Origin of the sequence: [Actinomadura] parvosata subsp. kistnae, assembly GCF_900323885.1 — a bacterium.
Classification (GTDB): Bacteria; Actinomycetota; Actinomycetes; order Streptosporangiales; family Streptosporangiaceae; genus Nonomuraea; species Nonomuraea composti.
Genome location: NZ_OOHJ01000018.1, coordinates 1,278,800 through 1,335,623, shown reverse-complemented (window position 1 = coordinate 1,335,623; position 56,824 = coordinate 1,278,800). Strand labels below are relative to the sequence as shown.

At 71.1% G+C, this 56,824-nt stretch carries 48 protein-coding genes, 1 tRNA gene and 3 pseudogenes (1 of these 52 only partly in view); 23 read left to right on the top strand and 29 right to left on the bottom strand.

Translation table 11 applies throughout. The features are described 5' to 3' along the window. Nucleotides 1–64: 64 nt before the first annotated feature. The 3 genes from KIS93_RS26180 to KIS93_RS26170 all read left to right on the top strand — a co-directional run bounded on the left by KIS93_RS26180 (nt 65) and on the right by KIS93_RS26170 (nt 5,021). The gene (locus KIS93_RS26180) at nt 65–1,933 is read left to right on the top strand and encodes an AAA family ATPase (protein ID WP_186404443.1); all 1,869 of its coding nucleotides are present in this window, start codon (nt 65–67) and stop codon (nt 1,931–1,933) included. Beyond that, complete coding sequence (locus KIS93_RS26175; protein ID WP_080045193.1) at nt 1,891–3,126, top strand: LuxR C-terminal-related transcriptional regulator; 1,236 nt, start codon at nt 1,891–1,893, stop codon at nt 3,124–3,126. Before KIS93_RS26180 ends, KIS93_RS26175 begins: the two co-directional genes overlap by 43 nt. Nucleotides 3,127–3,323: 197 nt before the next feature. Further along, on the top strand, nt 3,324–5,021 hold the full coding sequence (locus KIS93_RS26170) for an SGNH/GDSL hydrolase family protein (protein ID WP_155129085.1): 1,698 nt from the start codon (nt 3,324–3,326) through the stop codon (nt 5,019–5,021). Between the two features lie 58 nt (nt 5,022–5,079). Here KIS93_RS26170 and KIS93_RS26165 read toward each other — a convergent pair whose 3' ends face one another. From KIS93_RS26165 to KIS93_RS26140, 6 genes are all read right to left on the bottom strand, one after another. Next, entirely contained in the window at nt 5,080–5,583 is a 504-nt protein-coding gene (locus tag KIS93_RS26165) for a GNAT family N-acetyltransferase (RefSeq protein ID WP_080047491.1), read from the bottom strand. A 16-nt stretch (nt 5,584–5,599) separates the two neighbouring features. Next, nucleotides 5,600–6,790, bottom strand: coding sequence for a low temperature requirement protein A (locus KIS93_RS26160; RefSeq protein WP_186404442.1), 1,191 nt, complete (start codon nt 6,788–6,790; stop codon nt 5,600–5,602). Between the two features lie 39 nt (nt 6,791–6,829). Continuing rightward, the gene (locus KIS93_RS26155) at nt 6,830–8,599 is read right to left on the bottom strand and encodes an ABC transporter permease (protein WP_230465792.1); all 1,770 of its coding nucleotides are present in this window, start codon (nt 8,597–8,599) and stop codon (nt 6,830–6,832) included. A 28-nt stretch (nt 8,600–8,627) separates the two neighbouring features. Continuing rightward, nucleotides 8,628–9,368, bottom strand: a complete 741-nt coding sequence (locus KIS93_RS26150) for an ABC transporter ATP-binding protein (RefSeq protein ID WP_080045196.1) — start codon at nt 9,366–9,368, stop codon at nt 8,628–8,630. Further along, complete coding sequence (locus KIS93_RS26145) at nt 9,365–10,024, bottom strand: PadR family transcriptional regulator (RefSeq protein ID WP_080045197.1); 660 nt, start codon at nt 10,022–10,024, stop codon at nt 9,365–9,367. The genes KIS93_RS26150 and KIS93_RS26145 overlap by 4 nt, the downstream gene beginning before the upstream one ends. Nucleotides 10,025–10,206: 182 nt before the next feature. Beyond that, nucleotides 10,207–10,283, bottom strand: a tRNA-Pro gene (locus KIS93_RS26140). A gap of 696 nt (nt 10,284–10,979) precedes the next feature. Between KIS93_RS26140 and KIS93_RS26135 the strand changes: the two genes are divergently transcribed. From KIS93_RS26135 to KIS93_RS26125, 3 genes are all read left to right on the top strand, one after another. Further along, nucleotides 10,980–11,627, top strand: a complete 648-nt coding sequence (locus KIS93_RS26135) for a hypothetical protein (RefSeq protein WP_080045198.1) — start codon at nt 10,980–10,982, stop codon at nt 11,625–11,627. Nucleotides 11,628–11,748: 121 nt separating this feature from the next. Further along, nucleotides 11,749–12,297, top strand: a complete 549-nt coding sequence (locus tag KIS93_RS26130; protein WP_230465793.1) for an RNA polymerase sigma factor — start codon at nt 11,749–11,751, stop codon at nt 12,295–12,297. After that, on the top strand, nt 12,294–13,505 hold the full coding sequence (locus tag KIS93_RS26125; RefSeq protein ID WP_155129088.1) for a CU044_5270 family protein: 1,212 nt from the start codon (nt 12,294–12,296) through the stop codon (nt 13,503–13,505). The genes KIS93_RS26130 and KIS93_RS26125 overlap by 4 nt, the downstream gene beginning before the upstream one ends. Nucleotides 13,506–13,586: 81 nt before the next feature. On the opposite strand, the gene KIS93_RS26120 is transcribed toward KIS93_RS26125, so the two are convergent. From KIS93_RS26120 to KIS93_RS26110, 3 genes are all read right to left on the bottom strand, one after another. Continuing rightward, the gene (locus KIS93_RS26120; RefSeq protein WP_080045200.1) at nt 13,587–13,994 is read right to left on the bottom strand and encodes a hypothetical protein; all 408 of its coding nucleotides are present in this window, start codon (nt 13,992–13,994) and stop codon (nt 13,587–13,589) included. Nucleotides 13,995–14,005: 11 nt separating this feature from the next. Next, a complete protein-coding gene (locus tag KIS93_RS26115) occupies nt 14,006–14,251 on the bottom strand; it encodes a hypothetical protein (protein WP_080045201.1) in 246 nt (81 codons plus the stop codon). A 72-nt stretch (nt 14,252–14,323) separates the two neighbouring features. Then, on the bottom strand, nt 14,324–14,953 hold the full coding sequence (locus tag KIS93_RS26110) for a TetR/AcrR family transcriptional regulator (RefSeq protein ID WP_080045202.1): 630 nt from the start codon (nt 14,951–14,953) through the stop codon (nt 14,324–14,326). Between KIS93_RS26110 and KIS93_RS69120 the strand changes: the two are divergent. From KIS93_RS69120 to KIS93_RS26090, 4 genes and pseudogenes are all read left to right on the top strand, one after another. Next, a pseudogene (locus KIS93_RS69120) lies at nt 14,910–16,411 on the top strand (DHA2 family efflux MFS transporter permease subunit). The gene KIS93_RS26110 and the pseudogene KIS93_RS69120 sit on opposite strands and share 44 nt — an antisense overlap. Beyond that, entirely contained in the window at nt 16,408–17,190 is a 783-nt protein-coding gene (locus KIS93_RS26100) for an SDR family NAD(P)-dependent oxidoreductase (RefSeq protein WP_080045204.1), read from the top strand. Before KIS93_RS69120 ends, KIS93_RS26100 begins: the two are co-directional and overlap by 4 nt. 67 nt (nt 17,191–17,257) lie before the next feature. Next, complete coding sequence (locus KIS93_RS26095; protein WP_080045205.1) at nt 17,258–17,590, top strand: cupin domain-containing protein; 333 nt, start codon at nt 17,258–17,260, stop codon at nt 17,588–17,590. Between the two features lie 75 nt (nt 17,591–17,665). Beyond that, nucleotides 17,666–18,853, top strand: coding sequence for an RtcB family protein (locus KIS93_RS26090; RefSeq protein ID WP_080045206.1), 1,188 nt, complete (start codon nt 17,666–17,668; stop codon nt 18,851–18,853). A 613-nt stretch (nt 18,854–19,466) separates the two neighbouring features. Here KIS93_RS26090 and KIS93_RS26085 read toward each other — a convergent pair. From KIS93_RS26085 to KIS93_RS26070, 4 genes are all read right to left on the bottom strand, one after another. Beyond that, the gene (locus KIS93_RS26085) at nt 19,467–20,777 is read right to left on the bottom strand and encodes a caspase family protein (protein ID WP_186404441.1); all 1,311 of its coding nucleotides are present in this window, start codon (nt 20,775–20,777) and stop codon (nt 19,467–19,469) included. Then, nucleotides 20,770–21,126: an effector-associated constant component EACC1 gene (locus KIS93_RS26080; RefSeq protein ID WP_155129091.1), complete on the bottom strand. Its 357-nt coding sequence runs from the start codon at nt 21,124–21,126 to the stop codon at nt 20,770–20,772. Before KIS93_RS26080 ends, KIS93_RS26085 begins: the two co-directional genes overlap by 8 nt. A gap of 604 nt (nt 21,127–21,730) precedes the next feature. After that, complete coding sequence (locus KIS93_RS26075) at nt 21,731–22,210, bottom strand: hypothetical protein (RefSeq protein ID WP_155129094.1); 480 nt, start codon at nt 22,208–22,210, stop codon at nt 21,731–21,733. Between the two features lie 29 nt (nt 22,211–22,239). After that, nucleotides 22,240–22,593, bottom strand: a complete 354-nt coding sequence (locus KIS93_RS26070) for a hypothetical protein (protein WP_155129097.1) — start codon at nt 22,591–22,593, stop codon at nt 22,240–22,242. Nucleotides 22,594–22,776: 183 nt separating this feature from the next. On the opposite strand from KIS93_RS26070, the gene KIS93_RS26065 reads away from it, so the two are divergent. Both KIS93_RS26065 and KIS93_RS26060 read left to right on the top strand, forming a co-directional pair. Next, nucleotides 22,777–24,123, top strand: a complete 1,347-nt coding sequence (locus KIS93_RS26065; protein ID WP_080045208.1) for an NsdA family TPR-like regulatory protein — start codon at nt 22,777–22,779, stop codon at nt 24,121–24,123. Between the two features lie 39 nt (nt 24,124–24,162). Further along, on the top strand, nt 24,163–24,687 hold the full coding sequence (locus KIS93_RS26060) for an NUDIX hydrolase (RefSeq protein ID WP_080045209.1): 525 nt from the start codon (nt 24,163–24,165) through the stop codon (nt 24,685–24,687). Between the two features lie 125 nt (nt 24,688–24,812). On the opposite strand, the gene KIS93_RS26055 is transcribed toward KIS93_RS26060, so the two are convergent. The 3 genes from KIS93_RS26055 to KIS93_RS26045 all read right to left on the bottom strand — a co-directional run bounded on the left by KIS93_RS26055 (nt 24,813) and on the right by KIS93_RS26045 (nt 27,118). Then, nucleotides 24,813–25,493, bottom strand: a complete 681-nt coding sequence (locus KIS93_RS26055; protein ID WP_080045210.1) for a hypothetical protein — start codon at nt 25,491–25,493, stop codon at nt 24,813–24,815. Beyond that, entirely contained in the window at nt 25,490–26,050 is a 561-nt protein-coding gene (locus KIS93_RS26050) for an RNA polymerase sigma factor (RefSeq protein ID WP_080045211.1), read from the bottom strand. Before KIS93_RS26050 ends, KIS93_RS26055 begins: the two co-directional genes overlap by 4 nt. A 78-nt stretch (nt 26,051–26,128) precedes the next feature. After that, a complete protein-coding gene (locus tag KIS93_RS26045; RefSeq protein WP_080045212.1) occupies nt 26,129–27,118 on the bottom strand; it encodes a LacI family DNA-binding transcriptional regulator in 990 nt (329 codons plus the stop codon). Between the two features lie 312 nt (nt 27,119–27,430). Here KIS93_RS26045 and KIS93_RS26040 point away from each other — a divergent pair, with 312 nt between their 5' ends. From KIS93_RS26040 to KIS93_RS26025, 4 genes are all read left to right on the top strand, one after another. After that, complete coding sequence (locus KIS93_RS26040; RefSeq protein ID WP_080045213.1) at nt 27,431–29,134, top strand: discoidin domain-containing protein; 1,704 nt, start codon at nt 27,431–27,433, stop codon at nt 29,132–29,134. Nucleotides 29,135–29,154: 20 nt separating this feature from the next. After that, the gene (locus KIS93_RS26035; protein WP_080047494.1) at nt 29,155–29,991 is read left to right on the top strand and encodes a DUF1996 domain-containing protein; all 837 of its coding nucleotides are present in this window, start codon (nt 29,155–29,157) and stop codon (nt 29,989–29,991) included. A 66-nt stretch (nt 29,992–30,057) separates the two neighbouring features. Further along, on the top strand, nt 30,058–30,633 hold the full coding sequence (locus tag KIS93_RS26030; RefSeq protein WP_186404440.1) for a DUF305 domain-containing protein: 576 nt from the start codon (nt 30,058–30,060) through the stop codon (nt 30,631–30,633). Nucleotides 30,634–30,643: 10 nt separating this feature from the next. Then, entirely contained in the window at nt 30,644–31,318 is a 675-nt protein-coding gene (locus KIS93_RS26025) for a phosphotransferase (protein WP_080045215.1), read from the top strand. 16 nt (nt 31,319–31,334) lie between these two features. Here KIS93_RS26025 and KIS93_RS26020 read toward each other — a convergent pair whose 3' ends face one another. Further along, nucleotides 31,335–32,141, bottom strand: a complete 807-nt coding sequence (locus KIS93_RS26020; protein ID WP_080045216.1) for an SDR family oxidoreductase — start codon at nt 32,139–32,141, stop codon at nt 31,335–31,337. Nucleotides 32,142–32,197: 56 nt separating this feature from the next. Continuing rightward, on the bottom strand, nt 32,198–32,662 hold the full coding sequence (locus KIS93_RS26015; protein ID WP_080045217.1) for a VOC family protein: 465 nt from the start codon (nt 32,660–32,662) through the stop codon (nt 32,198–32,200). An 88-nt stretch (nt 32,663–32,750) separates the two neighbouring features. Between KIS93_RS26015 and KIS93_RS26010 the strand changes: the two genes are divergently transcribed. Continuing rightward, nucleotides 32,751–33,695, top strand: coding sequence for a helix-turn-helix transcriptional regulator (locus tag KIS93_RS26010; RefSeq protein WP_080045218.1), 945 nt, complete (start codon nt 32,751–32,753; stop codon nt 33,693–33,695). A gap of 10 nt (nt 33,696–33,705) precedes the next feature. Here the strand turns inward: KIS93_RS26010 and KIS93_RS26005 are convergent, their stop codons facing one another. Continuing rightward, a complete protein-coding gene (locus KIS93_RS26005) occupies nt 33,706–34,488 on the bottom strand; it encodes an SDR family NAD(P)-dependent oxidoreductase (RefSeq protein ID WP_080045219.1) in 783 nt (260 codons plus the stop codon). Between the two features lie 86 nt (nt 34,489–34,574). Here KIS93_RS26005 and KIS93_RS26000 point away from each other — a divergent pair, with 86 nt between their 5' ends. Next, nucleotides 34,575–35,420, top strand: coding sequence for a helix-turn-helix transcriptional regulator (locus tag KIS93_RS26000; RefSeq protein WP_080045220.1), 846 nt, complete (start codon nt 34,575–34,577; stop codon nt 35,418–35,420). 16 nt (nt 35,421–35,436) lie between these two features. On the opposite strand, the gene KIS93_RS25995 is transcribed toward KIS93_RS26000, so the two are convergent. The 5 genes and pseudogenes from KIS93_RS25995 to KIS93_RS25975 form a co-directional block, all read right to left on the bottom strand. Next, nucleotides 35,437–36,057 (bottom strand): phosphotransferase, encoded by a 621-nt coding sequence (locus KIS93_RS25995; protein WP_080045221.1) that lies wholly within the window; start codon nt 36,055–36,057, stop codon nt 35,437–35,439. Continuing rightward, nucleotides 36,054–36,785, bottom strand: coding sequence for a respiratory nitrate reductase subunit gamma (gene narI, locus KIS93_RS25990; protein WP_080045222.1), 732 nt, complete (start codon nt 36,783–36,785; stop codon nt 36,054–36,056). The genes KIS93_RS25995 and narI overlap by 4 nt, the downstream gene beginning before the upstream one ends. A 166-nt stretch (nt 36,786–36,951) precedes the next feature. Beyond that, a pseudogene (gene narJ / locus KIS93_RS25985) lies at nt 36,952–37,335 on the bottom strand (nitrate reductase molybdenum cofactor assembly chaperone); the annotation flags it as partial. Between the two features lie 40 nt (nt 37,336–37,375). Beyond that, entirely contained in the window at nt 37,376–38,956 is a 1,581-nt protein-coding gene (narH, locus tag KIS93_RS25980; RefSeq protein ID WP_080045224.1) for a nitrate reductase subunit beta, read from the bottom strand. Next, nucleotides 38,956–42,420 (bottom strand): nitrate reductase subunit alpha, encoded by a 3,465-nt coding sequence (locus KIS93_RS25975; RefSeq protein ID WP_080045225.1) that lies wholly within the window; start codon nt 42,418–42,420, stop codon nt 38,956–38,958. The genes narH and KIS93_RS25975 overlap by 1 nt, the downstream gene beginning before the upstream one ends. 45 nt (nt 42,421–42,465) lie before the next feature. On the opposite strand from KIS93_RS25975, the gene KIS93_RS25970 reads away from it, so the two are divergent. From KIS93_RS25970 to KIS93_RS25960, 3 genes are all read left to right on the top strand, one after another. Next, nucleotides 42,466–43,629, top strand: a complete 1,164-nt coding sequence (locus tag KIS93_RS25970; protein ID WP_080045226.1) for an MFS transporter — start codon at nt 42,466–42,468, stop codon at nt 43,627–43,629. Between the two features lie 48 nt (nt 43,630–43,677). After that, nucleotides 43,678–45,366: an ABC transporter ATP-binding protein gene (locus tag KIS93_RS25965; protein ID WP_080045227.1), complete on the top strand. Its 1,689-nt coding sequence runs from the start codon at nt 43,678–43,680 to the stop codon at nt 45,364–45,366. Nucleotides 45,367–45,519: 153 nt separating this feature from the next. Then, the gene (locus KIS93_RS25960; RefSeq protein WP_080045228.1) at nt 45,520–47,283 is read left to right on the top strand and encodes an ABC transporter ATP-binding protein; all 1,764 of its coding nucleotides are present in this window, start codon (nt 45,520–45,522) and stop codon (nt 47,281–47,283) included. Nucleotides 47,284–48,015: 732 nt separating this feature from the next. Here the strand turns inward: KIS93_RS25960 and KIS93_RS65645 are convergent. Then, nucleotides 48,016–49,599, bottom strand: coding sequence for an aminotransferase-like domain-containing protein (locus KIS93_RS65645; protein WP_230465794.1), 1,584 nt, complete (start codon nt 49,597–49,599; stop codon nt 48,016–48,018). A gap of 82 nt (nt 49,600–49,681) precedes the next feature. On the opposite strand from KIS93_RS65645, the gene KIS93_RS25945 reads away from it, so the two are divergent. Beyond that, the gene (locus tag KIS93_RS25945) at nt 49,682–50,305 is read left to right on the top strand and encodes a LysE family translocator (protein WP_080045229.1); all 624 of its coding nucleotides are present in this window, start codon (nt 49,682–49,684) and stop codon (nt 50,303–50,305) included. Between the two features lie 757 nt (nt 50,306–51,062). On the opposite strand, the gene KIS93_RS25940 is transcribed toward KIS93_RS25945, so the two are convergent. The 4 genes and pseudogenes from KIS93_RS25940 to KIS93_RS25930 form a co-directional block, all read right to left on the bottom strand. Then, nucleotides 51,063–51,899, bottom strand: coding sequence for a class I SAM-dependent methyltransferase (locus KIS93_RS25940; protein ID WP_080045230.1), 837 nt, complete (start codon nt 51,897–51,899; stop codon nt 51,063–51,065). A 132-nt stretch (nt 51,900–52,031) separates the two neighbouring features. Beyond that, entirely contained in the window at nt 52,032–52,400 is a 369-nt protein-coding gene (locus KIS93_RS69115) for an alpha/beta hydrolase (protein WP_420895881.1), read from the bottom strand. 251 nt (nt 52,401–52,651) lie between these two features. Next, nucleotides 52,652–53,542, bottom strand: a pseudogene (locus tag KIS93_RS69110) (alpha/beta fold hydrolase); the annotation flags it as partial. Nucleotides 53,543–54,247: 705 nt separating this feature from the next. After that, on the bottom strand, nt 54,248–56,344 hold the full coding sequence (locus KIS93_RS25930) for a S9 family peptidase (RefSeq protein ID WP_080045232.1): 2,097 nt from the start codon (nt 56,342–56,344) through the stop codon (nt 54,248–54,250). A gap of 33 nt (nt 56,345–56,377) precedes the next feature. Between KIS93_RS25930 and mshB the strand changes: the two genes are divergently transcribed. After that, nucleotides 56,378–56,824: the start of an N-acetyl-1-D-myo-inositol-2-amino-2-deoxy-alpha-D-glucopyranoside deacetylase gene (gene mshB / locus KIS93_RS25925; protein WP_080045233.1), read on the top strand. 459 nt of this gene lie beyond the right edge of the window; the window shows 447 of its 906 coding nt (coding positions 1–447); its start codon is at nt 56,378–56,380; the stop codon falls past the right edge of the window.

Here is a 56,824-nt window from a genome sequence, read left to right as displayed (position 1 = left end):
CCCAACGGACGATCACCCGTTTAGGCTGAATGCCTCTGCTATCTTCACTCACGGAGTGGGCGGGATGGCCAAAGGGGCGACAAACGCCAGGCCGATCGGGCGCGATGCCGAGCTGACCCTCCTGGCGGACGCCGTGTCAGGCGCGGCGGACGGAGCGCTACGGGCCGTCGCGGTGCGGGGCGATCCGGGGATGGGGAAGACCCGGTTGCTCGCCGAACTGGCCGGGCTGGCCCGGGCCCGTGGGTTCGTCGTTCACCATGGCCAGGCGACCGAGTTCGAGCGGGACGTCCCGTTCGGGGTCTACATCGCCGCCTTCGAACCGCAGCCGGGTGACCCGAGCCGCGACGCGCAGCGGGCGCTGACCGAGCTGCTGCTGGACGCCACCGGGCCGTCCGAGGCGCGGCGCGCGGGGCTCGACCGCTACCGGCTCTTCCAGCGGGCGCGCCGGCTCATCGAGGACCAGGGGGCCGCCGGGCCGGTCGCCATCGTGCTGGACGACCTGCACTGGGCGGACCAGTCGTCCGTGGAGCTGACCGAATACCTGCTGCGCCGCCCGCCACGCGCGCCGCTGCTGCTCGCCACCGCCTACCGGACGGCCCAGGTGCCGGTGGGGATCGCCCGGGCCGTCGCCCAGCTCGGCGACGCGACCGTGGACATCGGCCTGTCCCCGCTGGGGGAGAGCGACGTGGCGGCGCTGCTGCCCGAGGCGGACCGGGGCCGGAGGCGGCTGCTCTATCGCACCACGCGCGGGAACCCGCTCTACCTTCAGGTGCTCGCCAATGCCAGTGTGGAGACGCTCACTGCGCTGGCCGAAGCGGGAGCCGCGGCTGGGGTGGATACGAGAGCGGGAGCCGGGGTCGGGGTCGATACGAGAGCCGGAGGGGAAGCCAGGGCTGGGGTTGGGGGCGGGGACGCTGCGGCCGGGGTGCCGGAGCGGGCGCTCCTGGACGTGCTCAGCACCGAGCTGACCGCTCTGACGCCCCAGGTTCGCCAGGTCGCCTGCGCCGCCGCGGTGGCCGGCGAGCCGATCTCGCTGGACCTCGTCGCGTCCATCACCGAGCTGCCCGAGCTCGCCCTCGACCACCTCGTCGGTGTGGGGCTCGTGGTGGAGGCCGACGCCTCCTTCCGGTTCCGCCACCCGCTGGTGCGGGCCGCGGCGTACTGGATGGCGGGGGCGGCCTGGCGATTGCGGGCGCACGACCGGGCGGCGGAGCAGCTGCGCGGCAGCGGCGGGCCGCTGCAACTGCTGGCCCACCACACCGCCCGCTCGGCGCAACACGGTGACGTGCGGGCGGTGCGGACGCTGGAGGCGGCGGCCGCGGCCGCTTCGGGTGCCGCGCCGTCCACCGCCGTCCGGCTGTTACGCACGGCGCTCCGCTTGCTGCCGGACGAGACGGATCCGGTGCTGCCGGACGGGACGGATCTGTCGCCGCCTGACGGGACGGACCTGGCGTCGTGGCGGGTCCAGCTGCAATGGGCGCTGGGCCGTGCCCTCGGAGTGACCGGCGAGCTGGCGGCCAGCCGGCAGATCCTGCAAGAGGTGATGCGGGCGCCGGGGCCGTTGCGGATCGCGGCCGTGAGCTTCTCCTCGATGATCTACCGGTTGCTCGGCGACCTCGACGAGGCGAAGGCGCTGCTCACCACCGAGCTGACCCGGCCGCACGCGCGTGACCGGTCCACCAGCCTGGCCCAGGTCGGGCTGGCCGCGGTCGAGCTGATGGGCAGCGATCCGGGAAAGGCCCGCCGCGCGGCCGCCGTCGCGATCCGGTCCCTGACGGGTGCGGGTGGCGAGGCGCTGGAAGGGGCAGGGTTTCGAGGGACGCGGCGGATCAGGCGATGGAGGCGGCCGCTCGTACCATCCACGCGCTGGCCAGTCTGCGTGACGGCCGCGTGGCGGAGAGCCGGGCCGAGACCGACCGGGCGGCGTGGCTGACGGACGGCATGACCGACGACGTGCTCGCGCCGCACCTGGAGATGGTCGCGCCGCTGGCCTGGGTGGAGCTGCACCTGCGGCGCCACGACGACGCCTCGCGGCATCTGCGCCGCGGGCTCGACATCGCCTACCGTGCCGGGCGCAGCCACAGCGTGCCGTACCTGCTCATCGCCCTGTCCGCGCTGAACGAGCGGCAGGGCCGGCTGTCCGAGGCGATCACGGCCGCGGAGGAGGCGCGCGAGGCGTCCCGGCTGATTCACAGCCGGGAGACCCTGGCGATGTCCAGCATCCTGCTGCTGCGTCCGCTTCTGTGGCGGGACGGGCCGCGGGCCGCCCTGGAGCTGGCCGAGCGGATCTCCGGGACACGGCCCAGGTCGGGATGGTGGTCGGGGCTGGCGCGGCTCGACCTCGCGCTGGTCCACGCGGAGGCGGGGCAGCCGGACCATGCTCTCGCCATCCTCACCTCGGAGGACCCGGCCGACGAGCCGGGCAGGACGTACGGCCTGGCCCTCCAGGCGATCGCCACAGCCACGGCGGCAGCTCCAGCCGCTGCGGCTGCCTGGTCCGAGGCCGGCACATTAGCGGAGCGGGCCCTGGCCCGGGCGACGGAGTCGGGCCTGCCGCACCAGCTGGGCTTCGCGCATCGAGCGCGGGCGAAGGTGCTCATGCTCGCCGGCCAGGACGAGGAGGCGGTCGTGCACGCGGCGCGGGGCGCCGAGCAGTTCGCCGCCGCCGGTGCGCCGGTGGAGGAGGGGCTGGCCCGGCAGCTCGCCGCCGAGCTGTATGCCGCACTGGGGTCGGTCGCGCAGGCTCGGGGGGAGCTGGGCCGCGCCGAGGTCCTCGTCGGGCAGGCCCGGGAGGAGCTGGGCCGGGCCAAGGTCCTGTACGCCGCCGCCGGGGCGACCTGGTTGTCCACCGCGCTGGCGCGTGACGAGCGCCGGCTGGCCGCCCGGGTGCCCCGGGGACAGCGGCGGGCGGCCGGCCCGCTCTCCTCCCTCACCACGAGGGAGCGGCAGATCGCCGACCTGGCCGTGGTCGGGCTGACGAACCAGCAGATCGCGGAGCGGCTGTACCTGAGCCCGAAGACGGTGGAGGCGCACCTGTCCCGCACGTTCGCCAAGCTCGGCGTGCAGTCGCGCGTCACACTCACCCAGCACCTCACCTCGGACGCGCGGGCCACCCACGACGACTGAGCGGTCACTCACGACGGCTGAGCGGCCCACGACGACTGAGCAGGCCGCCACCCACGACGACTGAGCAGGCCGCCCAGACGCGCAATGTAGGGGGTCAGGTAGGGGAACCGCCCGATGCTAGCGCCGGCCGCCGTGGCGCATGCTGCTGCCGCAAGCCACGCGACCAGCGAGGCACGCGATCAGCGAGGGAGGTTCGCATGTCACCCTTACGTGGGGAAAGACCTGCCCGGGCACGTGTCGTAGTGACGGCGTTGTGCGTCGCGCTGGGGCTGGTCCTGCCGGCCGTTCCGGCAGGCGCCGATCCGGTACCGGTACCGCTGCCGCCCCGGCCCACCCTGCAATCGCCGGGGCCGGTGACGCCGGCCCCGGGCGTCCCGTTGCCGACGCTGCCGCCGCGGCCGGTGCCGCTGCCGTGCCCGCCGACGTGCCTGACGGATCCGGATCCGTACGACGCCGTCGTCTACGGCGACAGCTACACCAGCGGCGAGGGCGCGAGCCACGACCACAAGTACGTGACGAAGGCCGACGGGACGGAGGACTTCAGGCACAGGTCGGGCCTGGCCCCCTTCTACGTGGCCTGGGCGGCCCTAGAGATGGGCCGCAACCCGTTGCGCAGGATGACGCTCACCTCGGACACGATGGAGTCGGTGATCGGCCGCGACCGGCTCTTCTTCCAGGCGTCGTCGGGTGCGTGGATCAAGCACCTCGACGAGGAGCAGAAGGAGAAGAAGGGCGGGACGGTCGTCCGGAACCCGCCGCAGGCCCAGGACGTCCCGACGATGGCCAAGCTGGTGTATTTCGGGCTCGGCGGCAACGACGCCGGTTTCGCGGACCTGGTCAGCACCGCCGCCACGGCCTACCTGTTCCGGCCGAACGGCGCTCTCATGGGCTCGCTGACGTGGCCGGACGACCAGGAGAAGTCGGTCGCCCTTGAGATGGGCCGGCTGCAGCCGCGGGTCGCCGAGCTGAAGGACAAGGTCGCCCGAGGGCTGTGGAGCGTCAGGGAGACCCACCCGGTGGCCGAGATCGTGGTGGCGCTCTACCCGCTGGGGGTCAAGGCGTCGGGCAACACCGGCATCGAGGAGATCACCGGCCGCACCATGGACCTGATGTATCCCTTCGCCGTTCAGGTGAACCAGGCCATCCGGGACGGGGTCGCGAAGTTCCAGGCCGACTACCCGCAGACCAAGGTGCACATCTTCGACCCGAACACGGCCGGGCCGAACGGCACCAGCGTGGTCGCCGGGCACGAGCTCGGCCAGCCCGACTCGTACTTCCAGGGCCTCGTCCACCGCCCGAACCTGCTGCTGAGCAAGCCGTTCCAGTCCTACCAGGAGAGCTTCCACCCGAACGAGCCCGGCGCGGTGGCGCTCGGCAAGGCGCTGGCCACGTTCCTGGCGGGCAAGTTCCCCGCCCTCTTCCCGAACGGGCCGAAGTTCAGCGCCCTGACGATGAACCCGCAGCCGCTCGCGCAGACGCAGGAGGACATGCAGGCGGTCCTGGACTGGGCGGTCACGAACGGGCCGCAGCTCTGCGAGGACACCGACGCCGACAGCGTGTGCCGTGCCCTCACCCCGGACGGCATCGTCCTGTCGAAGGACCTCTGGTTCGATCCCAGCAAGGTCCGGCCGTTCCCCGGCTCGCCGACCCCGGGCGGCCCCGACACGGGCACACCCGGCGGCGGAGGCGGTGGCGGCGGCGGCGGGTCGACGTGGATCCCGGCCGACTACATCCCCAAGGATCCGTGCGACATCTTCCGCCCGGTCCGCTACGAGTACTACGCGGGGGTGAAGGTGCAGGGCGGTCCGCTGCAGACGCCGATCACCATCGACGGCCTCGTCATGGCTCCCAAGAAGCCCAAGTGCGTCCCCGGCGTGGGACTGATCTTCGAGTGATCGCCGCCCGGCCACGGTGACGAGCCGCCGCCCCGGTCGATGAGGCCGGGGCGGCGGTTCAGTTCAGGGTCCAGGCGTATTCGAGCTCGGCCAGCTCGAACCCCTGAGGGAAGCGGCACATCCGCTCGTCCGTGCGGCGGGCGCCGTGCCGTTCGTAGAAGGCGATGGCGCGCGTGTTGGCCCGGAGCACCTCCAGGTAGACCTCCTTGCCGGGGTGCTCGTCCGCCGCCCACGCGAGCCCCCGCCGCAGCAGCCGCGAGCCGACGCCCGAGCCCGTGCGGCCGGGGCGCACGTGGAGGTTGTCGAGCAGGATCCGCCCGTCGCGAGCCGGGAACAGGTAGGCGAAGCCGAGCAACCGGTCATCGTCGTCATGGGTGACGAACAGCGCCGATCCCGGCACGGGTGAGGTGAGCCGGTCCCGCCACAGCACCAGCCGGTCCTCGGTGAGGGGGCCGTTCAGGAAGGTGTCGGGCATCATTCCGGCGTACGCGGAGCGCCAGCTCTCCACGTGCAGGGCGACAATGGGGGCAAGGTCGTCAATCGTGCCGTTTCTCATACGCATGGGGTGCAGCATCCCATCACGCCGCCGCCGGGCTCCGGCGCGGGCGGTAGGCGATCCGCCACAGGGCCACCACCAGCAGCAACGCGATCACGACCCAGGCCGGCAGCAGCCCCGACACCGCGGCCACCCCCAAGGGCGCGATCACCGATGGCACGCCCCACAACCACACCCACCGCCGCTCGGCGCCGGCCGTGGCGCCGAGGACGGTGGAGGCGGCGAAGTAGGCGGCCAGGCCCGCTCCGAGCACCCAGCCGATGCCGCCGTGCAGGTGCGCGTCGGGCTCGTGCGCGACCACGCCCAGCCCGGCCGCCGTCGCGGTGATGCCCGCCGTCATGACGAAGTGCGTGGGCAACGCCACGTACGCTCGGAGCTCGCGTTCGCGGGCGGCGACGACCGTGCTGATGCCGTACTGGAGGGTGAGCCACCACAACGCGACGATCAGTCCGAACCCGGCCAGCGCCGCCAGCCCGAGCTGAGCGTCCCACTCCTTGCCCGAGGAGGACAGGACGACCTGCGCGACCGCCTCCCCGAGCACGATGATCACGAACAGGCCGAGCCGTTCCCCGAGGTGGGCCGGGTCGAGCACGGCGGCGGCCACTTCGCGAGGCGGGCGGGGCGGCCGGCCGGGGCGTTGGCGGCGCCGCTCGCGCTCGTCATGCCGGCGGGCCTGCCGCTGCAACCCCTCGATCAGGCTCTCCGGACGGCGGCTCTGCAGGATGGAGAACACCATGTCCAGCACCAGGCCGACGCCCCACAGCGCGTACCGCCAGGGCGCGTCTGCCCAGATGGAGGCGAGCCAGGGCAGCAGGCCCGCGCCGAGCTGGGCCGCCGGCCACGCCGTCATGATCGTGCCCGAGTGCTGCAACGTCTGCGAGGCGCTGATGCGGCACGTGATGTAGGCCGCGATGAACCAGCCTTCGTGCAGGCCGCCGTCGTGGGCGACGTCCGGGACGGCGGCCGCCATGACGGCGATCCCGAACATGCCGATGAGCATGCTGCGGGTGCGGGTGCGCTCGGCGTGCACGTTCGAGTACAGCGTGAGCGTCGTCCAGATGCTCCAGACCGCGTAATACAGCAGCACGAACAGGCCCACCCCGGCCCACGTCGGATGCTCCAGCCGGTGCGCGAGCTGGGCCACCGCCACGACCACCACCAGGTCGAAGAACAGCTCCAGCCAGCTCGCATGACGCTCTGCCGCTCCAGTCACGGCTAACGAGAATAGGGCCAGGCCGATCTCCGCCGTAGGTCAGGTGGCCTCGGCGCTGAGCGTGCGCGCGACGGGACGGCGTGCGGCCAGGCGGGCGGGCAGGGCGGTGAGCGCCGCCGTCGCGAGGACGGTCGCGAGCGCCGCGCCCAGCAGCCACGGGACGGGGGCGTCCGCCGCGTTCCCGGCCGTGAGGAGCCAGCGCAGGCCCAGGTGCAGCAGGACGCCGAGAGCGGCCCCCGGCACGGCGGGCAGGAGCTGGGCGGCGGACAGGCCGGCCGTGACCTGCCCCGGGGTGGCGCCCAGGGCGCGGGCGATGGCCACGTTCGTGCGGGCCTCGATGGCCATCGTCCAGGTGAAGGTGATGGCGTTCACGAGGGCGAGGACGATCAGCAGGGCGGTGACGGCGAGCAGGAGGCGGCGGTCGTGCGCGTCGCGCAGGTTGGGCAGGGCCGGGGAGCCGTTGAGGCCGTAGCCCCGCACCGGCTCGGCGAACAGCGCCAGCAGTGTGGCGATCGCGAACACCGTGGTGGCGATGGAACCGGCCTGCAGCACCGCGCGGCCCGGATGGCGGGCGGTCAGGCGCAGCCCGAGCAGGAGCGGCGTGGGCAGCAGCGCGGACAGCGCGGTGAGCCACGGACGGCGGCGCGGCTGGTGCGCGGCGGCGGACAGGGCCGTGACGGTCGCCGTGCGCAGGGCGCGCAACGTGGGACGCAGAGCGGACAGGACCGCTACCACCAGGGCCAGGACGGTCGTGGCGATGACGGTGCCGGTGCCCGGCCCGCCGAGGTCGCCGATGCGGCTGGCGGTGGGGCTGGCCAGAGCGGGCATGGCCAGGCGCGCGATCGCCAGGCCGAGCGCCTCGCCGGCCAGGGCCAGCGTCAGGTACTCGGTGAGCAGGACGGTGGCGATCAGGGCCGGGGTGGCGCCGACGGCCTTGAGCAGCCCGGCGCGGCGGGTCTGTTCCAGGGCCCGGCCGGTGGCCAGCGCCGCGACGCCCGTGATGGCCAGGAAGGCGAGCAGCCAGCTGCCGACGATCAGGATCGGCTCGCTGTTGCGCAGGATGCGGGCGTCCTGCTCGGCATTGAACTGCCAGGAGTGCAGGTTGACCCTGGGCGCGGGGAAACGGTGGGCCTCCCGGAACGCCTCCGTCGCGCCGGGGTCCTTCAGCTTGAGGTCGATCGCGGTGGTGACCGGCAGGTCGTGGGCGGCGGCCAGCTCGCGGGCGTCCGCCCGGGTCATCCACGCCAGGCCGGTGTAGTTGCTCGGTCCGCCGCCCGGGCCGATCTGCGCCGCCCAGGGGTAGATGGAGGTCGCGGCGGTGACGGCGATGCCGAGAACGGGGTACGCGCGGCCCTCGATGGTGACCCGGTCGCCCACCTTGACGCCGAGCTCGGTGGCGAAGCCACGCTCCAGGACCGTGCCGCCGGGGCGGATCCACCGTCCCGACGTCAGCAGCGGCCGGTTGATCGCGGCCGGCCGCTCGTCGAAGCCGTGCACCACCACCGGGGACGTCGCGGAGCCGCGCGTGGTGAGGTCGGCATAGACGATCTGGTACGGGCCGTGGTGCGCGACCACCTCGGGATCGTCGGCCAGCCCGGTCAGGGCCGAGGTGACGGCACGCCCGGTGTCACCGGACAGGGCCACCACGTCGGGTCCGGCGGTGGCGGCGCGGGTCTGGACATACAGGGCGTCGCTCGCGCCCCGCAACGACAGGCCCATGGCCAGGGTGGCGGTGGCCACGGTGACGGCCAGCAGCAGCATGGCCGCCTGCGTACGATGCCGCCGGACATCGGCCAGCACGAGACGCACGACAAGCAGGAGAGAGCCCACCACCGTGTCAGCCGTCCAGGTTGAGCAGATCGCCGAGCCCGCGCGGAGTCGCACCGGCCAGACGGGTGTCATCGACGAACATGCCGTCCCGCATCGAGATCAGCCGATCCGCGCCGGCCGCCACCCGCTCGTCATGCGTCACGATCACCAACGTCTGCCCCGCCGCCCGCAACTCCTCGAAGATCCGCAACACCTCCAGCGACGCCGCGCTGTCCAGATTGCCCGTCGGCTCATCGGCCAGCACCACCAGCGGCTCGTTGACCAGCGCCCTGGCGATCGCCACCCGCTGCCGCTGCCCACCGGACAACTGCGACGGCAGATGCCGGGCCCGCGCCGCCAGCCCCACCCGCTCCAGCAGCACCCCCGCCCGCCGCCGCGCCTGCCGTGGCGAACCGCCGGCCAGCAACGCGGGCAACTCCACGTTCTCCGCCGCCGACAACTCCTCCACCAGGTGAAACGCCTGAAAGACGAACCCCACGGACCGCCGCCGCAGCCGCGCCAGCGCCCGCTCGCTCAACCCGTCGATCCGCCGCCCCGCCACCCACACCTCACCCCTGGTGGGCCGCTCCAGACCACCCAGCAGGTGCAGCAACGTCGACTTCCCGCACCCGCTCGGCCCCATCACGGCGAGCATCTCTCCTTGGGGCACCTCCAGATCGACCTCGTCGACCGCCCGCACCCGGCTCTCACCCTGACCGTGCTCCTTCACCAGGCCACGCACCTGGATCACGGCGCTCGACTCGCTCACACACCCTCGACTCTGTCGTCGCCCCTGCCGCCTCCGGCTTTGAACCTGCCCTCGACCCCGTCCCAAGCCGCGGCCCCGCCCCGAGCCTTGGCTCCGCCCTGAGCCCCGGCCTCGCCTTCACCCCAGGCCCTGTCGAACGCGTCGGCCCCTCGCGACCAGGCCTGCTCACAGGCCTCCAGCCACCGCAAATCGGCCTGCAACCGCAGCACGACCCCTTCCAGCAGCAGAACGGCCTTCGACTCAGCCGCCTCGGCCAGGATCGCGTGCTGCGCCTCCCGCAGCCGGCGCAGCAACTCACGCCGCTGCGCCCCGACCAGCTCGACCGGATCGGCGAGCCGCGCCGCCGAGGCGGCGACGAGCTTGAGGTGAAACTCCGCGAGATCCGGCTTCGGCCACCCCACCTCGGCCAGCCACGCCGCCACCCGCTGCTGCCCGGCCGGCGTCAGCGCGTAGATCTTGCGATCGGGCCGCTCGGGCAGCCCGTCCGCCCGCTCGGACACGACCAGCCCGGCCTTCTCCAGCCGCGCCAGCGTCACGTAGATCTGCCCGGGATTCATCGACTCGCCCAGCGGGCCCAGGCTCTGGCGCAGGCGTGCGCGCAGGCCGTACCCGTGCGACGGCTCCTTGGCGAGCATCGCCAGCACCGCGTCCTGCACGACATCCCCCTAACGGTTAGCTAATAGCTAGCGGTTAGCCGTACGGATTGTCAACCGCTCCGGCCGCGGGAAAGGAGGGGGATCGCCTGACTCACGAAAGGCGCGGGACCACGGGGTTCCTGTCCGCCAACGCGAAAGGGTGTCACCCGAACGAGTGACACCCTTAACGACCAGCGAAAATCTGGTCGGGACGACAGGATTTGAACCTGCGACCCCTTGACCCCCAGTCAAGTGCGCTACCAAGCTGCGCTACGTCCCGGTCATCTCGGACGCGGCCGGTACGGGACCGGCGCTCCGAACGGCCACCACCTTACAGGAGAAGCCGGACTTCTCGCGTGCTGGGCGGGCGCGAGTAAGGCGGCCAGGGCCCGCATCGTCCATGTGACCCAGACGTCAGAGTTGTTGCCCGTGGAAGGATGCCCTGACAGATCGAACGAAGACCCTGGCCGCCGTCACCCGGCGTGACATTGCCGCTACTGATGTTAGTGGAGTGGGCGGCTGACGTGCAGCCCTTTTGGTGACCCAGCGTGGACGCGTTCTTTGCCGAAGGTGATGCCGGCTGGTCTGGCGCGTCGAAGGGAGGCTGGCACCTCATTTGTATGCTCGCGAACATACAAATGAGGTGACGCCGGCGCGTCCAGTCGCTGATGGTTCCGATGCGCGCGCTCCGCATGCCTGTGTGGTCCTTGACCGAGTTGGGGTGCGGTTGCGGGAATGTGTATGTCGTCCGCCTTGGATGGCCTCTTTAGCTGGGTAGATGGCCATGTGGGCAAGGCTGGGATGGAGACCGCTGGATCATGCTAGTGTTCCGGTCCATCCAAGGGACCAGCGGGCGAGCACCGGGTTGCGGGCGCCGAACATAGCTGTGCCCCGGGTTGCGTGCTGGCAGAGGCATGCCCGGGGCTTATGGGTCTCACGTTAGCATGCGCATGCCCGTCAGGAAGGGCCGTGGCCGATGGACCAGCGCGAAGCCAAGCGCTTGCGCGACTTGCTGTCGCAGGCGCGTCTCGGCGAGTACGAGGCCCACTGCGGGGGCGACACTGTCGCCGCTCTTCGCCTGTTCTGCTGGAACACCGAGGTGGCCGCCGCCTTCTATGGGCCGTTACAGGTCCTGGAGCTCACTTTGCGCAGCGTCGTCGACGAGCGGATGCGGGAGCTGTTCGGTCGCGAGGACTGGTGGGGGCATCCGCGGGTGAACCTGCTCGCCGGGCATCAGGCCAGGATCGCCGAGGCCCACAGGAAGCTGCGTGGCCAGGGGATCCCGGCCGGCCCCCGGGAGATCGTCGGCGAGCTGTCCCTCGGTTTCTGGGTCGGGTTGCTGGGGCGAGGGAGATCGTATGACCAGCGGTTCTGGCGTACGAGCCTGTATCGGGGCTTTCCCGGCCATCGAGGCGCGCGTGGTCCGCTGCATCAGGAGCTCGACTATCTCCGCGTGCTGCGGAACAAGATCGCCCACCACTGTCCCATCCACCATCGTCATCTGGACGCCGACCACGACACGATCCTGCGGGTGCTCGGCCACATGGATCCGGCGCTCGCGGCCCTGGTCGGCGGGTACAGTTCGGTGCCCCTCGTGCTGGCGCGCCGGCCCTCGACGGCTTGATCAGGCGAGCTGGACGAATCCGTCCCGGTGAAGAAGTTTCCGGTGATGCGTAACAACGGGAGGGGCCGGACCACTTCCTGGTGTCAGAAGAACGACGCATCCCGAACGAAGGGGCTGGGCGGTGACGGATGATGCGCACCGGTTCACCGGCATGTACGACGAATGCCGGCAACGCGTGTGGGCCTACGTGGTCAGCCGCGCCGGGCGGCAGGTGGCCGACGAGGTGGTGAGCGAGACGTTCGCCATCGCCTGGCGGCGGCTGGACGACGTGCCGGAGCCGGCGCTGCCGTGGCTGCTCGGGGTCGCCAGGAACGTGCTGCGTGACAACGTGCGGGCCGAGTTGCGGCGGGAGGCGATGGCGGGCGAGCTGCGGGCCTGGGTCGAGGGGGACGTGGCCGATCAGGTGACCGAGCGCATCGGGGTGTTGCGGGCCCTGGCCGCGTTGCAGGAGGACGATCGGGAGATCCTCGTCCTCGTCGCCTGGCACGGGCTGACGCCCAAGGAGGCCGCCAAGGTCATCGGGTGCTCGTCGGCGGCGTACCGCGTACGGCTGCATCGGGCGCGCAAGCGGCTCAGGCAGGCGATGGAGGCGGCGGGGGAGTCGCCCCATGAGCCGGCCGCGGAGCGGCCCAAGTCCCGCGTACGGAACCTCAGCGAGGAGTGGTCATGAATCCCATGGACGAGCTTCGGGCGGCCAGGCCCGCGCACCTCGGCGATCGGCCGGTGGATGAGGGGACGAGGGCCGTGGAGCTGGCCCGCGCCATGTCCGGGCCGAGGGGGCGAACGGTGCGGCGGCGTAGGTCCGTTGTGCGGCCGGCCTGGGGGTTGGGGCTGGCCGGGGCGGTGGCTGCCGCTGTGACGGCGGTGGCGGTGGTCGTTTCGGGCAACGGGACGGTGCCGGCGCCCGGCGACAGCGGGCAGGTGGTGGCGGGCGCGGGGCAAGGCACCTCGACGAGTGCAGGGAAAGGAACCTCGACGAGTGCGGCAGCGCCGCGGGTGACGTTGTCGGCGCGGGAGGTGCTGCTCGCCGCCGCCGAGAAGGCCGACCGGCAGGCCGAGGGGAGCGGCGACTGGTGGCGGAGCGTGACGGTGAGCAGGAACCTGTACGTGGCCAAGGCCGGCGGTTACCTGGTCATGGACCGTTCGCGCAACGAAGGGTGGACGCCCGCCGCCACCGGTGGCGAGCAGTGGGGCGGCGGGCAGCGGCTCGGCGCGGAGCCCGCCACCGAGGCGGACAGGAAGGCGTGGGAGCAGGCGGGGGCGCCGTCCGAGATCGAGGTGCTCGTGCCGGGCAAGGGCGGGGGGAAGGGGAAGTACGGGGCGCTGACCCTGTCCACGTCGGAGGGGAAGGCGAGCATGAGCCACACCCCGCTGGTGGACGGCGACAAGGTGTTCTGGCTCGGGAAGAACGTCACGATGCAGGACCTGCGCGGGCTGCCGGACGATCCGCGCAAGCTGAAGAAGTGGCTGATGGCCTCCTATGCGGGGCACGGGACCGAGTCGAGCAGCGAGGAGATGTCGGGTGACGCGTGGCTGTTCAAGGTCAGCGTGGGGCTGATCATGGACATGCCGGTGACGCCCGAGGTGCGCGGGGCGGCGTTCCGGATGCTGGCCGACCTCGACGGCGTGCGGGTCACCGAGAACGTGACGGACGCCGAAGGGCGGCAGGGCACGGCCGTGTCGGTGGAGGAGCGGTACGAATCGGGCGGGGTGTCGGAGAACCGGCTGGTCTTCGACGAGACGACCGGGCGGGCGCTGGCCAACGAGTACGTGGTGGTCAAGCCGGGCGGGCTGCAGGCGGGCTTCGCGCCGGGCGCCGTCTGGAACTCCACGGCGCTGATCGAGGCGGGCTGGACGGACGACAAGCCCGCCTCCTGATCCGAGCGAGGCGGGCCGACGAACCACAAGCCCGCCTCGTGATGCCCTGATCCCATGATCCCCTGATCCGCGCGAGGCCCGTCAGCCGCTCTGGCGGGCCTCGTCGTTGGCGTTCGTGCGGATCTGCTGGATGCGTTGCTTGGTCAGCCCGAGCAGCTCCCCGATGTCGCTGTCGGACAGCCCCAGCTCGTGCATGTGCTTGACCCGCTTCTTCAGCGTGCGCGTGTAGTCCTCGGCGATGGCGGCGGCCTGGCGCTGGAGGGCGGCGAAGTCGTCGAGGTCCTGCTCGGACAGGCCGGGCAGGGTGTAGTGGAAGACCGGGGACGGCGGGCGCTCGCGGTCGCCGAACAGGAACGGCAGCCCTTCGGCGACGTCGGCGTGCAGCTCCCTGAGCGTGCGCGCGGACATGCCGCCGGCCACGCCGTCGACCTGCGCCAGCCACAGGTTGCCGGCCATGGTGACGTGGACGTCGACGCGGTCTGCGGTCATGGGCGCTCCAGTCAGTCTTTCAGCCAGCCTTCGCCGAACACGTGCGCCAGCCCTCGTTCGAGGGAGTCCACCAGGTGCGGTGTCTCCCCTGGGTAGAGCGGGACGATCGCGCGGGCGGCGACCCGGCCCTCGGCGTCCCACAGCAGCAGGAAGCGCTGGCGCCTGGTCGTCTCGGCCCAGTCGCAGCGCAGGCCGTGGAGGTGGGAGAGCCCGATGATCCGATCGCGGATGGCCGCGTAGTCGTCTCGTTCTACCACACGCGGCAGACTATATCCCTTGGCTACCATCGACAACGGGTCTTGTCGGCATGATTTCGCCATGCGTGTTGGTTAGGCGGCGGCCGTCCCCCAGGCGCGGACGAACGCGTCCACGGCGACGCCGGCCATCGTGCGCAGCTCGGCGTCCGGCAGCTCGCGGGTGCCGAGCCGGGTGCGGGCCTCCAGCGGGCCGAGGAGCAGGGCCAGGAACTGCTCGGCCGCCAGGTCGGGGTCCGCGGCGCGCAGGCGGCCGGCCAGGGCGAGGCGGGCCAGGCGGTCGGCGAGTGCGTGGGTGAGCCGGTCGGGGCCGCTCTCCTTGACGATGTCGAGGATGTCGGGGAAGTGGTTGATCTCCGAGTAGAGGAGCCGGCGCAGCGCGCACGAGCGGCCGTCGGTGTGCAGGCGGAGCAGGGTGTGCGCGACCTCCTCCAGGGTGGCGCGCAGGTCGTCGCCGGGGGCGGCGAGCGGCTCCAGGGCGGCGACGCGTTCCTCCAGGATGCGGCGGGCGGCGGCCTCCAGGGCGTGCCTGAACAGCGTGGCCTTGTCGGTCATGTGGTTGTAGACGGTCGGTTTGGCGACGCCGGCCTCGCGGGCGATCTCCTGCACGCACGCCTGCGCGTAGCCCTCCCGGGCGAACACGGTGAACGCGCCCTCCAGGATGGCCTGCCGCTTGTCGATGCGTCCGCGCGTGGTGGTCGTCATGCCGTCGATTGTACTCGCGGGTTCAAGTTGGTGGACGAGCCGGTTGCGTCCGAACGGATCAGGTCATTATGTTGAACCCATGAGTTCAAAAGAGGTCGGCGCGATCGCCGTCATCCTGCTCGGCGGGCTGCTGGGCATCCTCAACAGCACGATGGCCGCGGTCGCCACCGGCACCCTGGCCGACGCCTTCGGTACCTCGCTGAGCACAGTCGGCTGGGCGTCCACCGGGTTCCTGCTGGCGGTGACCGCCACGATCCCGTTCACGACGTGGGCCGTCGACCGGTACGGCGGCAAGCGGCTGTGGGTGGCCGGGTTGGTGCTGTTCCTGGCGGGCTCGCTGGCCGCCGGGCTGGCCTGGAACGTGGGCAGCCTGATCGCGTTCCGGGTGGTGCAGGGCGTCGGGGCGGGGCTGCTCGATCCGCTCGTGCTGATCCTGCTCGCCAGGACGGCGGGGCCGCAGCGCGCCGGGCGGGTGATGGGGCTGATGGGGGTGGTGCTGTCGCTCGGGCCGGTGTTCGGGCCGATCGCGGGCGGGGCGATACTCGGGCGCTGTCGTGGCGGGCGATGTTCCTGGTCAGCGTGGTCGTGGGGGCGGTGGCGCTGGTGCTGGCGCTCCGCGTGATCCCCGCCGACTCCGCCGAGCGCGGCGAGGGCGCGCCGTCGCGGCTGGACGTCGTGGGGCTGGCGCTGCTCGGGCCCGGGTTCGCCGCCGTCGTGCTGGCGCTCTCGCAGACGGCCTTCGCGCTGTGGCAGGTGCTCGTGCCGCTCGGGCTCGGGGTCGCGCTGCTGATCGGGTACGGCATCCACGCCGCCCGCGCCGCGTCCCCGTTGATCGACCTGGGCCTGTTCCGCAGCCGGAGCTTCAGCGCCAGCGTCACCATCATGGGGCTGGGCGGGATGGGCCTGTTCGCCGGGCTGTTCGCGTTGCCCCTGTACTACCAGCAGGCACACGGGCACGGCGTGCTGGCGGCCGGGCTGCTCATGGCCCCGCTCGGGCTCGGCGGCGCCATCGCGATGCCGCTGGCCGGGCGGCTGTCGGACCGGCTCGGTGCGCGCGGCCTGGCCTTCGGCGGCGCGGTGGTGGCCGTGCTGAGCGTGCTCGCGCTCACCCGGATCGGGCCCGGCACGCCGGAGGTGTGGCCGGCGCTGGCGGCCCTCATGTTCGGGCTGGGCAGCGGCTGCTTCAGCGCCCCGACGATGGGCTCCCTCTACCGGACGCTGCCCGGCCCCATGGTGGCACAGGGCAGCTCGGTGCTCTACATGCTCAACCAGCTCGGCGCCGCGCTGGGCGTGGCCCTGGTGACGCTCGTCGTCCAGACCGCGGGCAGCACGCTCGCGGGGCTGCGCGGCGTCTTCTGGCTGGCCGTGGTCTCGTGCCTGGTCGTGCTGGCCCTCATCCCGCTCCTGCCCGGCAAGGCCGGCGTGACAGAGCCCGTACGAGAAGGAGTGCGCGCATGAAGACGCTGGTCATCACCGGCGGCACCGACGGGATGGGGCGGGCGCTGGCCCGCACCTACCTGGAGCGCGGCGACACGGTCGTCGTCGTGGGGCGGGACGCGGCCAAGGTGCCGCCGGGAGCGGTGTTCATCCGGGCGGACCTTAGCCTCGTCAGCGCGAACCGGCGGGTGATCGAGGAGGTCAACGCCCGCTTCCCCGTCGTGGACGCGCTCGTGTTGTGCGCGCGGTTCTTCCGTACGCACCGGTTCGTGACGGAGGAGGGGCTGGAGGGCACGTTCGCCCTCGACTACCTGAGCCGCTTCCTGCTCAGCCACGGCCTGACCGCGCCCCGGCTGATCGTGAACGTGTCGGGCCCCGGCCAGCCGGACGGGCGCATCCACTGGGACGACCTCATGCTGGAACGCTCCTACGACGGCGTGACCGCCCAGTTCCAGGCCGGGAAGGCGAACGACCTCCTGGGGGTCGCGTTCGCGGCCCGGCACGGCGCCCGTACGCGATATGTCCTGATCCATCCGGGCGGGGTCTCGACGAGCGTCGCCGGCGAGTACGACGCGGCGACCGCCGCGCACGTGGCGGCACTCAAACGCTATGGCGCGCCGGTGGAGGAGGGCATCAAGCCGATCGTCGCCCGCATCGACCACCCGCCCGCCGAGCCGCTCACCGCGTTCCTGCGCCACACGCCTCTCGGTCTGGACCTGCCGTCGTTCGACCCGGAGGCGGCGGAGCGGCTGCACGCGCGCACGCTGGAGCTGATTGGTTCGAGAAGCGGACCAATTTAGCCCGGTTGGCTCTGTGACCAGGCCGGACGCGGCGCTTTGATGGAACCCCACAGAGGAGGTAACGATCATGACTGTCGACGTCAGCGCCGTGTCGATCCCCGAGGCCATCGGGACGCTGCCCGGCCCCTTCCAGCAGCGGCACCTCGCCCAGGTGAACGACACCGTGGTCCGGCTGGCCCAGCTCCACGGCGAGTTCCCCTGGCACTACCACGACGAGGACGAGCTGTTCCTGTGCTGGGACGGCACCTTCCGGCTGGAGCTGGAGGACCGCGACCCGGTCGTCATGCGGCCAGGGGACGTCTTCGTCGTGCCGCGCGGCCTGCGGCACCGTCCCGTGGCGGACGAGCCCGCGCACGTGCTCCTGGTGGAGAAGCCGGAGACCAAGCAGTACGGCAACTAAATCGGTTGCCGTGGGTATGGGGATTCTGGCCAGATGGATCGCGTTCGGAGTGTGACCGGGAGGAGGCGATACGAGATGACGTACAACGAGGTGACCGGAACGCGGCGGCCGCTGCGGATGTGGGCGGAGCCCGAGACGGTCGAGCCGCAGGCGATGCAGCAGCTGCGCAACGTCGCGGACCTGGAGTGGGTGCACGGTGTCGCCGTCATGCCGGACGTGCACCACGGCAAGGGCGCGACGGTGGGCTCGGTCATCGCGATGCGCGATGCCGTCTCGCCCGCGGCCGTCGGCGTGGACATCGGGTGCGGCATGACCGCGGTCAAGACGTCGTACCAGGCGGCGCGGCTGCCCGACAACCTCGCGTACCTGCGCGGCCGGCTGGAGCAGGCCGTGCCGGTCGGGTTCGGCCACCACAAGCGGCCGGTCGACCCCGCCCAGGTGCAGGGGATGAAGGCGGCCGGGTGGGCGGAGTTCTGGAAGGGCTTCGACGAGCTGGCGCCGGCCGTGAAGGCGCGGCGCGAGCGGGCCGAGGTGCAGATGGGCACGCTCGGCGGCGGCAACCACTTCCTTGAGGTGTGCGCGGACGACGAGGGCTGGGTGTGGGTCGTCCTGCACTCCGGGTCGCGCAACATCGGCAAGGAGCTGGCGGAGCACCACATCGGGGTGGCGCGCGGGCTCTCGCACAACCAGGGGCTGGTGGACCGGGACCTGGCGGTGTTCCTCGGCGGCACGCCCGAGATGCACGCCTACCGGCGCGACCTGTTCTGGGCGCAGGACTACGCGCGGCGCAACCGGGCGCTGATGATGGGGCTGGTGTGCGACGTGCTGCGCCGGCACCTGCCCGGCATCACGTTCGAGCAGCCGATCTCCTGCCACCACAACTACGTGGCCGAGGAGCGGTACGACGGGGTCGACGTGCTGGTCACCCGCAAGGGCGCGATCCGGGCCGGCGCCGGCGAGCTGGGCATCATCCCGGGCTCGATGGCCACCGGCACCTACATCGTCAAGGGCCTCGGGAACGCGGCGGCGTTCAACTCGGCCTCGCACGGGGCGGGGCGCCGGATGAGCCGGAACAAGGCCAAGAAGACCTTCACCGTCAAGGACCTGGAGGAGCAGACGGCGGGGGTGGAGTGCCGCAAGGACTCCGGGGTGCTGGACGAGATCCCGGGGGCGTACAAGGACCTGGAGTCGGTGATGGCGGCGCAGACGGACCTCGTGCAGGTGGTCGCGCACCTGCGGCAGCTCATCTGCATCAAGGGCTGAGCGCCGTGGGGATAGCTTGTGCGGCGCGGCAGATGCGAACCAGCCGGATTGGCCGACCCACATGCCGCTGGATCACAGGACGGTGGCGCACCCGCACGGTAGGTTTCCTGCCCCGCCGACTTGATGGGACTGAGCGATGTGCGGCTTAGTACGTGTGCACCGTCACCGATGCGCAGGTGGTGGTGCGTATGTTGTGGAGGAGTGCCCGAGGGGGCCATGCACTTGGTCCAAAGGAAACTGACCCGTCGACTGGGCATCCCGCCGAGCAGCGTGGGCAGTATCGGGCGGGCGTCGGGTCACAGCCCTGGCGCGTTCAGGTTTTCAAGATCTCCACCGATCCGCTGCTGATCGACACGATCTGAGCTGTGGCCGGGCGGTAGCCGTAGTTACATTGCTCGGGCACACCGGGCAGCATCGGTGCGCTCCACTACAACGCCGGAATCTGTGGCTTCTCATCGAACGCGAGCACCACCGCATGCGCGGCCGGGGCCGGGTACGTATCTCGATGCAGGTGAATATACGAATGGTTGGACGCAATATTGGCCGGCTGTGTCATGCTTGTGATGTTCATGAGGCAGTACCTCACCTCGCAAAGCAAATGGCGGCTGCCGTACTAGGAGCTCTCGGACGATGATGTCGGCGAAGAGCCGACGGAGGGAGGCGTCGAAGGGGAGTGCCCTTTGACGGGATTTCCGCCCAGCAAGGTAAGTACAAGGAAGGCGGCGCCGGCGATCATTAGTGGAGTGCATGCGGCAACGTATAGGATCACCCGTCGCGGAACATGTAAAAGCCTAAAGGCCGGTGTCCCTGGTATTGACGCAGCGGGGATGAAATAGTCTTCGTCCGCAAGTTCGGAATAGCCGACCGCTATGTTCGGCCAGTGCTGGATGCGTAGCGGGAAATAGAAATTTCCCGACCATGGCTGCTGGCCATGTCCACCGAAGGATATATCGGCCGTAGCGTCCGTATCGACTTGAGGCGATCGGTCAACCTCGGAAGTTTCAGAAAAGGGAGAAGGCGTCGATATGGCGGATGCCTCTGTGTAACGCTCTTTTGGCGCCTCAGGATCGGTGCTCTCGGGAGAGGAGGGTGGACTTCCGTCGGGCATCGGAAGCGGTACTATGTCGCGCTTTATCGGCCTCGTGGTCGTATGGTCGTGAATTGTTCTAATGGCGTCGGCGGTATACGCCAAATTTTTTGCAAAGCCGAGGTGGCTGACCGTGTCGGTACCACGCTGATTCGGGCTGGGAAGTCCGCGCGCGAGCAGACGTCGTCGCAGCTCCAGGAAGATGGCATCTAAGGTGAGAATATTTCCTCGACCTGGCATCCCTTCCTTTAATATCGCCAATAGCTCGCCGGTGAAAGAGGTATATGCATCAGCCTGATGAGTTAGTGGTAGGACATGTGCGGCATAATCACTGGCCGTCAAGGTGTAAACACCTCGCACGTCTGTTTGATCTGCTAGACCATCCCGGCTGGAAAGTGCTTCGATCGCGCGCCCAGAATAGCAGCAATCAAGAATGGCAACTTTGGCTCGGGCGGGACTGTCAAGGAACGCCGACCTTACCCTCGCGTATTCTAGGCCGGTGAGATCCGCTGCTTCCGAGTCCGTATCGGTCAACGATAGACACAATTCACCGGTGGTGGACAGAATGCCATGCCCGACATAGTATATTAGCAGGACGCCTTGTGTCTGCTGCGCTAACTTGCGAAGTAGTTTGGCGATGTCGCGATTATCGACCGGATTTGATAAAATTGTAACCTGATCTTCTGGCCAACCGCAGATCGACGGGTCGGTCAGAATTCTCCGAAAGGCTCTCAGGGTGTTGTCGGCGGCGGGTATATCCAAGTATTCGCCATCATGATAGGTCGATACTCCGATCAGGATCGCCCGAGAGTTTGGATAATGTTTGATATCAGTCATCGCGGCCGGTCGTGTTCTGCTGCAGGATTTTCTCGAGCATAGGCAAGGCGTCTCTTGTCCGGAGAGCATCCAGCTTGATGGTGCCGCTTTCTGTTGTGATGGTGATGCTGACGTCTGTGTGGCGATTACTCAGCCATGCAACCAGCGATCTGGACAGGGCCAGTCCGGCTCCTCCTGAACTCAAGGTTACGGCGAGAAGTTCGACCATACCGCCGAGTTCTCTCTCCCGAGGTTTTTCGGATACAGCGCGGACATTTCCTTGCAGGTCTCGCTGGCTCTGCAACCAAGCGGCCAGTGAGGCGAGTTCGCGGACTCGATCATTCGCGCTGATCGAGATCATGACATTCATGGGGCTCTCTCCATCCCTGGCTGTAGATTCCTGCATCGAAGCCCTGCCCTTACGGTCCTGCCTGAAGTCTTTCGCCAGCGATCGCGATGCCAGAGGAACAGCGGTGTTTCCCCTGCTGGAGTTCCGTCGAAGCGCCTTAGGTGCGTCATCGCTGGTCCTGCATGCTGACGCGAGGTGTGCTCCCGCCTGCGGAACCAACTGATAAACGCACCAGCGAAAAGTCGTCTAGTTGTTGAACCCCCGGCGAGAGATCAGGTTGTCCGACATGCTCGTACTTCTCCGTCCTCCGCAACTGTCCCGGCGCGGAACTGGCTCCGGGGTACTCTCGGTCTATCGGCTGGGACCGCTCCAGCGTTAGCAATCGAGCGCAGAGCGTACCGAAGATGGCGTTCGTTCTAGATCACGCAGCGGTTGAGAAGCTCGTGACGCACGACTGCACCCACCATCCCTTATCGGTTCTGCCCGCAAGCGCGCCGTCGCGACCTTGAAGGTATGGAACGTACCGACTAAGCAGCGCTGCTGCCCCGCATCGCGCGATCACGCTTGTGCGGGTGCTCCTTATGTTGTAGCTCATCGAAGAGAACCGTTACTCAGGATGAAAGGCTCAGAGTGCTGGGGAATCGCGGGTGAGGACGGCGGTGACACCTCGGTCGGGACGCACGGCTGCGTGGCCGTCGGAGGCGAGGGCGCCGCATCGGACGCAGGCTCGCCCAGAGGTTGGATCGAACGGCAGAATCCAGCCGGAGATCGGCAGCGGTCTTACCGGCTCTGTGCACAGGCCGGTCGCTCCGCCGGGCAGTACGGCGTGGATGACGGTCTCCCGCCGGAGTCCGGAGACTCCCGCTGGGTAGCTTTCCCATGCTGGCTCCCCAGCGTCCGTCTCGGACGGATAGTTGAGATCGTCCACATGCACGGACCAGCGGTGAATGCCATCCGGGAGAGCTCCGAGACCGTCGTCGAGGCTGACGAGCGCGTTGTATCCGTAGGCGAAGACGGCGATCACTACGTCACTGCGTCCTTCGAGCGCCCTGCGGTAGGCGCGCGTTCTCGGATTGCTGCGGGCCAGGCGGCCCGCGATCATCACCCGGTTTCCTGGCTGCGGAGTCACGGAGCTCAAGTGGCACGCTCGGTGACGCTTGCCGAGGCTTCACTGTTGAGCACGGGCAAGGGCCGGTTTGCGCGGAGCGCCGAGTAGCGTGAGGCAACGCGGCGCGCGGCACGCTCGGGTTCGAGTACCGGGTGATAGGCGTAAATGACTCGCCTGCGGTGGGGATCCCAGCCGGCACGCCACCAGTAGCGTTCACCATCGCACCAGACCACCAGGCCCACCCAGACGGACACCAAGGCCAGCCCGTAGCCGTCGTGGACCTCTGCAGGGACGCCGAGAGTTTCCAGCGCCTTGCCCATCTCGCGTACGGCGCGTAGCGATAACGGTGTAGCGATGATCTCCGGATGAGTGGGGCTCATGGAGCCAGTGGACCCGGCAGGCGGTTATTCCCATAAGCGTGCGATCCGGGATGGCGGTGGGAGTCGCTTCACACCCCGTGTGAATGCGATGTATCCGTGATCTCTCGCTACGCCGCCAGGCCCGTCCGTCTAGTAACGCCATGCTTACACTCCGAATATGGCGTCGCTCGACGGAGGCTGGCAATGAGTGAGCCGAACATGCTGCTGGACGCGCTGCTCGCGCAGGCAGGCATTTCGCATGCGGGACTCGCCGCACGCATCAATAGGGCCACGGCGTCCGCCGGCCGTCCCACTCGGTACGACCATACGGCGGTGGCGCGATGGATCAGGGACAGCGCCATTCCACGAGGCGACGTCCCAGAGATCATCTGCGAGATCGTCGGCGCCAAGGCCGGGCGTGTCCTTGGACTGACCGATATCGGGATGGCGAGGACACCAGGCGACGGCCTCGAGACCGGCCTGCCCCACACCGTTGATCAGGCAGTTGCCCTGTGGCGAGGTGATCTTAGCGGCAAGGTCCTGCCTGTCGACGCAGCCATGATCGACGGCCCGTCCGCCATCGCGCCCGTCTTCGAATGGGAGAACCCACCGCACGAGGTCGATGTTTCCCGCCGGGGCCCGCAGCCGGTGGAGATGCATGACGTTCAGGCGCTCAAGTGCGCGCGGATCCGCTACGAGCAGATGTACAGGCGAGTAGGAGGCGTTCCTGTAGGGACTCGTCTCGTGGCCTTCCTCAACACGAGCGTGGCTCCGCTGCTCAAAGGCAGTCATGATGACACCCTCGGCAGAGAGTTGTTCAGGGCGGCCGGTGGGTTGGTCGCGCTTGCGGGGATTTGCGCATACGGCTCAGACAGGCAGGCGCTGTCGCAGCGCTACCTTTTCCACGCGCTGCGCATGGCCAAGGCGTCCAGCAACCTCGCCTTCGGCGGTTACGTGATCGCGTTGCTGGCCAACCAGGCGATGGCGCAGGCGAAGTACCGGCGAGTGATCCAGTACTGCGAGACCGCGCTGCGTGGAGCACGAGGCCACCCGAGCCCCGCCCTGGCAACCGACCTTCACCTCCTGCAAGCCAAGGCGTACGCCCGGATCAGCGATCGGGCGAGTTGCCATGCGCACATGCGCATGGCGGAGAGCACGGCTGCTCGGATCCGGCAGGGCGAGGAACCGGCGGAGACCGGCTACGTACAGCCGGGACTTCTTGAATGCCAGCACGCCGAGGCGCTCCGGCGGCTGGGAGACCTGACGTCTGCCCGGATGTACGCCGAGGAGGCGCTGCGCCTGGCGGGTACCTGCCATTTGCGAGGGCAAGCTCACAGGCTGGCCACACTCGCCCTCATCCTTGCCGAAAGCGACGAGCTGGAGCAGGCCGCCGCCACCGCGGAGAGCATGCTGGACCGCACCGAGGGCATGGAGTCCGAGCGCCTGGCCGAGCGCATCGAGTCGGTCACGACAGTGCTCGGTGCGCATGACACGCGGCCGGTGAAGGACTTTGTCGCGCGCGCGAGGCAGCAGACGGGCCTCCCCTTGTAGCGTGGTGCCGTTTCAGGCGTCCACGCTGGGAGCAGTCGCATGCGCTGGCAGGTCCACTCCGAAGAATCGGTCTACACCGATCGCTGGCTCGATGTCCGGGTGGCCGATGTGGAGCTCCCGGACGGGCGGCATCTCGACCACCGGCTCATCCGCACCGCCCCCGGCGCGGGCGCGGTCGTCATCGACGAGCGGAGCCGGGTGCTGCTCATCTGGCGGCACCGCTTCATCACCGACACCTGGGGCTGGGAGATCCCCATCGGCAAGGTGGAGGAAGGCGAGGAGCCGATCGTCGCCGCCGCCCGCGAAGTCGAAGAGGAGACCGGCTGGCGGCCCGGCTCCCTACGCCCGCTCCTCTACACCCAGCCCACGAACGGCATCTCCGATTCCGAGCACCACATCTTCCGTGCTGACAGTGCCTGGCACATCGGCCCGCCGTCGGAGGCGTGGGAGGCCGAGCGCATTGAGTGGGTGCCGCTCACGGACATCGGCCGTTTGATCGAAAAGCGCGACATCGTCAGCGGCACCAGTATGAACGCTCTGCTCTACGTCCTCACCAAGATGTAGCGCCTCCGAAGCGGTGGTGCCGCTCGCCCCACCGCTTCCGGCCGTTCCGGTGCTCCCCATGGGTCACCCGGGCGTGTGGTTGGCGGAGCGGTCCCGGACGGCGGCGCAGACGGATCTGGTGCGGATCAGCTGCCGGCCGGCGGGTACGCCTCCGGGTGCTTCTTCGGGTCGGGGAGCTGGTCCCAGGACGGGTCGTCGATGATGCGGCAGGGGGCGACCGGGCCGGTGACGAGGTAGCCGCTGAACTGCCACAGGGCTCGGGGCTTCTCGGGGCCGGAGGTCTGGTCGGCGTTCTCGGTGAACTCCATGACGGCCGTCTGGCCCGCCTTGATGTAGTGCGGGTCGATCCGGACCTCACCGTGTCCGATCTTGAGCGCCTTGGCGTTGGGCGAGTTCGCGATCGCGTCCTTGATGCGTTTCCTGACCGCCGGGTCCTTGCTCTGCAGCTCTTCCTTGGTGAACGAGGGGCCGCTGTCGCTCTCGCCGCGGTCGGGGGCGCAGCGGGTGCCGGGCTTGACGTAGGAGACGTCGGCGGTCACGCCGAGGTCCTTGAGGTCCTGCTCCACCTGGGCGGGGTCCCTGAGCTCGTTGATCTTCAGGGTGATGGTGCCGTCGGTGTTCTTCGTGACGGCGTAGGCCGGCGTCTCCGATCCGGTCAGGAGCGGCGCCGCCACGGCCGCCACCGCCGCGAGGCCCGCCAGCGCGGCCCCCGTGAACAGGCGCCGCCTGACCCGCCGGCGGCGGGCCTCGTTGCGGGCCACGATCTCGGCTCTGAGCTCCATCAGCACGTGCTCCTTGAAATTCATCGCGTTCCTCCCAAGACGAAGGCAGCCATCTCCGGCACGTCCCTGAGCGTGCGGCGGGCGCGGTGCAGCCTGGCCCTGGCGGCCCCCTGCCGGATGCCGAGGGCGGCGGCCGCCTCGCTCACCGTGAGCTGGTCGATGACGACCAGCTCGAGCATCGCGCGATCACCGTCCGGCAATCCGGCCATGGCCTTGAGGGCCCGCCTGGCCAGGCTTTCCGCGTCGATCCTGGCTTCGAGCTCGGCGAGGTCGTCGGAGTCGAGCGGTCTGCGCCCGCCCACCTTCCCCGCCAGCCTCGTCTCCTTGAACGCCCGTCGCCGCTCGGCCGAGAGGGTGTTGCGGGCCACGCCGTACAGCCAGGCGATCTCGCTGCCGCGTCCCGGCCGGTAGGTGTGGGCGGAGTCGAGCACCGCGAGGAAGACCTCCGCCACCAGGTCGGCGACCGTGTGGGGGTCGGGGACGCGGCGGGCGAGGAACGAGGTGATCGCATCGACATGGCGCCGGTAGAACGCTTCGAAAGCGTCCGGGTCCGTAGCGATGTCCGCCTGTCTGCGACGCACCGGCCGTGCTCCTTTCGTCGATTACACCCCTTCTTGGTCATCGGCCGTCGCGACGTTATGCGGAAATTTCGGGTTATCTCATGCGGACTCGCGGACGACGAGCTCGGCCGGGAGGAGCACGGGCTCGCCCGACCCGCCCTCGAACAGCCCCAGCAGCAGGTCCACGGTGGCGGTGGCCCAGTCGGTCATCGGGCTGTGCACGGTGGTCAGGGCCGGGGTGGTGTAGCGGGCGGCCTCGATGTCGTCGAAGCCCACCACCGCCACGTCGTCCGGCACCCGGCGGCCCGCCTCGCGCAGGGTGCGCAGGGCGCCGATGGCCATGAGGTCGTTGGCGGCGAAGACGGCGTCGAGGGCGGGGTCGTCCTGGAGGAGCTGGCGCATGGCGTCGGCGCCGGAGACGCGGGTGAAGTCGCCGATCGCGACGATCGAGCGGTGGCCGGTCTCGCGCATGACGTCCGTGTAGCCGGAGAGGCGCTCCTGGGAGGCGATCATGTCGAGCGGGCCCGTGATCGTGGCCACCCGGCGCCTGCCCTGGCGGAGGAGGTGGCGGACGGCGAGGTCGGCGCCGCCGGGGTTGTCGTTGTCCACGTACGGGACGGCCGGGTTCGTGCGGCCCAGGGAGACGATGGGCAGGCCCCTGCGGGCCAGCGTGGCGGGCAGCGAGTCGGCCCCGTGCATGGAGACGAGCATGACGCCGTCCACGTGACCGGCGGCGACGTACTGGGCGACGCGGGCGCGGCTGTCTTCCGAGCCGGCCAGCATGAGCACGACCTGCTTGCCGGCCGCCTCCAGCTTCCTGCTGGCCTGGCGGACGACGGCCGAGAACATGGGGTCGTCGGAGACCAGGCCCTTGGGCGGGTCGGAGACGACGAGGGCGACGGCGTTCGTGCGGCGGGTGGCCAGGTTGCGGGCGGCGGCGTGGGGGACGTAGCCGAGCTCCCTGACGGCGCGCAGCACGACCTCGCGGATGGACGGGGCGACGGTGGTGGCGCCGTTGATGACCCGGGAGACGCTGGACTTGGAGACGCCGGCCCGGGCGGCCACGGCTTCCAGGGTGGGCCGGTCCACTTTCCTCCTCAGGGGTGAGAGAGCGCTTCCCCATGAGGGTGAAGTGCGCGGGCGACAGCAGTCAAGGTGCGCCGGTTACGGAATGTTTCTCGGGCCGGGGTGGGCTCGCGGGGCAAGACGGCGGAAGGGCGGGGATATGCGCTGGTGACAGTGGTCGGAGTGGCGCCGGAGAGTGTTTGAGAGAGCGCTCTCTCAAGCGTCTGGGAGGTTTCCGGAGGGTTAACCCGAGCCTTGACAGGGATTAGGGGCGCGAGCACTCTCCTTCTCAGGGAGCGCTCCCTCGAACCTTCCCCCCAGTTTGACGGAGACGTTGTGACTCCATCGCTCTTACGCCGGCTCGCGGCACTCGCCGCCCTCGTGATCCCCCTGTCCCTGCTCGCCGTGCCGCCCGCCTCCGCCGCCGACCCCCTGCTGTCCCAAGGGCGGCCCGCCACCGCCTCCTCCACCGAGAGCGCCGCCGCCTTCCCCGCCTCCGCCGCCGTGGACGGCGACGCCGGGACCCGCTGGTCCAGCGCGTTCTCCGACCCCCAGTGGATCCAGGTGGACCTCGGCGCGACCGCCGCCATCAGCCAGGTCGAGCTGAGCTGGGAGGCCGCCTACGCCACCGCCTTCCAGATCCAGGTGTCCACCGACGGCGCCTCCTGGAGCACCGTCCACTCCACCACGAGCGGCACCGGAGGCAACCAGACACTGTCCGTGTCCGGCAGCGGCCGCTACGTCCGCCTCCTCGGCACCCAGCGCGCCACCCCGTGGGGCTACAGCCTCTGGGAGTTCAAGGTGTACGGCACGGGCGGCCCCGCCGGCGGCGAGCGGCTGCTGTCGTACAACAAGCCCGGCGTCGCCTCCAGCTCCCAGCACGACGCGAACTGCTGGGAGTGCACCCCCGCCAGGGCGTTCGACCTCGACCCGGCCAGCCGGTGGGCCACCGCCGCGTGGTCCGACCCCGGCTGGATCTACGTGGACCTCGGCGCGACCGCCCAGGTCAGCAAGGTGATCCTGCAGTGGGACCCGGCCTACGCGAGATCCTTCCAGCTCCAGACCTCGCCCGACGCGGCCACCTGGACCACGATCTACAGCACGACCGGCGGCACCGGCTTCAAGCAGACGCTGAACGTCAGCGGCACCGGCCGCTACGTCCGCATGTACGGCACCCAGCGCGCCGGCGCCTACGGCTACAGCCTGTGGGAGTTCCAGGTGTACGGCACCGGCGGCAACCCCACTACCCCGCCGGCACCGCCCCAGGACCCCGCCGACCCGCCCGCCCTGGTGTGGAGCGACGAGTTCAACGGCGCCGCCGGCACCAAGCCCGACCCCGCCAAGTGGCGCGCCGACCCCGGCACCGGCCCCAACAACGAGCTGGAGTACTACACCGACCACGACAACGCCTCCATGGACGGCCAGGGCCACCTCGTGATGGAGGCCCGCAAGCAGGCCACCCCCGGCTCCGCCTGCCCGCCCGACCCGCTCACCGGCAGCACCACCTGCCAGTACACCTCCGCCAGGATGAACACCGGGACCAAGTTCCACTTCACGTACGGCCGCGTCGAAGCGCGGATCAAGGTGCCGAAGGGGAACGGGTTCTGGCCCGCGTTCTGGATGATGGGGGCCGACTTCCTGACCGGGCGGCCGTGGCCGTACAACGGCGAGATCGACATCATGGAGGTCCTCGGCAAGGACGTGAAGACGTCCTACTCCACCGTGCACGCGCCCGCGTACAACGGGGGCGGCGGCATCGGGTCGCCGTACACGCTGCCGAACGGCGCCGACTACTCCGACGACTTCCACGTCTGGGCCGCCGACTGGGACAGCAAGGGCATCGTCTACTCGCTCGACGGGCGGACGGTGTTCACGATCAGCAAGGACCAGGTGGAGCAGACGCGCGGCCCCTGGATCTTCGACCACCCCTTCTACCTCATCCTCAACCTCGCGGTGGGCGGCGACTGGCCGGGCCCGCCGAACGCCGCCACCCCGTTCCCGTCCCGGATGCTCGTCGACTACGTGCGGGTCTACCGGTGACCCGCGTCAAGGGAGCCGCCATGCGGATCACAGCCCTGTTGTCCCTGCTCCTCGGCCTGCTCGTCGTCGCCGCCCCGCGGCCGGCCACGGCCGAGCCCGTACGGGTGGCGGAGTTCCTCGCCGACTGCCCGTTCAGCCACCGCCTGCCCGACGACCCGATCGTCTTCCCCGGGCTGCCCGGCGCCTCGCACATGCACAGCTTCTTCGGCAGCCGCGTCACCAACGCCCACACCCAGCTCAACGACCTGCTGAACGGCGCCACGACCTGCAACCCGGCCGTGGACAAGTCGTCGTACTGGGTGCCGACCCTCTACCGCGACGGCGTCCCCGTGGAGCCGGCCATCGTCACGTTCTACTACCTCGGGGAAGGCGTGCGGGACGACGTCATCGCCAGGATCCAGCCGCTCCCGCCCGGCCTGCGGATCGTGGCGGGCAACGCCAAGGCCACCGGGCCCGACGACTCGACGATCTCCCGGTGGTCGTGCCTGCACGCCGGGCACGTGGGGGCGTCCAAGGACTTCGTCACCTGCCCGTCCGGCACCATGCTGGAGTCGTACCTGGACTTCCCGCAGTGCTGGAACGGGCGCGACCTCGACTCCGCCGACCACAAGAGCCACATGGCCTACCCGGTGGCGGGGGCGTGCCCGAGCACGCATCCGGTGCCGGTGCCGAAGCTGCGGCAGGTGATCCGGTACCCGGTGAGCGGGGATCCGTCGCACTTCCGGCTGGCGTCGGGAGGCGGGTTCACCATGCACGGCGACTTCTTCAACGCCTGGCCGGCGGCCGAGATGGAGCGGCGGGTGCGTGACTGCATCCGGCCGATCATCAAGTGCGGTGCGGACGGGCGTCCCTCGTAGGTGGTTTCACGACGTTCCGGGCGGGGGCGTCCCGCGCCCCCGCCCGGACGTGAGGAGGAGGTGGTGGTGCTCGTGCTGCGATGGTTGCTGGGCCTGTCGCTGCTGGTCGCCGCGCTGGCGGGCTGCTCCGCTGAAGGACAGGGACAGGGCGTCGCTCATGGAGGTGTCATCGTCACGTCCACGGGGGCGCCGGCTTTCAACCCGACCGACGTGGCGTGGCTGCAGCTCACCGACGCCCTGCACACCCGGGCCGAGCCGCTGCTGGAGCTCGCCGCCGACCGGGCGGCCGGCCGGTCGCTGCGCGCGCTCGCCGTACGGCTCGGGAAGGCACGCGAGGCGGGACGCGAACGGCTCCGGACCCTGCTCGGTGCGGCCGGAGCCGGCGGGGACAACCCGCACGTGGCGCACGACATGCCGGGCATGCCCACGGCGGCGGACCTGCGGGCACTCGAAGGGCTGCGCGAACGCGCCTTCGACCGGCGGACCGGCGAGCTGCTGCGGGCGTACCTGGAACAGCTCGTGCTGATCGCGAACGGGGAGCGCGCGTCGGGCGGCGCGGCCGAGGCGCGGGAGCTGGCGGCGGACCTGGTGCGGGAGCACACCGCCGAGCTGGCCGAGCTGGATCGGGCGGTCGCCGCGTAGGTTGAGTGGCATGGAGATCGGGGAGCTGGTCGGCGCGGGGCGCAGCGCCGACGTGTACGCGATGGGCGACGGGCGGGTGCTGCGCCGCTACCGGGTCGACATCGACGCCAGGCGCGAGCTGGAGATCATGGCGTACGTGGCCGCGCACGGATATCCGGTGCCCGTGGTCTACCCGGGCGAGAGCAGCGCCACCGACCTGGTGATGGGCCGGTTGTCCGGGCCGACGCTGCTGCACGCCCTGCTGAGCGGGCAGGCCGGGGCCGAGGAGGCGGGCCGGATCGTGACCGGGCTGCTCCTGCGGCTGCACGAGATCCCGGCCCGGGTGTCGCGCGACCCGCGCGATCGGATCGTGCACCTCGACCTGCACCCGGACAACGTGATGCTGACGCCGGACGGGCCCGTCGTGATCGACTGGTGCAACGCCCGGGAGGGCCGGCCCGAGCTGGACCGCGCGCTGTCGGCGCTGATCGTCGCGCAGGTGGCCGTGGACGGGCGGAACGCGTGGGCCCAGGTCGCGCGGGACATCGTCGCCGCGCTGGTCGGGGAGCTGGGCGAGCACCTGGACCCGGGTGCCCCGCTCGACGCCGCTAAGGCCCGCCGCGCCGCCGACCGCGGGCTCACCGCGTACGAGGTGAGCCTGCTGGACGACGCGGTGACCCTGATCAGGCACCTGCACGCGAGCTGAGCCGGGCTGGTGGAGATCAGCGCCAGGCGCCCGCGGCGGCGGCCTGCGCGGCGAAGGTCTCGAACGACTTCGGGGGGCGGCCGGTCACGTCGCTCACCGTGTCGGAGATCGGCTGGTCGCCGAGCGCGCGCAGGGCGCCGAACGCCTTGGCCGCGTGGATCGACTCGCCGGAGAACCCGTTGGCCGCGATGTAGTCTTCGTCGCCGCCCAGGTAACGCACCTCGCGGCCGATCGCCCGGCCGATGATCTCGACGGCCTCGCCGAACGCCAGCGAGCCCGGCCCGGTGATCTCGTAGGTGCGGCCGGCGTGCCCGTCTTCGGTGAGGGCCGTGACGGCGACGGCGGCGATGTCGTCGGCGTCGACGAACGCCTGCCGCACGTCGCCCAGCGGGATCAGCACCTCGCCCGCCATGATCGCCGGCCGGAAGAAGCCCTCGTCGAAGTTCTGGTTGAACCAGCTCGGCCGCAGGATCGTCCACGCGGCCCCGCTCTCGCGCACCGTGCGCTCGGCCGCGAGCAGGCGCTCGTCGCCCATGGCCTCGATGGCGCCGCTCGACAGCAGCACGATGCGCTCGACGCCGCGCTTGACGGCCAGCGCCACGAACTCGGGATCGACGCCCACGCCGTCGGGCGCCATCAGGTAGAGAGCCGACGCGCCGGAGACGGCCGGCTCCCACGTGGCGGGGTCGGACCAGTCGAAGGTGACCTGGCCGCTCCTGGAGGCGCCCCGCACGGCATGGCCGGCGGCGCGCAGCTGCTCCGCGACGCGGCGGCCGGTGGAGCCGGTGGCACCGAGAACGAGGATCATCACGTCGTCAGTCATGCCCCCAGCCAAGCAAAGGCCACCGACAGAACGCGTCAACGGGCGGCAGCGCGGCTTCAGAAGATGCGGGCGCTCTGCACGTACTCCATGGCCTTGACGAACTCCGGGTCGTTCATGCGGCGGCCCAGCTCCTCCTCCGAGACGTCCTCGACGCGGGCCTGGATCCACCACAGGTTGCCGAACGGGTCGCGGACCCGGCCCACCCGGTCGCCCCAGTACAGGTGCGTGACCTCGGTGATCGAGGTGCCGCCCGCCTCGACGGCGCGGCGGTGGGTGGCGTCGGCGTCGGGGACGTACAGGCGCAGGAACGCCGGGGTGGCGGGCCAGCCGGGCGCCGCGTCGAAGAGCATCACGATCGCGTCGCCGATCCGCACCTCGGCGTGCCCGATGCGGCCCTCGTCGTCGGTGACGCGGCCGAGCTCGACGGCGTCGAACGCGGCTTCGAGGTAGCGGATGACGCCGGCCGTGTCGGCGTTGATGATCCACGGCGTGACGGTGGTGTATCCCTCGGGGATCGACATGGTGTCCTCCAGAAGCGGTCGGTGTGTCACCGACGTTAGGCGGCATGTAGGACGAGATCTGTCCCACTTGTCGGGCATTCTGGAATCCATGAGCGAATCCCGCCTCCTGGCCCTGCTGTCGCTGCTCCAGACCCCGCGCGAATGGCCGGGCAGCGAGCTGGCGCAGCGGCTGGGCGTCACCCGCCGCACCATCAGGCGGGACGTCGAGCGGCTGCGCGACCTCGGCTACCCGGTCGAGGCCACCATGGGGGCGGCCGGCGGGTACCGGCTGGTCGCGGGCGCGGCCATGCCGCCGCTGCTGCTCGACGACGAGGAGGCGGTGGCCATCACCGTCGGCCTGTCCACCGCCGCCCGGCATCCGGTGCAGGGCATCGAGGAGGCGTCGGTGCGGGCGCTGGCCAAGCTGGAGCAGGTCCTGCCCGCCCGGCTGCGCCACCGGGTCAGGTCGCTGGGTGGCGCCACCGTGCCGATGCCCGCGCTCGACGGGCCGCAGGTCGATCCGGGCCGGCTCACGGCGCTGGCGGTGGCCGTGGCGGGCAAGGAGCGGGTGCGGTTCGCGTACCGGACGAACGACGGCACCACGGGCCGGCGGCTGGTGGACCCGCACCGGCTGGTGGCGGCCGGGCGGCGCTGGTACCTGCTGGGCCACGACCTCGACCGGGATGACTGGCGGATCTTCCGCATCGATCGGATCGACGAGCTGCACCCGACGGGGGCGAGGATCACGCCGCGCGAGCCGCCGGCCGGGGACGCCGCCGCCTACGTGGCGGAGAAGCTGTACTCGTCGGCGCCCACGTACGAGGCCGTCGTCACGGTGCGCGCCCCGGTGACGGAGCCGCTCAAGGCGCTGGGGGAGGTCACCCCGCTCGGCGGGGGCGCGTGCCGCCTGCGCATGCACGCCGACACGCTCGACTGGCTGGCGTTCCGGCTGGCGGCGCTGGGCTGCGAGTTCGAGGTGCACGAGCCGGCCGAGCTGGTCGACCACCTGCGCCGGCTGGCCGCCCGCCTGACCCGTGCCGCCGACGGGGCCTGAGGGGAGGCTGTCAGGCGCCGGCGCCGCCGTCCACGGGGACGATCGCGCCGGTCACCATCGAGGCGCGGTCGCTGAGCAGCCACGCCGCCACCTCCGCGACCTCGCGCGGCTCGGCCATCCGGCCGAGCGGGATGGCGGTCTCGATGCGGGCGAGGACGCCGGGCGTCGCCGCCTCCCACTCCTCGATCATCTGCGTGTCGGTGCCGCCGGGGGTGATGCCGTTCACCCGGATGCCGTCGCGGGCCCAGCTCACCGCGGCGGTCTCGGTGATGCTGTTGAGCGCGCGCTTCATGGCGCCGTACGCGGGCAGGGCGACGTTCGCGCGGCGGCTGCCGATGCTCGACGTGTTCACGATGGCGCCGCCGCCGCTGCGCCGCATGAGCGCGGCCTCGGCGTTCATGGCGGTCCAGTGGGCGCGGAAGTTGATCGCGAACTGCTGGTCGATGTCCTCCTCGCTGGTGGTGTCGAGCGGGCCCGGCCGCTGGATGGCGGCGCCGTTGTTGAAGGCGCCGTCGAGCCGCCCGTGCAGCTTCTCGACGTGGTCGACGGCCTGGCGGATGCTCGTCCGGTCGGCGAGGTCCAGGGCGACGGCGTCGGCGGTGCCGCCGGCGGCGCGGATGTCGGTGACGATGCGCTGGAGCGCGTCGGTGGAGCGGGAGGCGAGCACGACGGCGGCGCCCTCGGCGGCGAAGAGCCGGGCCGCGGCCTCGCCGATGCCGCGGCTGGCGCCGGTGATGAAGACGACCTTGCCGGTGAGCAGGCCGATGGGTGCGAGCTGAGTGGTGTTCGTCATGCCGCCAGCATCACGGGGGTCGCCGGGGCGGATGCAGGCACAAGCTGTACCAGGATGCGCCGCCGCGCGGCGTGCAGACTGGGGGTATGGACAAGCAGGAGCTCGGGGCGTTCCTCCGCAGCCGCAGGGAGCGGCTCATGCCGCAGGACGTCGGGCTGCCCACGGGCCCGCGCCGCCGCACGCCGGGGCTGCGCCGCGAAGAGGTGGCGGTGCTCGCGCACATCTCGACGGAGTACTACGTGCGGCTGGAGCAGGGCCGCGCGCCGCGGCCGTCGGCCGAGGTGCTGGCCGGGATCGCCGCCGCGCTGCGGCTCACCGACGCCGAGTCCGACCACCTGCACGTCCTCGCGGGCACCGCGCCGAGCCGCACCGGGCTGCACCGGCGCGACGTGCGGCCGAGCATCCTCGCGCTCCTGGAGCGGCTGCCGCAGACGGCCGCCATCGTGATGTCGGCCGGGTTCGAGGTGCTGGCGTGGAACCCGCTCGCGGCGGCCCTCATGGAGGACTTCGCCGAGCTCACCCCCGAGGAGCGCAACCTCGCCCGGCGCGCCTTCCTCCCCCCGCCGGACGGCGGCAGGTTGTTGTACGGCGTCTCCGACGTCGCCGAGTTCCGGCACCACGTCGTCACGAAGCTGCGCTCGGTCGTCGCCCGCTACCCGTCGGACCCGGCGATCACCGGGCTCGTGGACGATCTGCGCGCCGGCAGCCCCGACTTCGCCCGGCTGTGGGAGCGGCACGACGTGCAGGCCGCGCCGACGCTGACGAAGACGTTCAGGCATCCGGTCGTCGGCGAGATCACCGTCGCCTGCGACGCGCTGGAGCTGACCGACAGCGACCAGCACCTCGTGCTCTACAGCGCGCCGCCGGGCTCGCCCGCGGCCGAGGCCCTGGCCCTGCTGGGCGTCCTCGGCACCGAGTACGCCAAGGGCTGACCGCCGGACGGGGTGCTCACTCCGTCCAGGCGGCCGTGGTGTCGAGGCGTTCGCGCCACAGCTTCTCGCCGCCCCCGCCGGGCTCCCAGCGGGTGGCGAAGTCGAGCAGGCCCTGGCAGCGCTCGATCATCGCCGCGTGGCGGTCGGCCCAGGACGGGACGGCCTCGCCGTAGGCGGTGAAGAAGTGCGGCAGCAGCGCCACGTGCTCGGGATGGTGGCTGCGCACGATCCACTCGACCCAGGCGAGATCCTCGACCGGCCGCCCCGGGTGGGCCCACTCCCAGTCGAGGATCGCGGTGGTCTCGAACGTGTCGGGGTGGAACAGCATGTTCTGGGGGCCGTAGTCGCCGTGCACGATGCCGAGCCGGTGGATGCGGGCCAGCATGCGCCCGCACTCGGTGAACACCTCCACCGCCCGGCCCTCGTCGAGGAGGTCCTGGCCGTGGGAGCCGTCGACGAAGCGGGTGGTCAGGCTCGTGGAGGTGACCTGGTGGACCCGGGGGACCGGCAGGCGGCCGCGCAGGCGCCGCAGGTATCTGCTCTCCGTGCTGAGCCTGAACGCCGCTTCGGGCCCCTCGTAGCACTTCACGACCAGGGCGCCGTCGCCGAAGGTGCTGTTGGTGTACCCGTGCTTCACAAGGGACGATTCTGTCGCATCCGCACCCCTGCCGGGCGCCGCGGCACGCCATCCGCGCGGCTCCGATACACGATGTAAGGACGGAACAAATACCCCAACGGGGCGGAAAGCGCGTGCACCAAGCGGCTGAACGGGAAAAGTACGAACAGCGCCATCCCGATCAGTGTGTGCACCTTGTAAAGACCGCTCGCGTGCCCCATCGCCTCCGCGTCCGGACGCAGCAGGAAGACGCTCCGGAACCAGGGCGCGACCGTCGTCCGGTAGCTCACCTCGCTGGGCACGAACCCCGCCACCGTCGTCACCACGCCGGCCACGATCGAGGCCGCGAGCACCGCGTACATCACCTTGTCGTTGACCGTCGTCGCCAGGAACACCGGCCCGTTCGTACGGCGGCGGTAGATCAGCAGGGCCAGCGCCACCAGCGTCGCCACCCCCGCCAGGCCGCCCCAGATGAGGGCGTTGGCGTGGTACGCCTCGTTCGACAGGCCGATCGCGTCCGTCCACGACAGGGGGATGAGCAGGCCGGTCACGTGGCCGACGATCACGAACAGCAGCCCGTAGTGGAACAGCGGGCTGGCCACGCGCAGCAGCGGGCTCTCGTAGAGCTGCGAGGAGCGGGTCGTCCAGCCGAACTTGTCGTAGCGGTGGCGCCAGATCAGCCCGCCCACGAAGATCACCAGCGTGACGTAGGGCGCGACGACCCACAACATGCTCTCCGCCCAGCTCACCGGTACCCGCCCACGCTCTCGGCCGGCGGCCCCCGGCGGCCAGGCGGGCCGCCTTCGCCGCGTCGGCGGCGGTGATCGGCGGCAGCGCGGCGCACACCGTGCCGATCACGTGCCGGTACGGCGATTCGCGCTCGTACAGGGCGATCCGCAGCAGCTCCAGCCCGGCCCGGTGCTCCTCCAGCAGCGCGGCCCCCGAGGCGTCGCACGCGGCGAACTCCAGCATGACGGGCAGGAAGTCGGGCAGCTCATCGTCCATCAGCTCCCAGCCCGCCGCCCGGTAGCGCTGCTTGAGCGCGGCCAGCGACTCGCCGCGGCGGCGGGTGTCGCCGTCGGTGTAGTAGGTCAGGTAGAGGCAGCAGCGCCGGTGCAGGTCGAAGGTGTCCACGTAGTGCGCGGCCAGCTCGCCCGCGCCCAGGCTTTCGGCCAGCGTGAGGAACGTCGTGAAGTGCGGCTCGGCGGCCTCCCTGATCAGGGGGAGGCGGCGCCAGAACCGTTCGTCGGGGTAGGCGAGCAGGTGGGCGGCGGCCTGCCAGATCACCGGCCGGGTCATGGGCGCCTCCGACGCGGCGCCCGCCGCCTCCTCGGGTGGGTCATGGGTGCCTCCGTTTGGGCGGGAAGAGGCCGGCCGGGGTGCCGCGGCCGTCCCAGTTGAGCAGGTTCACCCGGTCGTGGGTGACCTCGCCGCTCGTCTGCCGCTCCTTGAGCCCGTGGAAGCTCTCGATCGCGACCGGCACCGGCCGCCCCGACGCCTCGCCGAACGGCTGCTGCATGCCGGGCCCGCCGTCGTAGTCGAGGCTGCAGCCGCCCTCCTCGACGACGCCGGGCACGTTGCCGTACGCCGTCGGGATCACGTAGCGGTCCTCGTACCTGGCCAGGGCGAGCAGCCGGTACAGGGCGTCCAGCTCCGGGTCCTCCGGGGGCCGTTCGCCGAGGTTGACGGCCCGCATGTACGACCGCATCTCCGCCAGCCGGCGCAACGCGAACGTCACCGGCGCCGGGTCCCCGGCCGTGAACAGCTCGGCCAGGTAGCCGACGGGGATGCGCAGCGACTCGATGGCGGCGAACAGGTTGCCCGCGTCCTCGCCGTCGTGCCCGGTGGTGGACAGGGCGTCCACGACGGGGGAGAGCGGCGGCACGTACCAGACCATCGGCAGCGTGCGGTACTCCGGATGCAGGGGGAGCGCCACCCGATGCCGCTTGATCAGGTCGTAGACGGGCGACCTGCGGGCCGCCTCCAGCCAGTCGGCGGGCAGCCCGGCCGACTCGGCCTCCGGGCTGTGCGGGTCGATGAACAGGTCGAGCTGCGCCTCGTACAGGTCGTGCTCGTCCGGCACGGAGGCCGCCTCCGTGACGCGGTCGGCGTCGTACAGCAGCACGCCCAGGTAGCGCAGGCGGCCCACGCACGTCTCGGAGCAGACCGTCGGCAGGCCCACCTCCACGCGCGGGTAGCAGAACGTGCACTTCTCGGCCTTGCCGGTCTTGTGGTTGAAGTACACCTTCTTGTACGGGCAGCCGGTCACGCACATGCGCCAGCCCCTGCACCGGTCCTGGTCCACGAGCACGATGCCGTCCTCGGCCCGCTTGTAGAGGGCGCCGGACGGGCAGGAGGCCACGCACGACGGGTTCAGGCAGTGCTCGCAGATGCGCGGCAGGTAGAACATGTACGCCTGCTCGAACGCCTGGGTGACCTGGTCCGACACCTTGCGCAGCACCGGGTCGGGGCTCGGGTCGCCGCCGAGGTTGTCGTCCCAGTTCGCGCTCCAGCCGATCTTCACCGGCTCGCCGCTGATCAGCGACCTGGGCGGCGCGACGGGCACGTCATCGGACAGGGGAGCGTCGGTCAGGTTCTGGTAGTCGTAGGTCCAGGGCTCGTAGTAGTCCTGTATGGAGGGCATGAGCGGGTTGGCGAAGATGGTCAGCAGCTTGCGCAGCCGGCCGCCCGCGCGCGGCTTCAACCCGGTGCGGGTCAGCTTCCAGCCGCCGCGCCAGCGCTCCTGGTCCTCGTAGCGCCGGGGGTAGCCCTGGCCGGGTCGGGTCTCGACGTTGTTGAACCAGACGTACTCGACCCCCGGCCGGTTCGTCCACGTCTGCTTGCAGGTGACCGAGCAGGTGTGGCAGCCGATGCACTTGTCCAGGTTCATCACCATGGCGATCTGGGCCATCGGTCGCATCAGTAGCGCACCTCCTGTGACCGGCGCCGGATGGCGGTGATCTCGTCGCGCTGGTTGCCGGTGGGGCCGAGGTAGTTGAAGCCGTACGAGAGCTGGGCGTGCCCCCCGATCAGGTGCGTGGGCTTGATGAGCACTCTGGTCAGGGCGTTGTGGATGCCGCCGCGGCGGCCCGTCGCCTCCGACTTCGGCACGTCGATGAGGCGGTCCTGGGCGTGGTACATGTACACGGTGCCCTTCGGCATGCGGTGGGAGACGATGGCCCGGGCGACCACGACGCCGTTGCGGTTGACCGCCTCCACCCAGTCGTTGTCGGCGATGCCGAGGTCGGCGGCGTCCTCGACGGAGATCCAGATCGTGGGGCCGCCGCGCGAGAGCGAGAGCATCAGCAGGTTGTCCTGATACTCCGAGTGGATCGACCACTTGCTGTGCGGGGTGAGGTAACGCAGAGTGCCGCTCTCGCCGTACAACGCGGCCAGGTCCAGCGGCGGGCGGTAGATCGGCAGCGCCTCGCCGTACTCGCGGATCCAGTCGTGGTCGAGGAAGAAGTGCATGCGGCCGGTCAGCGTGTGCCAGGGCTTGCCGTGCTCGACGTTGATCGTGAACGGCGAGTAGCGGCGGTGGTGCGACTCCTTGCCCGACCACTCCGGGCTGGCCGCGACGTGTACCGGCCTGGCCTGCGTGTCGCCGAAGACGATGCGGTGGTCCTCGTGGGCGATGCCGTCGAAGCTCGCGCCCGTCCGCTCGGCGAGCTGGCGGAAGCCCTGCGCGGCCAGCCTGCCGTTGCTCACGCCCGACAGGGCGAGGATCGTCTCGCACGCCTTGGCCGCGGTGTCCAGCTCCGGCCTGCCCTTGGCGACGCCGCGCGGCACCAGGCCGCAGCGCTGGCCCAGCCAGGTGACCTCCTCGTCGGGCAGGAACGTCACGCCCTTGACCGGGATGCCCAGCTTCTCCGTCAAAGGCCCGAGCGCGGCCAGTTTCTCGGCCGTGGCGCCGTAGTCACGCTCCACCACCTTGAGGCAGAAGCCGGTGCGGCCGCCCAGCTCGGTGGGCGTGTCGTGCTGGTGCGCCACCGCCACGACGTCCCTGCGGACGCCGAGATGGTTCTTCGCGAGGTCGCTGAACGTGCGGGCGATGGCGTGGAAGGCGGCGAAGTCGGTCCTCGTCTCCCAGGGCGGGTTGATGGCCGGGTTGAAGGCGTGCACGAACGGGTGCATGTCGGTGGAGTTGAGGTCGTGCTTCTCGTACCAGGTGGCGGCGGGCAGCACGACGTCGGAGAAGACGGTGGAGCTGGTCATCCGGAAGTCGAGGGTGACCAGCAGGTCGAGCTTGCCCTTGGGGGCGGCCGGGGCGGGGCTCTGCAGGTTCGACCGCGCGCCGAGGAGGTGGTGCAGGAAGTACTCGTTGCCCTTGGCGGAGGAGCCGAGCAGGTTCGAGCGCCAGAGGGTGAGGACGCGGGGCCAGTTGCGCGGGTCGTCCGGATCCTCCGCGGCGAGCCTGAGCCGGCCCGCCGCCAGCTCGGCCCGCGTGTGGGCGACCGGATCCTCCGCGTCGCCCAGGTCGAGCGGGTTGCGGTCGAAGGCCGGGGCCATCGGCATCCAGCCGTTGCGCACCGACTCCGCCACCAGGTCCGCCGGGTGCCGGCCGCGGAAGTCGCCCCTGGCCAGCGGGCTGGCCAGCTCCGCGGCGTCGAAGTGGTCGTAGCGCCACTGGTCGGTGTGCAGGTACCAGAACACGGTGCCCGGCACCTGCCGGGGCGGCCTGGCCCAGTCGAGGGCGCCCGCCATGAGCTGCCAGCCGGCCAGCGGGCGGCACTTCTCCTGGCCCACGTAGTGCGCCCAGCCGCCGCCGTTGCGGCCCTGGCAGCCCGTCAGGAGCAGCAGCGACAGGAACGCGCGGTAGATCGTGTCGCCGTGGAACCACTGGGTGGTGCCCGCACCCATGATGATCATGCAGCGGCCCCGGGTCTCCTCCGCCGTCCTGGCGAACTCCCTGGCGATCTTGACGACCCGGTCGGCAGGGACGCCCGTGATCGGCTCCTGCCAGGCGGGCGTGCACGGCTCGGCGGGGTCGTCGTAGGCGCTGCCCACGCCGTACTGGGCCAGCAGCAGGTCGTAGACGGTGGTGACCGTGCGGCCGGCCACCTGCCGGGTCGGGACGCTCCTGGCCACGGACCCGCCGCCGTCGAAGCGGGGCAGCAGGACCCGCGCCTCCTCGCCGCCGCGCAGGGTGAGCTTCGGGGACGTGTCCAGGTTCAGGTTCCAGCGGCCCACCCCGGAGTCCGTCCAGCGGAAACCCGCCGAGCCGTTCGGCACCACCGGCTCGCCGGCCTCCGACAGCAGCACTGTCTTCCACCCGGCCGCCTCCTCCTGCGAGCCGAGGTCCTGCGCGGTCAGGAACCGGCCCGGCACGTACGCCTCGCCGCGCCGCTCCAGCGTGACGAGGAACGGCAGGTCCGTGAACCGCTTGACGTAGTCCGTGAAGTACGGCGTCTCGCGGTCGGCGAAGAACTCGCGCAGGATCACGTGCCCCATCGCCATGGCCAGCGCCCCGTCGGTGCCCGGCCGCACCGAGAGGAACTCGTCGGCGAACTTCGCCGCGTCGTTGTAGTCCGGCGAGACCACCACGACCTTCTGTCCCCGGTAACGCGCCTCGGCCATCCAGTGGGCGTCGGGGGTGCGCGTGACCGGCACGTTCGAGCCCCACATCATCAGGTACGCCGCGTCCCACCAGTCGGCCGACTCCGGCACGTCGGTCTGGTCGCCGAACACCTGGGGGGAGGCCACCGGCAGGTCGGCGTACCAGTCGTAGAAGGAGAGCATCGCGCCGCCGATCAGCGACACGAAGCGGGCGCCGGTGGCGTGGGAGACCATCGACATGGCGGGGATGGGGGAGAAGCCGGCGATCCGGTCGGGGCCGTAGGTCTTGATGGTGTGGACGTGCGCGGCGGCGATCATCTCGGTCGCCAGCTCCCAGGAGACCCGGACGAGCCCACCCCGACCCCGGGCTTGCTGGTATTTTTCCCGCTTCTCCGGATTTGTCGTGACATCGGCCCAGGCGGCCACCGCATCACCCAGGCGCTGCTTCGCCTCGGCGTACATCTCGACCAGGACGCCCCTCGCGTACGGATACCTGACCCGCGTCGGCGAGTAGGTGTACCAGGAGAAGGCGGCGCCGCGCGGGCAGCCGCGCGGCTCGTACTCCGGCCGGTCGGGGCCGACGCTCGGATAGTCGGTCTCCTGCGTCTCCCACGTGATGATGCCGTCCTTGACGTACACCTTCCACGAGCACGAGCCCGTGCAGTTCACGCCGTGCGTGGACCTGACCACCTTGTCGTGGCTCCACCGGTCGCGGTAGAAGGCGTCGCCCTCGGTGCCGCCTTTCAGGAAGAGGGTGCGCAGGTCACCGCTGGTGGTGGACCGGCGCAGGAAGCGGCCGGTCTTCAGCAGGATCTCCTCGGCGCTCATACCCCCACTTCATCACAGAAAGTGACTCTCTGTTACACAGGGTGTATGTCTGAGCTTCGTAAAGGTCAGGTGCGGAACTTGGCTCTGGCCACCGCGGCGTTCGCGGTGACGTTCTGGGCGTGGAACCTCATCGGGCCTCTGTCCGGGAGCTACAGCAGGATGCTGCACCTGTCGCCGACGCAGACCTCGCTGCTGGTCGCGATCCCCGTGCTGGTCGGCTCGCTCGGCCGCATCCCGATCGGCATGCTGGCCGACCGGCTCGGCGGGCGGCGCATGTTCGCGATCATCTGCTTCGTCTCGATCGTGCCGGTCCTGTTCGTCGGCTGGTCCGGCTCGTACGGCTGGCTGCTGTTCTGGGGGTTCCTGCTCGGCATCCCCGGCACGTCGTTCGCCATCGGCATCCCGTTCGTCAACGCCTGGTACGACCCCGAGCGCCGCGGGTTCGCCACCGGCGTGTTCGGGGCGGGCATGGGCGGCACGGCGCTGTCGGCGTTCTTCACCCCGCGCCTCGTCGAGGAGCTCGGCCGGGCCGGGGCGCACCTGCTCATCGCGGCCGTGCTCGCGCTGATGGGCGTCGTCATGCTGGGCGGCAGCCGCGACTCGCCCCGCTGGTCGCCCGCCACCGGCTCCGCGCTGCCCCGCATGCGGGAGGCGCTGAAGATCAGGGCCACCTGGCAGTGCGCGTTCCTGTACGCGGTCGCCTTCGGCGGGTTCGTGGCGTTCTCCACCTACCTGCCGACCCTGCTGCAGAGCGTCTACCACTTCGCCCAGACCGACGCCGGGCTGCGCACCGCCGGGTTCTCGATCGCGGCCGTGCTGTCCAGGCCGCTCGGCGGGACCGTCGCCGACCGGATCGGGCCCGTCAAGGTGCTGGCCGTCTCGTTCGCCGGGACCGCGGTCATGGCGCTCGTGCTGGCGCTGAAACCGCCCGCCGAGGTGCCCGCCGGGCTCAGCTTCGTGCTCATGGCGTTCTTCCTCGGGCTTGGCACCGGCGGCGTGTTCGCGCTGGTGGCGCAGGTCGTGGAGGCGTCCAGGGTCGGCACCGTGACCGGGCTCGTCGGCGCCGCCGGAGGGCTCGGCGGCTACTTCCCGCCGCTCGTCATGGGCGTCGTGTACGCCGCCACGGGCGCGTACACCGTCGGCTACGTCCTGCTGGCCGTCACGGCGGCGGTGGCCCTGGTCCACACCCTGCGGGCGTTCGCGCGGTGACGAAAATGGTTTGCCGGGTGCCGGGGTGACTGTCAAGGTTGTCAGGCTATGCGCTCCCTTCCTGAAGCCGATCCCGGCGTGCCCGACCTCCGCAGCCCGCTGCGTTATTTGTGGTGGAACGCGCGGCGTCAGGCCGTGCCGCTGCTCGCGGGCATCGCCTACGCCACCCTGTGGTGGCTGGTGCAGGCCCTCATGCCGGCCGTGCTCGGGAAGGGCATCGAGGCCGTCACCGCCAAGAACACCGGCTCCCTGCTGACGTGGTCGGCGGCGCTGCTCGCGCTCGGGCTGCTGCAGGCGTTCACCGGCATCATGCGGCACCGCATGGCCGTCTTCAACTGGCTGGCCGCCGCCTACCGCACCGTTCAGCTCACCTCCAGGCAGGCCGCCCGCCTCGGCGCCACCCTGCCGAAACGGCTGTCCACCGGCGAGGTCGTCAGCGTCGGCAACTCCGACATCGCCCACATCGGCAGCTCCATGGACATCCTGCTGCGCGGCGTCGGCTCCATCGTGGCCATCGTCGCCGTCACCGTGATCCTCATCTCCACCTCGCTGCCGCTCGGGCTGCTCGTCCTGTTCGGCGTGCCGCTCATGGCCGTCGCCGTCGGGCCGCTCCTGCGTCCCCTGCACGACCGGCAGCGCCGGCAGCGGGAGCTGTCCGGCGAGCTGTCCACCCGCGCCGCCGACATCGTCGCCGGCCTGCGCGTGCTGCGCGGCATCGGCGGCGAGCAGGTCTTCGCCGCCCGCTACCGCGACGAGTCCCAGCGCGTACGCCACGCCGGCGTCCGCGTCGCCCGCGTCGAATCGGTGCTCGAAGGCGCCCAGATCGTGCTGCCCGGCCTGCTCATCGCCATCGTCACCGGCATCGGCGCCTCCTTCGCCGTCGCCGGCGACATCCCCACCGGCCAGCTCGTCGCCTTCTACCTGTACGCCGTGTTCCTCATCGGCCCCATGCGCACCCTCACCGAGGCCGCCGACAAGCTCACCAAAGGCCACGTCGCCGCCGGCCGGGTGATCAGGATCCTGTCCATCGACCCCGACATCACCGGCGGCACCGGCACCAGCGAAGGCGGCGTGCTGCGCGACTCTTACAGCGGTGTCACGCTCCAACCCGGCACCCTCACCGCCCTGGCCACCAGCGTCCCCGGCGACGCCATCGCCATCGCCGACCGGCTCGGCCGCTACGCCGAAGGCGACGTCACCTTCGGCCCCGCGGAGCTGCGCACGCTGCCGCTTTCGCAGGTCCGCTCCCGCATCCTCGTCGCCGACAACGACGCCCGCCTGTTCAACGGCCGCCTGCGCGACGAGCTCGACGTGCGCGGCGCCGCCACCGACGCGCAGATCCGCGAAGCCCTCGACGCCGCCTGCGCCACCGACATCGTCGAAGCCCTGCCCGACGGGCTCGACGCGCAGGTGGCCGAGGCCGGGCGCGAGTTCTCCGGCGGGCAGCAGCAGCGGCTGCGGCTGGCCAGGGCGCTGCTCACCGACCCCGAAGTGCTCATCCTGGTCGAGCCCACCAGCGCCGTCGACGCCCACACCGAAGCCCGCATCGCCGAGCGCCTGGCCAAGGCCCGCTCCGGGCGTACCACGCTGGTCTGCACCACCAGCCCGCTCGTGCTCGACCGGGCCGAGCACGTGATCTACGTCGAGAACGGCCGCGTCCTGGCCGAGGGGACCCACCGTCAGCTCCTCGACGGCACCCCCGCCTACGCCGCGACCGTGACCCGCGGGGAGGACTGATGACCCGTCCGGCCCTGTTCTCCAGTCGGGGAGGACTGATGACCCGTTCGGCCCTGTTCTCCAGCCGGGGAGGACTGATGACCCGTCCGGCCCTATCTCCACTCGGGGAGGACTGATGACTCGTCCGGCCCTTTCTCCAGTTCGGGAGGGCTGATGGCTCGGGAGATCCTGCCGATCGCCGATCGGCGTCAGGTGCGCGCCTACGCCAGGCGGCTCACCCTGAAGTACCCGCGCCCCCTCGCGCTCGCCCTCACCCTGCACGGCCTGGCCGCCGTCGCGGGCCTGCTCGTCCCGTGGCAGCTCGGCGGGCTGGTCGAGCGGCTCCAGCACGGCGCCGACGTCAACGTCGCCGTCGTGTCCGCCGCCATCGCCGCCTTCCTGCTCCTCCAGGGCCTGCTCGTCCGGTACGCGGTGCTGGCCTCCGCCAGGCTCGGCGAGAAGGTGCTGGCCGAGCTGCGCGAGGAGTTCGTCGGCCAGGTGCTCGGCCTGCCCCTGTCCACCGTCGAACGCGCCGGCTCCGGCGACCTCATCACCCGCACCTCCCGCGACGTCGACTCCCTGTCGCGCACCGTGCGGCACGCCGTGCCCGAGACGCTGATCGCCATGGTCACCTTCGTGATCACCATCGGCGCGCTGCTGCTGGTCAGCCCCCTCCTCATGCTGCCCATGCTGCTCGCCGGGCCGGTGCTGTGGATCGCCACCCGCTGGTACCTCCGCCGCGCCCGCGACGGCTACCTGCGCGAGAACGCCGCCTACGCCGACGTCACCGAAGGGCTCGCAGAAACCGTCGAAGGCGCCAGAGCCGTCGAGGCACTGGGCCTGCGCGAGCGGCGCCGGGCCCGCACCGACGGCGACATCGCCCGCTCGTACGCGGCCGAACGCTACACGCTGCGCCTGCGCACCACCTGGTACCCCGCCGTCGAGCTCGGCTACGTCATCCCCGTCGTGGCCGCCCTGCTGGTCGGCGGCCTGTTCTACATCGAGTCATGGGTGTCGTTGGCGCAGGTCGTCGCCGCCGTCCTGTACGCGCAGCAGCTCATCGACCCGCTCGACCGGTTCCTCATGTGGGTGGACGAGCTGCAGGTCGGCGGCGCCTCCATGGCGCGCCTCCTCGGCGTCGCCAACGTCTCCGACGATCGCGAGGTCACCACTGACCGGCCCGCGGGCGAGCTGCTGGAGGCCACCGGAGTCCGCTACGCCTACCGCGAAGGCCACGACGTGCTGCACGACGTGTCACTCACCGTCCAGCCCGGTGAACGCCTCGCCATGGTCGGCCCCTCCGGCGCCGGCAAGTCCACGCTCGGCCGGCTCCTGGCCGGCATCCACGGCCCCCGCACCGGCTCCGTCACCGTCGGCGGCGTGCCGCTGGTCAACCTGCCCCTCGACGACCTGCGCGGCCACGTCGCCCTCGTCACCCAGGAACACCACGTCTTCAAGGGCACCCTGCGCGACAACCTCCTCATCGCCCGCCCCGACGCCACCGACACCGCCGTCCTCCAAGCCCTGGAAGCGGTGGACGCGCTGGAATGGGTACGCGGGCTGCCGTCCGGCCTCGACACCGAAGTCGGCTCCGGCGGGCTCGCCGTGCCGCCCGCGCAGGCCCAGCAGCTCGCCCTCGCCCGCCTCGTCCTCGCCGACCCGCACACCCTCGTCCTCGACGAAGCCACCTCCCTCATCGACCCCCGCGCCGCCCGCCACCTGGAACGCTCCCTCGCCGCCGTCCTGGAGGGCCGCACCGTCATCGCCATCGCCCACCGCCTCCACACGGCCCACGACGCCGACCGGGTCGCGGTGGTGGAGGACGGGCGGATCAGCGAGCTGGGCTCCCACGAGGAGCTGGTGGCCGAAGGGGGCTCGTACGCGGCACTGTGGCGCAGCTGGCACGGCAACCCCACCCCACCACCCCCGACCCCCTGACCGCCTACCCGGCCTGGACGCCCGCCGGCCTGGACGCCCGCCGCTCCGCACGCCCGCCGGTCTGGACGCCTGCCGGTCTGGACGCCTGCCGGTCTGGACGCCTGCCGGTCTGGACGCCTGCCGGTCTGGACGCCTGCCGGTCTGGACGCCTGCCGGTCTGGACGCCTGCCGGTCTGGACGCCTGCCGGTCCGGACGCCCGCCGCTCTGGACACCCGCCAAGTCCCGACGCCTGCCGGGTCCGGACGGTCGCCGCCCTGGACGCCTGCCCGCTCCGGAGGGCCGCCGCTCTGCGCGCCCCGCTGGACCGGACACCTGCCGCCCTGGACGCCCGCCGCACCGACGCCCGCCGCATCGGACGCCCGCCTTACTGGACGCCTGCCCGGTTTGGGCGGTTGCTGGCCCGGGCGCCCGTTGGTCTGGGCGCGCGCAGGTTTGGACACCATGGGGCCGGGCTTCCTCCGGCCCATACCGCCGCTGGTTTGTGCGCCCGCTGGTCGGACCGCCTGCCGTGTCTGGACGCCGACCGCTGGCCCGGACGCCCGTCGGCAGGGCGCCCGTCGGCAGGGCGCCCGTCGGCCTGCATGACCGCTGGTTCCGGCGCGCCCTGGTTCGCGCGACCGACGACGTGGGCGGCCCTCATCTCGCCTCGCTCACCGCCCGCCTCGCTCACCCGCGTAACTCCACTCCCGCGTACCCCACTCACTCGCGTACCGCACACCCGCTCGCCCCGCTCACTCTGCGACCAGGTCCTCTGGGGTTGAGCGGGCGAGGTTGGCGAGGGTGGTCAGGGCCTGGGACAGGACGTTCGGAGGAGGGGAGGCCAGGCCGAGGCGGACGGCGTTCGGGGCGCCGTCGTGCCCGTGCCCGACGGCGAACGCCGCGGCGGGCGTGACGGCGATCCCGTACCGGGCGGCGGCGGCCACGAACGTGTCGGCCCGCCACGGCGGCGGCAACTCCCACCAGCAGTAGTAGGAACGCGGATCGCTGCGGACGGCGAAACCGTCGAGGCAACGGGCGGCGATCTCCTGGCGCATGGCCGCGTCCCGCTGCTTGGCCCGCGCCACCGCCCGCGCCGTGTCGTCGGTCAGCCACCGGGTGGCCGCCTCCAGCGCGAACCGCATCGGCGTCCACCCGCCCGACCGCAGCGCCGCCGCCATGCGCGGGACGACGGGGCCGGGCACGACGGCGAACCCCAGCGACAGGCCGGGCGCGAGCCGCTTGGACAGGCTGTCGACGAGTATCGTCCGCTCTGGCGCGAAGGCGGCCAGGGGCGGCAGGTCGTCACGCAGGAACGACCAGATGGAGTCCTCGATCGCGGGCACGTCCAGGCGTTGGAGCACGCCCGCCAGCTCGGCCCTGCGCTCCACGGGCATGCTGATCGACAGCGGGTTGTGCAGTGTCGGCTGGACGTACACGGCCTTGAGCGGCGCCTTCCGCACGGCGGCCTCGACCGCCGCCGGCACCAGCCCCGCCTCGTCCATCCGCAACGGCACCAGCGTCACCCCGACCCGCGCCGCCAGCCCCTTGAGCACGGGGTAGGTCAGTTCCTCCACCCCGAGCCGCCCCCCGGGCGGAACCAACGTGGCAAGGGCCGCCGCAATGGCCTGCCGACCGTTACCCGCGAACAGCACCCGCTCAGGCTCCGGCCACCACCCCCCGCCCCCGCCCTCATGCCCTTCGCTCCACCGCTCACCAAGCTCTTCGCCCCACCGGCCCCTGCGCGACTCCCCACGCTCACCTGCCCGCCTGTAGCCCCGTTCCTCGCTGTGTTCGTTCTCAAGCCGGTCGGCGGGCTCGTCTCCGTGCCTGGCCCAGCGCTCGTTGCCTCGTTCGGGACCGGGCCGCTCCCCATGCCCCTCGCTGTGCCGCTTCGCGTGTTCCTCCTGGTGCCACTCGCTGCGGGCGAGCAGGGTGGCGATGATGCGGCGCGCTACCGGTGTGCCCGCCGCGCCGATCGGCTGCATGGATGACTCCAGTACGTCGGCGCGCAGCAGCGGGCTGATGCCGTCGGCCAGTAGCGTTGCCTGCTCGGGGACCACCGGGTAGTTGAGTTCGAGGTCGATTCTGCTGCCCGTGGGCTCGACGAGTGCGGGGCCGGGCGGTGGGGCGGAGGCTCGTACGAACGTGCCCCGGCCTACCTCGCCGACCGTCAGGCCCCGGCCGGCCAACTCCCTGTAGACGCGGGCGGCGGTGGAGTCGGCGATGGCGTGCTGCCGGGCGAAGACCCGTTGGGGCGGCAGGCGGTCGCCTGGCCGCAGCCGGCCCGATGCGATGTCGTCGGCGATGGAGTCGGCGATTCGGCGATAGTCCTCCATACGTTGGGATCCAAGCATGACATTGCTATGAGTGCAATTTAAGCTATTGCACCGCGATTTTCTCCTGGATAGCTTCTGCTGCATGGTCGAACCAAGTGCGGTGCTGGGCGTGGTGTTCGTAGCCCTCGGCATGGTGCTCTCCCCGGGGCCCAACATGATGTACCTGGTCTCCCGCAGCACCAGCCAAGGCAGGCGCGCCGGGATCATTTCCCTGGCGGGGGTGGCGGCGGGCTTCCTCGTCTACCTCGTCGGCGCCAACCTCGGGCTCGCCGTGCTGTTCACCGCGTTCCCCGAGTTGCTGACCGCCATCCGCATCGCCGGGGCCCTGTACCTGCTGTGGCTGGCCTGGAAGACGCTCAAGCCGGGTGGTGCGTCGGTCTTCGCCGCGCGCGAGATACCTCCCGACTCCCCGCGCAAGCTCTTCCTGATGGGTCTGATGACCAACCTGCTCAACCCGAAGATCGCGCTCCTCTACATCTCGATCATCCCCCAGTTCGTCGACCTCGAGCGGGGCAACGTCCTCCTCCAGGGCATCATCCTCGGCTGCGTCCAGGTGGCGGTCGCGCTCCTGGTCAACCTCTCGATCGTCGTGGCGGCGGGTGGTATCGCCGGCTTCCTGGCCGCTCGCCCCTCCTGGCTCCGCCTCCAGCGCCTCACCATGGGCTCCCTTCTCGCCGCGCTGGCCATCGGTCTCGCCCTTTCGTGATCGTGAGTGACGCGGCCGCCTCCCTGGCCCTCGCCGTCAGCTTCCTCCGCTCTCCAACCTGGCCGTCGCTCTCGCCTCTCCTGACCGCGAGCGCCGTGCGCCTTCCCCAGCAGGGATACGGGGGCAGGCATGTGGGGGCAAGGATGAGGGGGCAGGGGCACGGTGCAGGATGCGGGGGTGAAGACGCGGAGGCAGGAACGCGAAGACGCAGGGGCAGGAACGCGAGGACGCGGACGCGACCAGCGGGGGCAAGGGCGCGAGCGCGAGGACGCGACCCGCGGGGCAAGGACACGAGGGCAAGGGCGAGGGCGAGGGCGAGGGGGTGAGGGCGAGGACGCGACCAGCGGGGGCGAGGGGGTGAGGGCGAGGACGCGACCAGCGGGGGCGAGGGGGTGAGGGCGAGGACGCGACCAGCGGGGCAAGGACACGAGGGCAAGGACGCGACCCCTGGGGCGAGGATCCCGTACAGGGGTGCGGGGCCAGGGAAGGTGCGGTGGGAAGGCGGGGGAGGGGTTCTCGCGGGCTTGGCCTGCCTGGGTGAGGGCCTGGATGGGGTGGTGGCGGGCATGGCGTCTCCGTGGGCGGGCCTGGGTGTGGCCTGAGGAGGAGGGCATACGGCAGGTTTCCTTGGGGGCGCGTTGCGGTCGGTGAGGCGGGTGTTGTCAGGGGTAGGGCGGTGATGCTTCGGGGTGGGGTGTGCCGGGTGGCGGCGGTGGCGGGAGGTTGCCCGTCGCCGCCGCCGTTCGGGTGTCATGGGTCAGGGGCGGGTGGCGGTGGTCAGGCGGACCTTTCCGCGTAGCTGGACGCCGGTCGGGGTTTCGTACGGGCGCAGGCCCTCGGCGACGGCCTTGCGGATGGTCGCGATGGTGGGTTCGTCGAGGGTGGAGAGGTTGAACTGGACCGGGCCCATGGCGCAGATGTGGGCGGCGGCCTCCTCGGCGGTGCGGCCGAGGTTCTCCATGGCTTCGACGATGGTCATGTCGATGCCGGTGAAGCCGGCGTCGGTCAGGACCTGGTGGATGCGGTCGGGGTCGGTCATGGACATCATGCCCATCGAGGCGGGGGAGGGGCGGCGCATGTGGTCGCGGAGGGCGGCGGTCGCGCGGGCGTAGTCGCCGTCCGGGGAGCCGGGGACCGAGGTGATGATGGCCAGGCGGCCGCCCGGGCGTAGGGCGTGGGCGATGTTGGTGAAGCCGGCGACGAGGTCGGCGAAGAACATCACGCCGCCGCGGCTGATGACCACGTCGTACGTGCCGTCGCCGAAGGGGTGGACCTGGGCGTCCCCCTGCTCGAAGACGGCGTTGGTCACTCCTTGTGCGGCGGCGTCGGCGCGGGCGCGGGCCAGCATGGGGGCCGACAGGTCGATGCCGAGGGCGGTGCCCCGGGACGCTCTGCCGGCCGCCAGCAGCGTCGTACGGCCGGTGCCGCAGCCGACGTCCAGCACCTTGTCGTCCGCCTGGATGGCGGCGGCCTTGAAGAGGGCGTCGTTGAAGCCGTCGAGCATGCCGTTGTAGTAGTCCGGGTTGTCGGCCCAGAGCTGGCCTTCCCAACCGTTCCACGCCTCTGCTTGCTGGGTGTTGGCGATGGTGGGCATGACGCAGTCCTTCCATAAGGAGGAGGGGATTTCTGTTCCTAGAGTTGGACTCTAGTGATGGTTACTAGAGTTAGACTAAAGGGAACGTGGCGTCAAGGGGCGGATGGAAGGGGCGGGCTGGGGTGGTGAGGGTCAGCACTGGGTTTTCGAAGGTGGGAGGGTGCGGGAGGTGAGGTAGGCGTTGATGTGGTCGCGGGCGCAGGGGTTCGTGCCGTAGAGGGTGTGGCCGGGGCCGTCGTGGTGGATGGTGACGCTGCCGGGGACCTGGGCGAGGATGCGTTCGGTGGCGTCGGACTCGCCCCACGCGCCCGCGCCGAGCAGCGGGGGGAGGCCGGTGGGGAGGGGCGCGGGCGGGTTGGTGACGGGGACGGGCCAGCCGATGCAGTTGAGGGTGCTCGTGGCGAACGTGTTGGCGGCGCCGGCGTTGGGGCCAGCTTGCGCAGGCGTTTGATCGTGGCGGTCAGTTGGCTGAGGTCGGCGAAGCGGGGCCAGTCGGTGCATTCCGTCACCGGGGTGGCCTGGTCGGGGTAGCGGGCGCCGGAGGCGGGGACGAAGTCGGAGGCGTCGCCCCTGCTCGCCTTGCGGATCGCGGTGGCCAGCTTGGGCCAGGCCGCAGTGCCCTGGCGGGCCAGGCCCAGGGCGAAGGACTGCAGGTCACCCGTCTTGTAGGCGACGTTCGGCGTGTTGGCGGGGATGGGCTTGCTCGCGGCGCGGGCGATCAGCTTTCGCCACAGGGCGGGTACGTCCGCGCAGTCGTTGCGGGTGCACCAGGTGAAGAAGCGGCGCATCGACTGCTCGTTCGTGGCCGCCATGGCCTCCAGCTCGCGCTGCCAGTCGGCGGCGCTGTGGTTCCACGTGCCGTCGAGGACCATCGTGCGGACGCGGGACGGGAAGAGACGGGCGTACGCCTGGCCGTAGAAGCCCGCGTAGGAGGCGCCGTAGTAGTTGAGCTGGTCGTCGCCCAGCGCCTTTCTGATCGCCTCCATGTCTCTGGCGTGGTCGGCCGAGCTCATGTTGGCGAACAACTCGCGGTCTTTCAGGCGGCAGGCCTCGGCGTAGCCGCGGTTGGTGTCGGACAGGCGGCCGAGGTCGGCGTCGTCCTGCGGGACGTCGGCGAGCGGGATGCGGGTCCACGTGCACGGCAACCCCGTGCTCAGGCCCTGGAACTGGTCGGCGCCGTAGCCGCGGGTGTCCCACGTGACGATGTCCATGCTTTTGCGCAGGTCGGTCCACCAGCTCTGGAGGGATCTCGTCATCGCGATGCCGGGGGCGCCGGGGCCGCCGTACGACACCAGGACCGAGCCCTTCGCGGTGCCGCCTGTGGCCTTCAGACGGCCGAGCTTGAGGGTGATCTTGCGGCCTTCGGGCTTCTGCCAGTCGGCCGGGACCTGGAGGTCGGCGCATTCCAGGCCGGTGGTTGTGGTCTTGGTGGCGATGGTGTCAGCGGGCCCTGAGCCGGTGGGCTTGGTGGTGGTTGCGGGCTTGGTGGCGGGCTTCGTGGTGGTGGCGGCGGCGGTGCTGGTGTCGCCGGGGCATGGTTGCCAGGTCAGGGCTGTGGTGCCGGTCGTGGTGGTGGCTGCGGTCTGCCAGGGCGCCAGGGGCGTGCTGAGCAGGGTGAGGGTGAGGCCGAGGGGTTTGAGCATGGCGATCACGATGCCGGAGCGGGCGGGTGGATCGCGTCGGACCAGGGTTTGGTTTCTGGGGGGCGGGGTCAGACCACGGTTTGATGGACGGTGATCAGGTGGATCGATGAGAGAGGTGTGGTGGGAGACGGCTGGTGCGGGACCGGCACGGGCACGCCCGACCAGGCGCCTGCCTGACGCCTGGACGCCGGCCGACGCCCTGTCGAGACGCCTACGTGCTGGCGGGCGGGATGGTCATGCGCGCTGGGGACCGGGGTGGTCGCGTGCTCGCGGATGAGGTGGTGCCGTGCTCCGGGGTGGGGTGGTCGCGTGCTCGCGGATGAGGTGGTGCCGTGCTCCGGGGTGGGGTGGTCGCGTGCTCGCGGATGAGGTGGTGCCGTGCTCCGGGGTGGGGTGGTCGCGTGTTCGAGGGTGGGGTGGTCGCGTGCACCTGGGCGGGGTGGCTACGTGCTCGCGGGCGGGTGGTCACGTGCTCGCGGCTGGGGTGGTCGCGTGTTCGAGGGTGGGGTGGTCGCGTGCACCTGGGTGAGGTGGCCACATGGTCGTGGGCGGGTGGCCGCGTGCTCGGGGTGGGTGGTCGCGCGCTCGCTGGCAGGCGTGGTCGTGCGCTCGCGGACGAGGCAGTGGTCAGGCGCGCACAGGACGGGCCGGGGAGCTGGGGCAGCTCCCCGGCCGGCATTCGCCTTCAGCTCGGTCGAAACGTAGCTAGACGGCCGGGCCGCTGCCCGGAGGCGTGGCGCCGCCCAGTGACTTCTTCAGGAAGTCGACCTGCAGCAGCAGCAGGTTCTCGGCCACGACCTCCTGCGGCGTCATGTGCGTCACCCCCGACAACGGCAGCACGCTGTGCTGCCGCCCGGCTGCGAGCAGGGCCGAGGACAGGCGGAGGGTGTGGGCGGCCACGACGTTGTCGTCGGCGAGGCCGTGGATGAGGAGCAGCGGGCGCTCCAGCTTGGCGGCGTCGGCGAACAGGGACGACTTCTCGTACACCTCCGGCTGCGCCTCGGGGTTGCCGAGGTAGCGCTCGGTGTAGCAGGTGTCGTACAGGCGCCAGTCGGTCACCGGTGCGCCGGCGACGGCCGCGTGGAACAGGTCGGGGCGGCGCAGCACCGCGAGCGCCGCGAGGTAGCCGCCGAACGACCAGCCGCGGATGGCGACCCGGGTGAGGTCGAGGTCGTCGGGGTACTGCTCGGCCACCCCGTGCAGGGCGTCGATCTGGTCTTCCAGGGCGGGGGTGGCGAGGTCGCCGAGGACGGCGCGCTCCCACTCGGTGCCCCGGCCGGGGGTGCCGCGGCCGTCGGCGACGATGACGGCGAAGCCCTGCTCGGCGAACCACTGGCTCTCCAGGAAGGCGCCGCGCCGGTTGAGCACCCGCTGGGCGTGCGGCCCGCCGTACGGGTCCATCAGCACGGGCAGCTTGCCGGACCCCGGTTCGTACCAGGTGGGCAGCACCACGGCGGTGGCCAGCTCGCGGCGGCCGGAGCGGCCGAGCGAGACGCGCAGGTCGAGGCCGGGGCGCTCGGCGAACGACGGGATGGGCACGGCCATGCCGTCGCGGCGGACGACGGTGGTGGAGACGCCTTCGTCGTCGAGGCTCTGCTCGGTGAGCACGCCGACCCCGCCGGACATCCGGCCGGAGAACACCCCGGACCGGGTGGAGACGGGCAGCAGCGAGTGGCCGTCCCAGGTCCACAGGTGGATCTCGGTGGGGTCGCCACTGGCGCTGAACAGCACGCTGTCGTGGTCGACGTCGAGGACGGCCCGCACCTGGAGCGTGGGCGGGGTGACCGCGCGGTCGCCGACGATCAGGCGGTGGCCGCCCTCGGAGCCGGCCACCCACACGAGGGAGCCGTCGTCGAGGTGGGCGGGCACGCCGCCGACGATGTCGACCCAGGCCGGGTCGGTGTCCTCGCGGACGAGGGAGGTGGCTCCGGTGGCGGGGTCGACGGAGAACAGCCGCATCGTCCGCTGGTCGCGGGTGAGCGTCACGACGGACAGCGCGTGGGAGTCCCAAGTCGCGGTGACGAGGTATTCCTCGTCGTACGGCACCGGCACGCGTGACCCGTCGAGCCCCAGCACGAACAGCTCGGTGAGCGCGTTGGGGGTGCCCGCGGCGGGGTAGCGCTGGGCGACGGGCGGGCGGTCGGGGTTGGCGGGGTCGGCGATGTGCCACAGGTGCACGGGGGCGTCGTCGGCGCGCTCGACGAGGAGGGCGTCGCTGGAGGGCGCCCACCAGTAGCCGCGCATGCGGTCCATCTCCTCGGCGGCGATGAACTCGGCCAGCCCGTACGTCACCGTCTCGGACTCCGGCTGCGCGAGCGCCCGGTCGTGGCCCCCGTCGAGGGCCTGCACGCGCAGGGCGCCGTCGCAGACGTAGGCGACATGTCGCCCGTCGGGGGACAGGCGGGGGTCGATGACCCGGCCCGGCGTGGAGAGCGCGCGCGTCTGGCCGCTCGCCAGCTCGACCACGTAGAGCCCGCCGGACAGCGCGAAGCACGCCTGCCGCACGGCCGCGTCGGTGGCGTAGGCGACCACGCCGCCCGCGGCCTCGCGGCTGCGCTCGCGCCTGGCGCGCTCCTCCGGCGGCAGGTCCTCCTCGTCGGCGTGCAGGGTGCGGGGATCGACCACCAGCCGCTCGACGTGGGTCTCGGTGTCGAGCTCCCACAGGCAGGTCACCGGATCGGTGCCCGACTTGGTGCGCAGGAACACCACCCGCCCGCCGTCGGGGGAGATCGTGAAGCCGCGGGGGACCCCCAGGGTGAACCGGCGGGTCCGGGCGGACAGGCGCGGGAAGCTCTCGCTCATGGCCTCAATCCTGCCATTGCTACGCTCGTGGGCATGACTGATCGACGGCTCCTGCTCGTGCACGCACATCCGGACGACGAGTCGATCGGCACCGGCGCGACCATGGCGAAGTACGTCGCGGAGGGCGCGCACGTCACGCTGGTGACCTGCACCCTTGGCGAGGAGGGGGAGATCATCCCCGCGGATCTCGCGCACCTGGCCGCCGATCGCGACGACGCGCTGGGCCAGTACCGCGTGGGCGAGCTGGCCGCGGCCTGCCAGGCGCTCGGCGTCGAGGACCACCGTTTCCTGGGCGGGCCGGGCCGCTGGCGCGACTCCGGCATGATGGGCGTGGCCTCCAACGACCACCCGCGCGCGTTCTGGGGCGCCGACCTCGACGAGGCGGCGGGGGAGCTGGTCAAGATCATCCGAGAGGTACGCCCGCAGGTCCTCGTCACCTACGACGCCAACGGCTTCTACGGCCACCCCGACCACATCCAG

Excerpts from the sequence above, each read along its gene's own strand:
- KIS93_RS65645 (WP_230465794.1), bottom strand. The coding sequence starts at position 49,599 with ATGGAGGACTATCGCCGAATCGCCGACTCCATCGCCGACGACATCGCA.
- KIS93_RS69115 (WP_420895881.1), bottom strand. The coding sequence starts at position 52,400 with ATGCACCGACTGGCCCCGCTTCGCCGACCTCAGCCAACTGACCGCCAC.
- KIS93_RS25945 (WP_080045229.1), top strand. The coding sequence starts at position 49,682 with ATGGTCGAACCAAGTGCGGTGCTGGGCGTGGTGTTCGTAGCCCTCGGC.
- KIS93_RS26085 (WP_186404441.1), bottom strand. The coding sequence starts at position 20,777 with ATGACTGATATCAAACATTATCCAAACTCTCGGGCGATCCTGATCGGA.
- KIS93_RS26020 (WP_080045216.1), bottom strand. The coding sequence starts at position 32,141 with ATGACTGACGACGTGATGATCCTCGTTCTCGGTGCCACCGGCTCCACC.
- KIS93_RS26100 (WP_080045204.1), top strand. The coding sequence starts at position 16,408 with ATGAAGACGCTGGTCATCACCGGCGGCACCGACGGGATGGGGCGGGCG.
- KIS93_RS25970 (WP_080045226.1), top strand. The coding sequence starts at position 42,466 with ATGTCTGAGCTTCGTAAAGGTCAGGTGCGGAACTTGGCTCTGGCCACC.
- narH (WP_080045224.1), bottom strand. The coding sequence starts at position 38,956 with ATGCGACCGATGGCCCAGATCGCCATGGTGATGAACCTGGACAAGTGC.
- KIS93_RS26120 (WP_080045200.1), bottom strand. The coding sequence starts at position 13,994 with ATGACCGCAGACCGCGTCGACGTCCACGTCACCATGGCCGGCAACCTG.
- KIS93_RS26090 (WP_080045206.1), top strand. The coding sequence starts at position 17,666 with ATGACGTACAACGAGGTGACCGGAACGCGGCGGCCGCTGCGGATGTGG.
- KIS93_RS26005 (WP_080045219.1), bottom strand. The coding sequence starts at position 34,488 with ATGACGAACACCACTCAGCTCGCACCCATCGGCCTGCTCACCGGCAAG.
- KIS93_RS26025 (WP_080045215.1), top strand. The coding sequence starts at position 30,644 with ATGGAGATCGGGGAGCTGGTCGGCGCGGGGCGCAGCGCCGACGTGTAC.
- KIS93_RS26055 (WP_080045210.1), bottom strand. The coding sequence starts at position 25,493 with ATGAATTTCAAGGAGCACGTGCTGATGGAGCTCAGAGCCGAGATCGTG.
- KIS93_RS26170 (WP_155129085.1), top strand. The coding sequence starts at position 3,324 with ATGTCACCCTTACGTGGGGAAAGACCTGCCCGGGCACGTGTCGTAGTG.
- KIS93_RS25965 (WP_080045227.1), top strand. The coding sequence starts at position 43,678 with ATGCGCTCCCTTCCTGAAGCCGATCCCGGCGTGCCCGACCTCCGCAGC.
- KIS93_RS26135 (WP_080045198.1), top strand. The coding sequence starts at position 10,980 with ATGGACCAGCGCGAAGCCAAGCGCTTGCGCGACTTGCTGTCGCAGGCG.
- KIS93_RS25960 (WP_080045228.1), top strand. The coding sequence starts at position 45,520 with ATGGCTCGGGAGATCCTGCCGATCGCCGATCGGCGTCAGGTGCGCGCC.
- KIS93_RS26010 (WP_080045218.1), top strand. The coding sequence starts at position 32,751 with ATGAGCGAATCCCGCCTCCTGGCCCTGCTGTCGCTGCTCCAGACCCCG.
- KIS93_RS25940 (WP_080045230.1), bottom strand. The coding sequence starts at position 51,899 with ATGCCCACCATCGCCAACACCCAGCAAGCAGAGGCGTGGAACGGTTGG.
- KIS93_RS26015 (WP_080045217.1), bottom strand. The coding sequence starts at position 32,662 with ATGTCGATCCCCGAGGGATACACCACCGTCACGCCGTGGATCATCAAC.
- KIS93_RS26000 (WP_080045220.1), top strand. The coding sequence starts at position 34,575 with ATGGACAAGCAGGAGCTCGGGGCGTTCCTCCGCAGCCGCAGGGAGCGG.
- KIS93_RS26080 (WP_155129091.1), bottom strand. The coding sequence starts at position 21,126 with ATGAATGTCATGATCTCGATCAGCGCGAATGATCGAGTCCGCGAACTC.
- KIS93_RS26110 (WP_080045202.1), bottom strand. The coding sequence starts at position 14,953 with ATGACGACCACCACGCGCGGACGCATCGACAAGCGGCAGGCCATCCTG.
- KIS93_RS25975 (WP_080045225.1), bottom strand. The coding sequence starts at position 42,420 with ATGAGCGCCGAGGAGATCCTGCTGAAGACCGGCCGCTTCCTGCGCCGG.
- KIS93_RS25930 (WP_080045232.1), bottom strand. The coding sequence starts at position 56,344 with ATGAGCGAGAGCTTCCCGCGCCTGTCCGCCCGGACCCGCCGGTTCACC.
- KIS93_RS26065 (WP_080045208.1), top strand. The coding sequence starts at position 22,777 with ATGAGTGAGCCGAACATGCTGCTGGACGCGCTGCTCGCGCAGGCAGGC.
- KIS93_RS26095 (WP_080045205.1), top strand. The coding sequence starts at position 17,258 with ATGACTGTCGACGTCAGCGCCGTGTCGATCCCCGAGGCCATCGGGACG.
- KIS93_RS26180 (WP_186404443.1), top strand. The coding sequence starts at position 65 with ATGGCCAAAGGGGCGACAAACGCCAGGCCGATCGGGCGCGATGCCGAG.
- KIS93_RS26125 (WP_155129088.1), top strand. The coding sequence starts at position 12,294 with ATGAATCCCATGGACGAGCTTCGGGCGGCCAGGCCCGCGCACCTCGGC.
- KIS93_RS26165 (WP_080047491.1), bottom strand. The coding sequence starts at position 5,583 with ATGCGTATGAGAAACGGCACGATTGACGACCTTGCCCCCATTGTCGCC.
- KIS93_RS26060 (WP_080045209.1), top strand. The coding sequence starts at position 24,163 with ATGCGCTGGCAGGTCCACTCCGAAGAATCGGTCTACACCGATCGCTGG.
- KIS93_RS26070 (WP_155129097.1), bottom strand. The coding sequence starts at position 22,593 with ATGAGCCCCACTCATCCGGAGATCATCGCTACACCGTTATCGCTACGC.
- KIS93_RS26035 (WP_080047494.1), top strand. The coding sequence starts at position 29,155 with ATGCGGATCACAGCCCTGTTGTCCCTGCTCCTCGGCCTGCTCGTCGTC.